At 59.8% G+C, this 56,853-nt stretch carries 54 protein-coding genes (2 of these 54 running past the window's edge); 22 read left to right on the top strand and 32 right to left on the bottom strand.

All coding sequences use genetic code 11. The features are described from left to right. Nucleotides 1-449, top strand: partial view of a DUF2244 domain-containing protein gene (locus QSV77_RS20480; protein ID WP_142841791.1) — the 3' portion only. 34 nt of this gene lie to the left of the window's left edge; only the last 449 of its 483 coding nucleotides appear in the window; its start codon lies off the left edge, out of view; its stop codon occupies nt 447-449. A 123-nt stretch (nt 450-572) separates the two neighbouring features. Here QSV77_RS20480 and QSV77_RS20475 read toward each other — a convergent pair whose 3' ends face one another. Further along, nucleotides 573-1,259: an HAD family hydrolase gene (locus QSV77_RS20475; protein ID WP_302734869.1), complete on the bottom strand. Its 687-nt coding sequence runs from the start codon at nt 1,257-1,259 to the stop codon at nt 573-575. 409 nt (nt 1,260-1,668) lie between these two features. Between QSV77_RS20475 and minC the strand changes: the two genes are divergently transcribed. The 3 genes from minC to minE are packed head-to-tail and all read left to right on the top strand — an operon-like array spanning nt 1,669 to nt 3,507. After that, nucleotides 1,669-2,397: a septum site-determining protein MinC gene (minC, locus tag QSV77_RS20470; RefSeq protein WP_302734868.1), complete on the top strand. Its 729-nt coding sequence runs from the start codon at nt 1,669-1,671 to the stop codon at nt 2,395-2,397. Nucleotides 2,398-2,434: 37 nt separating this feature from the next. Next, nucleotides 2,435-3,250, top strand: a complete 816-nt coding sequence (gene minD, locus QSV77_RS20465) for a septum site-determining protein MinD (RefSeq protein WP_046802075.1) — start codon at nt 2,435-2,437, stop codon at nt 3,248-3,250. Then, nucleotides 3,247-3,507 (top strand): cell division topological specificity factor MinE, encoded by a 261-nt coding sequence (gene minE / locus QSV77_RS20460; protein ID WP_046802074.1) that lies wholly within the window; start codon nt 3,247-3,249, stop codon nt 3,505-3,507. Before minD ends, minE begins: the two co-directional genes overlap by 4 nt. 41 nt (nt 3,508-3,548) lie before the next feature. Here the strand turns inward: minE and QSV77_RS20455 are convergent, their stop codons facing one another. The 3 genes from QSV77_RS20455 to QSV77_RS20445 form a co-directional block, all read right to left on the bottom strand. After that, the gene (locus QSV77_RS20455; RefSeq protein WP_302734867.1) at nt 3,549-4,454 is read right to left on the bottom strand and encodes an amino acid ABC transporter substrate-binding protein; all 906 of its coding nucleotides are present in this window, start codon (nt 4,452-4,454) and stop codon (nt 3,549-3,551) included. A gap of 68 nt (nt 4,455-4,522) precedes the next feature. Next, the gene (locus tag QSV77_RS20450) at nt 4,523-5,416 is read right to left on the bottom strand and encodes an amino acid ABC transporter substrate-binding protein (RefSeq protein WP_302734866.1); all 894 of its coding nucleotides are present in this window, start codon (nt 5,414-5,416) and stop codon (nt 4,523-4,525) included. A gap of 30 nt (nt 5,417-5,446) precedes the next feature. Further along, nucleotides 5,447-7,789: an EAL domain-containing protein gene (locus QSV77_RS20445; protein ID WP_302734865.1), complete on the bottom strand. Its 2,343-nt coding sequence runs from the start codon at nt 7,787-7,789 to the stop codon at nt 5,447-5,449. Between the two features lie 345 nt (nt 7,790-8,134). Here QSV77_RS20445 and QSV77_RS20440 point away from each other — a divergent pair, with 345 nt between their 5' ends. Next, complete coding sequence (locus QSV77_RS20440) at nt 8,135-9,493, top strand: amidase (RefSeq protein ID WP_302734864.1); 1,359 nt, start codon at nt 8,135-8,137, stop codon at nt 9,491-9,493. Between the two features lie 172 nt (nt 9,494-9,665). Here the strand turns inward: QSV77_RS20440 and QSV77_RS20435 are convergent, their stop codons facing one another. Genes QSV77_RS20435 through QSV77_RS20425 form a run of 3 tightly spaced genes read right to left on the bottom strand, consistent with a single transcriptional unit; the run spans nt 9,666 to nt 12,679 of the window. Then, on the bottom strand, nt 9,666-10,307 hold the full coding sequence (locus QSV77_RS20435) for a ThuA domain-containing protein (RefSeq protein ID WP_003523774.1): 642 nt from the start codon (nt 10,305-10,307) through the stop codon (nt 9,666-9,668). Between the two features lie 17 nt (nt 10,308-10,324). Then, a complete protein-coding gene (locus QSV77_RS20430) occupies nt 10,325-11,425 on the bottom strand; it encodes a Gfo/Idh/MocA family protein (RefSeq protein WP_302734863.1) in 1,101 nt (366 codons plus the stop codon). Between the two features lie 54 nt (nt 11,426-11,479). Further along, nucleotides 11,480-12,679 (bottom strand): ROK family transcriptional regulator, encoded by a 1,200-nt coding sequence (locus tag QSV77_RS20425; protein ID WP_302734862.1) that lies wholly within the window; start codon nt 12,677-12,679, stop codon nt 11,480-11,482. A gap of 196 nt (nt 12,680-12,875) precedes the next feature. Between QSV77_RS20425 and QSV77_RS20420 the strand changes: the two genes are divergently transcribed. The 6 genes from QSV77_RS20420 (at nt 12,876) to QSV77_RS20395 (ending at nt 19,527) form a co-directional block, all read left to right on the top strand. Continuing rightward, entirely contained in the window at nt 12,876-14,177 is a 1,302-nt protein-coding gene (locus QSV77_RS20420; protein WP_142855804.1) for an ABC transporter substrate-binding protein, read from the top strand. A 72-nt stretch (nt 14,178-14,249) separates the two neighbouring features. Next, nucleotides 14,250-15,188 carry a carbohydrate ABC transporter permease gene (locus QSV77_RS20415; RefSeq protein ID WP_065117675.1) on the top strand — a complete coding sequence of 313 codons (939 nt, stop codon included), beginning with the start codon at nt 14,250-14,252 and terminating at the stop codon, nt 15,186-15,188. Next, nucleotides 15,181-16,029 carry a carbohydrate ABC transporter permease gene (locus tag QSV77_RS20410; RefSeq protein ID WP_035220775.1) on the top strand — a complete coding sequence of 283 codons (849 nt, stop codon included), beginning with the start codon at nt 15,181-15,183 and terminating at the stop codon, nt 16,027-16,029. Before QSV77_RS20415 ends, QSV77_RS20410 begins: the two co-directional genes overlap by 8 nt. Nucleotides 16,030-16,046: 17 nt before the next feature. Next, on the top strand, nt 16,047-17,120 hold the full coding sequence (locus QSV77_RS20405) for an ABC transporter ATP-binding protein (RefSeq protein ID WP_302734861.1): 1,074 nt from the start codon (nt 16,047-16,049) through the stop codon (nt 17,118-17,120). Between the two features lie 145 nt (nt 17,121-17,265). After that, entirely contained in the window at nt 17,266-18,318 is a 1,053-nt protein-coding gene (locus QSV77_RS20400; protein ID WP_302734860.1) for a sugar phosphate isomerase/epimerase, read from the top strand. Nucleotides 18,319-18,339: 21 nt separating this feature from the next. Continuing rightward, entirely contained in the window at nt 18,340-19,527 is a 1,188-nt protein-coding gene (locus QSV77_RS20395) for a Gfo/Idh/MocA family protein (RefSeq protein ID WP_302734859.1), read from the top strand. 98 nt (nt 19,528-19,625) lie between these two features. Here the strand turns inward: QSV77_RS20395 and QSV77_RS20390 are convergent, their stop codons facing one another. The 3 genes from QSV77_RS20390 to QSV77_RS20380 form a co-directional block, all read right to left on the bottom strand. Next, entirely contained in the window at nt 19,626-20,570 is a 945-nt protein-coding gene (locus tag QSV77_RS20390) for a rhodanese-related sulfurtransferase (RefSeq protein ID WP_142841803.1), read from the bottom strand. A gap of 282 nt (nt 20,571-20,852) precedes the next feature. Continuing rightward, nucleotides 20,853-21,761 (bottom strand): CHAD domain-containing protein, encoded by a 909-nt coding sequence (locus tag QSV77_RS20385; RefSeq protein WP_302734858.1) that lies wholly within the window; start codon nt 21,759-21,761, stop codon nt 20,853-20,855. Beyond that, nucleotides 21,745-22,233 (bottom strand): CYTH domain-containing protein, encoded by a 489-nt coding sequence (locus QSV77_RS20380; RefSeq protein ID WP_142841805.1) that lies wholly within the window; start codon nt 22,231-22,233, stop codon nt 21,745-21,747. Before QSV77_RS20380 ends, QSV77_RS20385 begins: the two co-directional genes overlap by 17 nt. A gap of 172 nt (nt 22,234-22,405) precedes the next feature. On the opposite strand from QSV77_RS20380, the gene QSV77_RS20375 reads away from it, so the two are divergent. The 4 genes from QSV77_RS20375 to QSV77_RS20360 all read left to right on the top strand — a co-directional run bounded on the left by QSV77_RS20375 (nt 22,406) and on the right by QSV77_RS20360 (nt 25,015). After that, nucleotides 22,406-23,044: a 2-dehydro-3-deoxy-phosphogluconate aldolase gene (locus QSV77_RS20375; protein WP_052820675.1), complete on the top strand. Its 639-nt coding sequence runs from the start codon at nt 22,406-22,408 to the stop codon at nt 23,042-23,044. A gap of 109 nt (nt 23,045-23,153) precedes the next feature. Further along, complete coding sequence (locus QSV77_RS20370) at nt 23,154-23,849, top strand: tellurite resistance TerB family protein (protein WP_046802057.1); 696 nt, start codon at nt 23,154-23,156, stop codon at nt 23,847-23,849. Between the two features lie 277 nt (nt 23,850-24,126). Then, a complete protein-coding gene (locus tag QSV77_RS20365) occupies nt 24,127-24,813 on the top strand; it encodes a GNAT family N-acetyltransferase (protein WP_269699857.1) in 687 nt (228 codons plus the stop codon). Then, complete coding sequence (locus QSV77_RS20360) at nt 24,806-25,015, top strand: hypothetical protein (RefSeq protein WP_142841807.1); 210 nt, start codon at nt 24,806-24,808, stop codon at nt 25,013-25,015. Before QSV77_RS20365 ends, QSV77_RS20360 begins: the two co-directional genes overlap by 8 nt. Nucleotides 25,016-25,093: 78 nt before the next feature. Here the strand turns inward: QSV77_RS20360 and QSV77_RS20355 are convergent, their stop codons facing one another. The 3 genes from QSV77_RS20355 to QSV77_RS20345 form a co-directional block, all read right to left on the bottom strand. Then, entirely contained in the window at nt 25,094-26,143 is a 1,050-nt protein-coding gene (locus tag QSV77_RS20355; RefSeq protein WP_302734857.1) for a nickel/cobalt transporter, read from the bottom strand. Beyond that, entirely contained in the window at nt 26,137-26,778 is a 642-nt protein-coding gene (locus QSV77_RS20350) for a DUF1007 family protein (RefSeq protein ID WP_302734856.1), read from the bottom strand. Before QSV77_RS20350 ends, QSV77_RS20355 begins: the two co-directional genes overlap by 7 nt. 107 nt (nt 26,779-26,885) lie before the next feature. Beyond that, nucleotides 26,886-28,064: a hypothetical protein gene (locus QSV77_RS20345; protein ID WP_302734855.1), complete on the bottom strand. Its 1,179-nt coding sequence runs from the start codon at nt 28,062-28,064 to the stop codon at nt 26,886-26,888. Nucleotides 28,065-28,334: 270 nt separating this feature from the next. On the opposite strand from QSV77_RS20345, the gene QSV77_RS20340 reads away from it, so the two are divergent. Beyond that, nucleotides 28,335-28,622, top strand: coding sequence for a hypothetical protein (locus QSV77_RS20340; protein WP_004433441.1), 288 nt, complete (start codon nt 28,335-28,337; stop codon nt 28,620-28,622). 265 nt (nt 28,623-28,887) lie between these two features. Continuing rightward, the gene (locus QSV77_RS20335; protein ID WP_302734854.1) at nt 28,888-30,069 is read left to right on the top strand and encodes an MFS transporter; all 1,182 of its coding nucleotides are present in this window, start codon (nt 28,888-28,890) and stop codon (nt 30,067-30,069) included. 161 nt (nt 30,070-30,230) lie between these two features. On the opposite strand, the gene QSV77_RS20330 is transcribed toward QSV77_RS20335, so the two are convergent. The 3 genes from QSV77_RS20330 to QSV77_RS20320 form a co-directional block, all read right to left on the bottom strand. Next, nucleotides 30,231-31,223, bottom strand: a complete 993-nt coding sequence (locus QSV77_RS20330) for a WD40 repeat domain-containing protein (RefSeq protein ID WP_302734853.1) — start codon at nt 31,221-31,223, stop codon at nt 30,231-30,233. A gap of 277 nt (nt 31,224-31,500) precedes the next feature. Next, complete coding sequence (locus QSV77_RS20325; protein WP_302734852.1) at nt 31,501-32,631, bottom strand: GTP-binding protein; 1,131 nt, start codon at nt 32,629-32,631, stop codon at nt 31,501-31,503. Nucleotides 32,632-32,748: 117 nt separating this feature from the next. After that, complete coding sequence (locus QSV77_RS20320) at nt 32,749-33,549, bottom strand: creatininase family protein (protein ID WP_302734851.1); 801 nt, start codon at nt 33,547-33,549, stop codon at nt 32,749-32,751. A gap of 79 nt (nt 33,550-33,628) precedes the next feature. On the opposite strand from QSV77_RS20320, the gene QSV77_RS20315 reads away from it, so the two are divergent. The 3 genes from QSV77_RS20315 to QSV77_RS20305 all read left to right on the top strand — a co-directional run bounded on the left by QSV77_RS20315 (nt 33,629) and on the right by QSV77_RS20305 (nt 36,615). Next, the gene (locus tag QSV77_RS20315; RefSeq protein ID WP_046802044.1) at nt 33,629-34,138 is read left to right on the top strand and encodes a MarR family winged helix-turn-helix transcriptional regulator; all 510 of its coding nucleotides are present in this window, start codon (nt 33,629-33,631) and stop codon (nt 34,136-34,138) included. 132 nt (nt 34,139-34,270) lie between these two features. After that, nucleotides 34,271-35,293, top strand: a complete 1,023-nt coding sequence (locus tag QSV77_RS20310; protein WP_004433466.1) for a LacI family DNA-binding transcriptional regulator — start codon at nt 34,271-34,273, stop codon at nt 35,291-35,293. 359 nt (nt 35,294-35,652) lie between these two features. Next, nucleotides 35,653-36,615, top strand: coding sequence for a 2-hydroxyacid dehydrogenase (locus QSV77_RS20305; protein WP_302734850.1), 963 nt, complete (start codon nt 35,653-35,655; stop codon nt 36,613-36,615). A 237-nt stretch (nt 36,616-36,852) separates the two neighbouring features. On the opposite strand, the gene QSV77_RS20300 is transcribed toward QSV77_RS20305, so the two are convergent. From QSV77_RS20300 to QSV77_RS20275, 6 genes are all read right to left on the bottom strand, one after another. Continuing rightward, nucleotides 36,853-37,980 (bottom strand): Gfo/Idh/MocA family protein, encoded by a 1,128-nt coding sequence (locus QSV77_RS20300; RefSeq protein WP_302734849.1) that lies wholly within the window; start codon nt 37,978-37,980, stop codon nt 36,853-36,855. A 237-nt stretch (nt 37,981-38,217) separates the two neighbouring features. Beyond that, nucleotides 38,218-39,030, bottom strand: coding sequence for a 5-deoxy-glucuronate isomerase (iolB, locus tag QSV77_RS20295; RefSeq protein ID WP_003519834.1), 813 nt, complete (start codon nt 39,028-39,030; stop codon nt 38,218-38,220). A gap of 190 nt (nt 39,031-39,220) precedes the next feature. Beyond that, nucleotides 39,221-40,129, bottom strand: coding sequence for a myo-inosose-2 dehydratase (iolE, locus tag QSV77_RS20290; protein WP_302734848.1), 909 nt, complete (start codon nt 40,127-40,129; stop codon nt 39,221-39,223). Nucleotide 40,130: 1 nt separating this feature from the next. Next, the gene (gene iolD, locus QSV77_RS20285) at nt 40,131-41,957 is read right to left on the bottom strand and encodes a 3D-(3,5/4)-trihydroxycyclohexane-1,2-dione acylhydrolase (decyclizing) (protein ID WP_302734847.1); all 1,827 of its coding nucleotides are present in this window, start codon (nt 41,955-41,957) and stop codon (nt 40,131-40,133) included. Next, on the bottom strand, nt 41,954-43,870 hold the full coding sequence (gene iolC / locus QSV77_RS20280; protein ID WP_302734846.1) for a 5-dehydro-2-deoxygluconokinase: 1,917 nt from the start codon (nt 43,868-43,870) through the stop codon (nt 41,954-41,956). Before iolC ends, iolD begins: the two co-directional genes overlap by 4 nt. Before the next feature lie 206 nt (nt 43,871-44,076). After that, nucleotides 44,077-44,892, bottom strand: coding sequence for a MurR/RpiR family transcriptional regulator (locus QSV77_RS20275; protein ID WP_271363724.1), 816 nt, complete (start codon nt 44,890-44,892; stop codon nt 44,077-44,079). Between the two features lie 291 nt (nt 44,893-45,183). On the opposite strand from QSV77_RS20275, the gene QSV77_RS20270 reads away from it, so the two are divergent. Next, nucleotides 45,184-45,474, top strand: a complete 291-nt coding sequence (locus QSV77_RS20270) for a GIY-YIG nuclease family protein (RefSeq protein ID WP_302734845.1) — start codon at nt 45,184-45,186, stop codon at nt 45,472-45,474. Nucleotides 45,475-45,648: 174 nt separating this feature from the next. On the opposite strand, the gene QSV77_RS20265 is transcribed toward QSV77_RS20270, so the two are convergent. From QSV77_RS20265 to QSV77_RS20245, 5 genes are all read right to left on the bottom strand, one after another. Next, entirely contained in the window at nt 45,649-46,365 is a 717-nt protein-coding gene (locus QSV77_RS20265; RefSeq protein WP_271363723.1) for an ABC transporter ATP-binding protein, read from the bottom strand. After that, a complete protein-coding gene (locus QSV77_RS20260; RefSeq protein ID WP_302734844.1) occupies nt 46,346-47,110 on the bottom strand; it encodes an ABC transporter ATP-binding protein in 765 nt (254 codons plus the stop codon). Before QSV77_RS20260 ends, QSV77_RS20265 begins: the two co-directional genes overlap by 20 nt. Then, nucleotides 47,107-48,114, bottom strand: coding sequence for a branched-chain amino acid ABC transporter permease (locus QSV77_RS20255; RefSeq protein WP_269699871.1), 1,008 nt, complete (start codon nt 48,112-48,114; stop codon nt 47,107-47,109). The genes QSV77_RS20260 and QSV77_RS20255 overlap by 4 nt, the downstream gene beginning before the upstream one ends. A gap of 1 nt (nt 48,115) precedes the next feature. After that, nucleotides 48,116-48,979: a branched-chain amino acid ABC transporter permease gene (locus QSV77_RS20250; protein WP_046802034.1), complete on the bottom strand. Its 864-nt coding sequence runs from the start codon at nt 48,977-48,979 to the stop codon at nt 48,116-48,118. Nucleotides 48,980-49,097: 118 nt separating this feature from the next. Continuing rightward, nucleotides 49,098-50,270, bottom strand: a complete 1,173-nt coding sequence (locus QSV77_RS20245; protein ID WP_052820656.1) for an ABC transporter substrate-binding protein — start codon at nt 50,268-50,270, stop codon at nt 49,098-49,100. A gap of 377 nt (nt 50,271-50,647) precedes the next feature. Here QSV77_RS20245 and QSV77_RS20240 point away from each other — a divergent pair, with 377 nt between their 5' ends. Further along, nucleotides 50,648-51,025 (top strand): hypothetical protein, encoded by a 378-nt coding sequence (locus tag QSV77_RS20240; protein WP_142842077.1) that lies wholly within the window; start codon nt 50,648-50,650, stop codon nt 51,023-51,025. Between the two features lie 40 nt (nt 51,026-51,065). Here the strand turns inward: QSV77_RS20240 and QSV77_RS20235 are convergent, their stop codons facing one another. The 5 genes from QSV77_RS20235 to QSV77_RS20215 all read right to left on the bottom strand — a co-directional run. Then, on the bottom strand, nt 51,066-52,799 hold the full coding sequence (locus QSV77_RS20235) for a M14 family metallopeptidase (protein WP_302734843.1): 1,734 nt from the start codon (nt 52,797-52,799) through the stop codon (nt 51,066-51,068). A gap of 5 nt (nt 52,800-52,804) precedes the next feature. Further along, nucleotides 52,805-53,653, bottom strand: coding sequence for an ABC transporter permease (locus tag QSV77_RS20230; protein WP_127758263.1), 849 nt, complete (start codon nt 53,651-53,653; stop codon nt 52,805-52,807). Nucleotides 53,654-53,659: 6 nt separating this feature from the next. Further along, entirely contained in the window at nt 53,660-54,583 is a 924-nt protein-coding gene (locus QSV77_RS20225; RefSeq protein WP_006316568.1) for an ABC transporter permease, read from the bottom strand. Nucleotides 54,584-54,660: 77 nt separating this feature from the next. Continuing rightward, nucleotides 54,661-56,196, bottom strand: a complete 1,536-nt coding sequence (locus QSV77_RS20220; RefSeq protein WP_142841829.1) for an ABC transporter substrate-binding protein — start codon at nt 56,194-56,196, stop codon at nt 54,661-54,663. A 41-nt stretch (nt 56,197-56,237) separates the two neighbouring features. Then, nucleotides 56,238-56,853 carry the final stretch of an ABC transporter ATP-binding protein gene (locus QSV77_RS20215; RefSeq protein ID WP_302734842.1) on the bottom strand. Its footprint extends 1,205 nt past the window's final position, so the window shows 616 of its 1,821 coding nt (coding positions 1,206-1,821); the start codon falls outside the window, past its right edge; the stop codon is at nt 56,238-56,240.

Here is a 56,853-nt window from a genome sequence, read left to right as displayed (position 1 = left end):
CGGAACTTGTTCCGCACCGTTCGCTTGGAAGAAGGGGTTTCCGGCTGCTTCTTGCCCTGTCGGGGCTCGCCTGTCTGATCTATGGCGGCTTTTTCCTCGCCACCGGGGCGTGGCCGGTCGGCCTATTCTTCGGGCTGGATTTTCTGCTGCTATACTTCGCTTTTCGCGCCAATTATCGCGCCGCAAAAGCTCGGGAAGAGGTTCGCATCTCCCGCACCAGCCTGTCGATCCGCAAATTCTCTCCGGCCGGGCGCATGGTGGAACATCGCTTTAATCCGTTCTGGGCGCGCTTCAAAGTGCGGCGGCACGACGAGATCGGCATCGTTTCCATGCATGTGACGGGTGAGGGGCGGGCGACCGATGTCGGCTCGTTTCTCAATCCGGATGATCGGGAAAGTTTCGCCAAGGCATTCGGCGGCGCGCTCGCTACCGTTCGACGACGGACGTGACAGCGCGGCGCCTCTCATTCTCCGTTATGACCGGGACAAGCGCTGGGATGGCGTTGCATAGGGGCGGACGGGAAATCTATCTGCAAATGAAATCGGTGTTTCGCTCGCTCCGTGGTCGGCTCTTCAGCCTTTGCTACCCGTAAGTTTCAAGCTGCCATCGTCGTTGATGCTGACATCCAGTTCACTATAACCACCAATGGAAAGATGTGGCGTTTCGATGGGATGGGAATGGGTGGCGTTGATGACGACCACTGTCGCGCCCATGCTTTCCCCGGCCTGAATACCAGCAGGCGCGTCTTCAAAGACAACGCAGCGTTCCGGCGAGACGCCGAGCTTTTCCGCCGCCTTTTTATATCCTTCCGGGTCCGGCTTGCCGTTCACCACGTCTTCGGCGCAGATCATAATTGCGGGCGGTGTGAGGCCCGCCGCTGCCAGCCTGCGTTCGGCAAGCGCACGGGCGGCCGACGTGACGATGGCCCATTTGCCGGTCGGCAATTTTGCGAGAAACGCTGCCGCTTCAGGGATCTGAAGAATGCCGTCGACATCGTCCATTTCCTTCTGAAGCAGCATATCGGCCTCTGCCTGGACATCGAGACCTGGAACGGCCTCGCGGCGCACCACTTCCGAAGCGCGCATGCCGTGAATGCGCTGCAGGAAGGCGTTGGGCTCTATGCCATTATCCACGGCCCATTCGCGCCAGACCCGCTCCACCACAGCAATGGAATTGAGCAGTGTTCCATCCATGTCGAACAGGAAAGCGGCATAGTCTTGCGAAAATGTCTGGTTCTGCGGTGGGACTTTGCTGTGCATTTCATTCTTCCGTTGAAGGTGCCGGGCTTGCCCCCGTGTCTATAGCATCGGACGGCATAACGAAATCGCTTTTTCCCGCTTGAAGCCCATGACAGGCACTTGGCCGACGGCGGATAGTGTCCCGGAATCGGACGGTTCGCGTCTTACCGACTCGGGCAAGATGGGTTAGGGATGCTGGCGACGGATGCGGTCTCACGGAGCGTCAGGTTGCAGCAAGGCTCGACCGCTATCATGAGTTTTCGCAAGCGACGGAAATACGCAAAATCAAAAGCTAATGGATGTTTTTGAATGTTTTGCATGAGATTTTTCCTGACGAAAATTTCTTAACGAGACCGTCGCCTGGAGGGTGTCGTTAACCATTTGTTAACCATATTCGAGGTACCTAATTGTCAACGATTTGTTTACCAAGATGACCAAAGTGCTAACAGACCAGCGTTCGATCCGTATCAAAGGCCGCTCCTTCCTCGCGGTCGTCCTGTCCCCCGAATCTCCGATCGATCAATGGCTGGAGCGGCTTGATGATCTCGCCGCCCGCTCGGCCGGCTTCTTCCTGTCGCGTCCGGTTGTTCTGGATGTGTCGGAACTGTCACTCGACAAGGCGGGACTGAAGTCGCTTCTCTCGGCGCTGACGGAGCGCAATGTCGGCATCATGGGCATTGAGGGCGTTCGCCCTTCGATGATCGAGCCGGGCATGCCGCCGTCGCTGAAGGGCGGGAAGCCCGCTTCCGATGTCGAGGTGGAGCCGGTTGCGGTTGCTGCCGAATTGCCGGAAGAAAAGCCGCGTGCTGCGGGCGAAATCCGTGCCGTGGTGCAGTCGCTGGTCATCAACGAGCCGGTTCGCTCCGGCCAGTCAATCATGTTTCCCGAAGGGGATGTGACCGTTATCGGTTCGGTCGCCTCGGGTGCGGAAATCATCGCCGGCGGTTCGGTGCATATCTACGGCGCCCTGCGTGGGCGTGCCATGGCCGGTTCGCTCGGCAACGTCTCGGCGCGCATCTTCTGCCGCAAGCTCGAGGCAGAGCTTCTGGCCATCGATGGCGTCTACAAGGTTGCCGAAGACATCGACGAAAAGCTGCGCGGCCAGCCGGTTCAGCTGTGGCTGGAAAACGATACGATCAGGGCCGAAAAACTTGGCTGATAAAACAGAGAAACAACTATTGGAACAGGAGAGCCATATGGGGAAGGTAGTCGTTGTTACTTCCGGCAAGGGCGGGGTTGGCAAGACCACCTCGACTGCAGCGCTTGGCGCCGCGCTGGCGCAGAACAAGCAGAAGGTCGTGGTCGTCGATTTTGATGTCGGCCTGCGTAACCTCGATCTCGTCATGGGTGCTGAACGCCGGGTGGTTTACGATCTCGTCAACGTCATTCAGGGCGATGCCAAGCTGACGCAGGCGCTGATCCGCGACAAGCGCCTCGAGACGCTGTTCCTGCTGCCTGCCTCGCAGACCCGCGACAAGGACAATCTGACGCCGGAAGGTGTCGAATGGGTCATCAACGAGTTGAAGAAACATTTCGACTGGGTGATCTGCGACAGCCCGGCCGGCATCGAACGCGGCGCAACGCTGGCCATGCGCCATGCGGATGTGGCCGTCGTCGTCACCAACCCGGAAGTCTCCTCGGTACGCGACAGCGACCGCATCATCGGCCTCCTGGATTCCAAGACGCTGAAGGCTGAACGCGGCGAGCGCATGGAAAAGCATCTGCTGCTGACGCGTTACGATTCCGCCCGCGCCGAACGCGGCGACATGCTGAAGGTGGATGACGTTCTGGAAATCCTCTCCATTCCGCTGCTCGGCATCATTCCGGAAAGCACGGATGTGCTGCGCGCCTCCAACGTTGGCGCTCCGGTAACGCTGGCGGATGCCCGCTGCGCCCCGGCCATGGCCTATTTCGACGCCGCTCGCCGCCTCTCCGGCGAGGACATTCCGGTCGTCATCCCCGGCGAGAAGCGTGGCATCTTCTCCAAGATCTTTGCAAGGAGGGCTGCATGAGCATCTTCAGTCTCTTCCGTAAACAGAAGTCGGCACCGCTTGCGCGTGAACGGCTGCAGGTGCTGCTGGCCCACGAGCGGGCATCGTCGGGAACCGATCTCGTCGCTGTCCTGCGGGAAGAAATTCTCGCCGTGATTGCCAAGCATGTGCAGATCGACAGCGATAGGGTGCATGTGAAGATGGATCGTGACGAGCATGTCTCCATCTTGGAGATCGATGTCGAGATACCGTTGAGTGCGGACCTGCGCGCTGCATAAGATATTTTGCGAAAGACGCCGCCCTTCAACGGGCGGCGTTTTCATTTGTCTGCCGTCGTATCGACGGGCCTTCGGAATATCTCGGCCAGATCGCCGGGCATTGGGCGCTTCAGGTTGATGCCGTTCGGCGGGATTGGCGCATTGAACCACTTTTCGTAGATTTTTTCGATTTCGCCACTCTTGTAGATTTGCCCCAACGCTTCATTGACAGCATCCCGGAAACCGGTATCCCCGTGGCGGAGCATCAGGCCATAGGGCTGCGGCGGGGCGAGATATTCGTTCGATATGGAATAGTCGTCCGGCTTGCCTGTCTCGGCGACGAAGGACCGCAGAAGAATATCGTCCATGACAAAGGCGGAGGCACGGTTTTCCGTCACCATCTCGAAACCGCCTGCGGTGCTGTCATTCTGCAGAACGGCGATGTTCAGCCCCAGCTTGCGGTTCAGCACATTCAACTGGCTGATATTGATGGTTCCGGTCGTCACCACCACAGTGCGGCCAGCGAGATCGGCAACCGTGTTCAAGCGGCTGGATTTCAGCGCCACATAACGCGTGCCGGTGATGAAATGGCTGTAGGAAAACCACACCGCCTTGCGCCTTTCCTCCGTATTGGTACTTGCCACGCATTCCATGTCGATCGTGCCGTCATTGAGAAGCGTAATGCGGTTGCTGGGGGTGCGTTTGACGAAGTCGATCTTCAGGTCAGGCAAGCCCAGTTTCGTCTTGATGGAATCCGCCACCCTAAGGCAAAGCTCGATGCTGTAGCCGGTCGGTTCCGCACCGGTGCCGAGATAGGAAAAGGGAATATTGTGATCGGCATAACCCAGCCGGATGGTACCGGTCCTCGCAATGGTTTCGAGGGTCGGCGGCTGGCTGTCTTCACTTGCCGCCTGGGTGGATAAAAGACTTAAAATTCCGAATGCAAGCCCCAATGTCGATCTCTGCATCGCGCATCTCCAGCTAAAATGATCTGTCAAAACATGTCTTCATAAAATGCAGGCGGGAGGGAGCGCCCTCAGTCACGATATTCACTCGGATGTTCGTAGGCCTGTTTCAAAGTCGCCGCCATCGGCAGGTTCAGGTTCATGCCGTTGGGCGGAATGGGCTTGGTGAACCATTTTTCATAAAGGTCGTGAATGGCAGGACCGTCGAAAATCTGCTTGAGGCTTTCGTTGACCGCCGTCTTGAAGGCCGGGTCGTCGCGTCGGAAAACCAGCCCGTAGGGTTCCGGTGCGCTCAGCGTTTCCTGCGATAGCGTATAAAGGTTCGGATTTTCGGATGTCGCAGCCAGGGCGGCCAGCAGGATGCCATCCATGACGAAGGCGGAAGCCTTGCCGGAAACGACGAGCGCGAAGGCTTCCTCATTGGTTTTCGTCGGCATGACCGAGATATTGAGGTTCTTTTCCCGGTTTATGGCATTCAGCTGTTCGATATTGACGGTACCGGAAGCGGAGGTGACGGAGCGGCCAGCCAGATCGGCAAGGTTTTTCAGATTGTCCTGTCTGCGCGATAGAAACTGCGTCGCGGTCATGAAGTTCGGATAGGAGAAATCGACGATTTTCCGGCGTTCGCTGTTGTTGGTCGTGGCGGCGCATTCGATATCGATCTGGCCGCTGCGGACAAGAATGAAGCGGGTGGCGGGCGTGGCCTTGACATATTCGAGCTCGAGCCTGTCGAGCTTCAGCTTCTTGCGGATATCCTCACTGATCGTCCGACAGAGATCGGTCGAGAAACCCGTCACCTCTCCATCCGGCAGCTGGTAGGAAAAAGGCGGCTCGGCTTCGCGGTAACCGATGCGGATTTTTGCGGTCCTGGCAATCTGCTGCAGCGTATCGCTTTCGCTGGCGGCCTGCAGCGGGGTGATGGGGGCAAAGCATGTGACGAAAAGGCAAAATACCGCAAGACGCATGTTATTTCCTTTTGGCCGGCGGCCGGTTTCTCATATCGCTTTTTGTGGCGGGTTATAGGTTTCCTGCATTGGACGCCCGGTGTCGCGCAGCGACTGGTCGCCTCCGCTGCCGAACCCGTCTTTCCCGGCCGGCGTGATGATGGCGCGATTTTTGAGGATATGCGCAAGTGGCGCCGGTTCGGCGAAATAATAACCCTGCGCCTCGTCGCAGCCGCAAAGTTCCAGTGCGGCAACCTGTTCGCTGTTTTCCACGCCCTCGGCGGTCACCTTCAGGCCGATCTGATCAGCCATGTCGATGATGGTGTTGACGATCGCCGAGCACATGGGATTTGCGGGCAAGCCGGAGACGAATTCGCGGTCGATCTTGATCTTGTCGAAGGCCACATGGGTCAGCGTGCTCAAACCGGCATAGCCGGTGCCGAAATCGTCAAGGGCGAGACGGACGCCCCTTTCTTTCAACAGCTTCAGCGCTCTTGCGCTGCTGTCGCGCTCAAGCATTGCCGTTTCCGTCACTTCCAGTTCCAGCCGTTCCGCCGGGAAGCCGGATGTTTCAAGGGCGCGATCGACAACGGGGACGATGTCATCATTGCCGAGCTGGACAGCGGAGAGGTTGACGGCCAGCCTGATATCCTTCGGCCAGGCCATGGCATCCATGCAGGCCTGCGCCAGAACCCATTCGCCGAGCGGCTTGATGAAGTTGTTTTCTTCGGCAATGGCGATGAAGCGGTCCGGCGTGATGAGGCCAAGCTTGCTGTGCCGCCAGCGGGCCAGCGCTTCATAGGCGACGATGCGGCCGCTCTGCAGGTTGACCACGGGCTGGTAATGCAGCTCGAATTCGTGGTTTTCGAGGGCGGATTTCATGTCTATTTCCAGCGCGTGCTTGTGCTGCGCGGCCATGTCCATGCCGGGCTCGTAAAATACGAAAAGGCCGCAGCCCATGGATTTCGCCCGGTAAAGTCCGAGATCGGCCTGCTGCAGAAGCTGGGTGGCGGAGGTGCCGTGGTCCGGTGCGCAGGCGATGCCGATGCTGGTATCGACGCTGATGTCGCTGCCTTCGAGATTGAAGCTGCGTGAGACCGCGTGCACCACCCGTTTTGCCAACAGGGCCGCATCTGTCCGGTAGTCGTTGCTTCCCGCCTGAATGATGGCGAATTCGTCGCCACCGAGCCGGCTCACCATGTCGTTTTCACCGAGCACGGAGGAAATCCGTGAAGCGACGGCCACCAGCAACGCATCGCCGGCGGCGTGGCCCAGCGTATCGTTGACGGCCTTGAAGCGATCGAGATCGAGCAGCATGACGTTGAATGGCTGACCGGATACGGCAAGATGTTCGAGACGGTTCTCCAGCGTCTTCATCAGCAATACGCGGTTGGGAAGACCGGTCAGCGCATCGTGATGCGCCATATGTTCCAGCTGCTCGGCCATATCCCGTATCTGCCTGAGGCGCCCGCGTTCCAGAACCGCTTCGCGCAGCGTTTCGATCGCGGTTGCCATGTCGCCAATCTCGTCTCTGCGTTCCTGAAACGGCGTGACAATATCGGTTTCCTCGCGGGCGATCCGCAGCGTCGCCTGTACCAGAGCCGGAACGGGCTTCAGGAAATGCCTCGCGATCACCGTAACAAGCACGCCCGTGACCGTCAGCACCACGATCAGGGCGGCGAGCGAATTGTAGATCAGCTTGCGCTGCGCGCCGTAAAGTGCATCCGAACCGCCGATACTGACAGCGACCGCACCGATCGGTTTTTTTGTTTCCGTGCTGATGATCGGCAGCAGGCCGATGTAATGGCTGGACTCACCAATGGTCGCAAAGCCGGTGGCAAAACGCGCCGCCACACCATCCTTCGCGAAAATGGGATCCGTCGCGAGCGGCTTTTCGGCGTCATCGGTGGCGTTGTCGAAGGCTGCCGCGATCTGCCTGAAGCCGGAATCGGTCTCGTCATAGCGGAAAAGCCAGACGGCATTTTTGGTCTGCGCGCCGATGAGGGCGAGAACATCGCTGGGATTGAAGCCGGTAACGAGAATGGATTCGTCGTCGCCGATCGGCTTGTCGGTCAATATGCCGTTGACCTGACCGCTCTCGTCGGCGGTAACGCTGACATAGGTGTAGATGCTGCGCAGCGTCGCGCTGGCGATCTGCGAATTGACGCGGGCCTGATTGAGCCATTGCTCGCTGGCGGCGGCAACGAACATGTACCAGCCGACGAGCGCACCGATGCTGTAGGAAAAGATCACACCGCCCAGAAATATGAGAGTTATCTTGCTGGCAAGCGAACGGCGGCGCGAAAACCGGGCATTTTCCGGCTGCGTCGTTGAGTCAAGCGTGTGGCCGGGTTCAGTCTGTCTATCTATCCCCCGATAGGCAGTCTCTTCCATTCGCGATATTCCCCCGCGATGTCGCGTTATGATTGTTTTATGGAATTTTATAGGGCATGCATTTCAATGCTGTCTGCTAAATAATTCAACAAAGTTTAGATGCGATTAAGAATTAATCCGTCTTTTTATAGTCGTCGCTTATATAAGGCGCTGCTTGCCTGCACCCTGAGTTGAAAAAACCGGGTGCTGACGATTATATTCTGGAGCGACACCACCAAGACTTTATGACACGCTTTACGTGTTCTTCAAGGTGGATTCCCGGCTGCAGGGGGACGAGAATTGACCTTGCCAAGCAGCGGAGAAACGGCATGTTGTGCGCAACATGCCGGTTTCAGGGAAGATATCATGGCTCACAGGGGCAAAAACATCGCGCAACTTTCCGTTCTCATCCAGAGCGGCCATCTCGACCCTCGTAGTTTGGTGGAGGAGACGCTCGATGTGATCGGTCAGGACGACGACCAGGCGATTTTTATCGGCCTGACGGCCGAGCGCGCCATGGCGGAGGCGGAAGCGGCATCGAAACGCATTCGCGACGGCCGTTCCTGTGGTGTACTTGATGGTATTCCGGTGGCCTGGAAGGACCTTTTCGATCTCGAGGGCATGGCGACCACGGCCGGATCGGCAGTGCTTGCGGAGAGCACAACGGCGTCCCGCGATGCAGATGTGGTAACGGCGCTGAAACAGGCGGGCATGATCTCAATCGGCCGCACCAATATGAGCGAGTTTGCCTTTTCAGGTCTCGGCATCAACCCGCATTATGGCACGCCGCGTAACCCCGCTTCGCAGGATGGCCACCGTTTGCCCGGCGGTTCGTCCTCCGGCGCGGGTGCGGCCGTGGCCGCCGGTCTGGTGCCGGTGGCGATCGGTACGGATACCGGCGGATCAGTGCGCATTCCCGCCGCCTTCAACGGCGTGGTGGGCTACAAGGCAAGCCGCGGCCGTTATTCGATGCGCGGCGTCTATCCCCTGGCGAAAAGCCTTGATTCACTCGGGCCGCTCACCCGCACCGTGCAGGATGCCGTCTGGGTGGATGCGGCCATGCGCGGCAAGGCCACGGCTGATGTGGCGCACACACCTCTTTCCCGCCTGTCGCTGGTGGTGCCGGAGACAGTGTTTTTCGATGGTATCGAGGATGATGTTGCGGCCGCCTTCGAGCAGGCGGTGGAGCGGCTGGTGCGTGCCGGCGCTTCGGTGCGGCGGCAGGCATTCCCGATTTTCTCGGAACTGTTTGATCTTATCAGGCAAAAAGGCGCGCTGGTAACGGCGGAAGCCTTTGCCCTGCATAAAGCCCGGCTGGAAGGTGCGGATGCCGCCCGTATGGACCCGCGCGTCGTTGCCCGAACGAAGCTTGGTGCGAATATCTCCATGCCTGACTATATCGCCATTCTCGAGGCGCGCGAACGCATGACGGTGGCGTTTTCCGGCATGGTCGGCCGGCACGAGCTTCTAGTCTCGCCAACATTGCCGCATGTCGCGGCAAAGGTCGCGCCGCTCATCGATGATGACGATGCCTTTTTCGCCATGAATGCGAAAACCCTGCGCAACACCCAGATCGGCAATTTCTTCGATCTCTGTGGTGTTTCGATCCCTTGTGGAACAGGCGAGGCAGAAATGCCGGTCGGCCTGCTGCTTTCCGGCCTGCATGGGACGGATGATCACCTGCTGGGTGTGGCGATGGCTGCGGAAGAGATTGTTCGGGGCTAAAAGAGTGCGGCACACATAGCCACACCCTGTCACCCCGGACTTGATCCGGGGGCCAGCGCGATCAAGTCTTTGATCGCGAAAGGTTCCTGACGCCGCGCAGACGCGCGGCGGCTGGATGCCGGATCAGGTCCGGCATGACGGAGAGAATAGCTGACCACCTCCAGCCATCGTGTCACCGAGCCGCCCAGTTGGCGCCGCGGCGGAACATGGTTTTCATCTGCGGCACGGAGAACTCCTTGGCCTGATGGCCGAGCGCCGAATAGAAAACCCGGCCCTTGCCGTATTTGCGTTTCCACACCACCGGCATCACCACGCCGTCGATCCACCAGGCATGGTCGCCGGTGAATTTCGTCGTCGCCAGCACCTCGTTGGAGGGGTCGACATGCATGTAATATTGCTCCGACGTGTAGGGGAAATCGGAAATCCCCTCCATCAGCGGGTCATCGGGGCGGGTGATGTTGACGTGATAGTCGATGATGTTGCCGGGATGGGCGACCCACTGGCCGCCAATCATGAACTGGTATTCGACGCATTCGCGGAAACTGTCGCCCGCACCGCCATGGAAACCGGCAATGCCGACGCCGTTTTCGACGGCGGCCGTGAGGTTCTTGATCTCTTCCTTCTCGATCTTCGACATGGTGACGATGGGCACGACGAGGCTCAGATCATGTACCGAAGGATCGGCGAAGGCTTCGGTTGAGTGCTCCACATAGACCTTGAAACCGTCCTCCTCCAGCATGTCCTTGACGATGGTGGCGCATTCCTGCGGCTCATGGCCGCTCCAGCCGCCCCAGACGATGAGTGCTTCGCGCATTTATTTTCTCCTCCGGATTATTTACCGAGCTGGCCGTCGACCAGCGATGTTTCAAGCGGAGCAGGGCGCTCCGCCTTGGTGGTGATGGAAACGGTTGTGCCGCTGTCGGATGCCGTCTGGAAGGCTTCCATGACCTCCAGTACGTGCAAGGCCAGATCGCCATTGGCGCGGTGCGGGCGGTTCTCGCGGATCGCATGGGCCATGTCGGCGACGCCGATGGAACGGTAATTGCCGTCGGCATAGGGTGACGACAGCGCCTGCGGCTCGAACTGGCCACCCTTTTTCAGCAATTGCACTTCGCCGCCGAAATGGTTGGGATCGGGCACGATCAAAGTGCCCTCGGTGCCGTAGAGTTCCAGCGGCACGTGTTTGTGGCCCGCCACATCGAAGCTCATGCCCACCTGCACCACGGCGCCATTCTGGAACGCCAGCACGCCGGAGACATGGGTGGCAACATGAACGGGAATTTTTTCGCCGTTCTTCGGTTCGCTGGTGATGAGGCGTTCATTACGCGGGGCGATGGCGAAACCCGCAACCTTGGCGACCGGGCCGAACAGGTTGACGAGATCGGTGATGTAATAGGGACCCATATCCAGCATCGGCCCGCCGCCGACCTCGTAATAAAAGGCGGGGTTGGGGTGCCAGCGCTCATGACCGGGGCACATGAAGGTGGCCGTGCCGCCAACCGGTTGGCCCAGCACACCCTCATCGATCAGCCGGCGTGCGGTCTGGTGCCCGCCGCCGAGGAAGGTATCCGGGGCCGAGCCGATGCGCAGGCCCTTGGCCTTTGCCGCATCCGCAAGGCGTTTGCCTTCGGCGAAATTGATGCCGAGCGGCTTTTCGGAATAGGCGTGCTTGCCGGCGTCGAGCGCGCGCAGCCCCACCTCCACATGCGCCTTGGGGATCGTCAGGTTGACGATGATCTCCACGGAAGGATCGGCGAGAAGCGCGTCGATGCTGGTTGCCTGAAGGCCGAACTCATCGGCGCGGGCTTTCGCCGCCGCCGCGTTCATATCCGCAAGACCGCGAATGTCGAGAATGGGAAACGACGCCATGGCCTTGAGATAGGCGCTGGAGATGTTGCCGCAGCCGATGATGCCGATACCGACCCTGTTCATGTGATTTCCTCCCGTAAATCAGAAATGTCTAAGCCTGCCGCTCCGCCCTGATGGCTAGAGCGCCGGTCCCGTCGTGTTCCATGGTGATTCGTAAAGTTCGTAGAGTGCTACGGCTGCAGCCCCCTGCGCCCACAACTCATCGCTCGCAACGTCGAAAACCAGCTCCGCGACGCCGGCCAGCGAAGGCGGCACAGCGGCGTTGTAGCTGTCGCGGATGCTGGTGATGAAGGGTTCGCCCAGTTCGAGACTGGAGCCGGTGATGATGACCCGCGGCGGTGCAAACAATGTAACGATATTGGCAAGTGTCAGGCCCAGCGCCGCGCCGGCGCGCAGGGCTGCGGCAATGAGATCGTGATCTTCAGCCGCAATCAGCGCATGGGCATGCTGCATGCCGCGACCGAGCCGGATTGCCTCGGCAAATCGCCCGTCCACCGGGCGCGAGCCTAAAATAGCGTTTTCGCCGGCCTGGCTCGCCAGCCGCACCGTGCCTTCATTGGCAAGACCGATGACGAGGTCGCCGAGATTGTGGCTGAGGCCGCCGGCGCCGCGAAACAACTGGTTCTGGTGCAAAACGCCAAGCCCGAGCGTCTGTTCAAGCGAAATCAGCACCATGTCTTCCAGATCGCGCGCATGGCCGAACCAGTGGTGGGCAAGGGTAATCGCATGGGCGTCGCTTTCGATGATGGTCGGCGAGCTCAGCCGCGCCGTCATTTCCTCGGCGAAATTGACGTTCACTTCGCGCAAAATCGGGCTGCTGCGAATTTTCCCGGTGCGATGCTCGATGACGCCGGGAAGGCCGAGACAGACCATGTCGACATCTTCCAGCGACAGGCCGGCATCGACCACGCAGCGGCGAACCCCATCCTCCACCAGATCGGCGATGACGCCAATCGGCTGGCGGTCGACACGGATCGGCAGGGCGAGGGTGGAAAGCGCATTACCGCAGAAATCGGTGACAACGAAAACCATGCGGCTTGCGGCGATCTTGGCGCCCACCACGCGGGCCGCATCCGGGTTCAGCTCCAGCATTACCCGCGGCCTGCCGCGTGCGCCTTCGGTACGGATATCGCCGAGATGACGGGTCAGTATAAGCCCGTCATCAAGCAGCGAGGCGGTAATCGCCGAAACGGTGGTGGTGGAAAGTTGCGTTCTTTCGCTGATTTCCACCCGCGAGATCGGCCCGTGGCGGCGGATGCTGTCCAGCACGCTTAGTCTGTTGATCGCGCGCATCAATTCTGGGTCTGCGGTCTTCATGGTGTCCTGCTGCGATCAATGCTGGTTCGAGAACCGATTTATGTCGGGTTGCGGATTAAATAACGGTCTAGGGGAGGGGTGTGTCAAGCGGTTCGCGCAAAAAATCGGCATAGCGCCTTGACATTGTGCGAGGGCTAATGTGAATTAATCCGCATTGGGGAATAAATGAGGAAATCCCCGAGGGAGGATCACCATCATGACGATTTGGCACGCAGGCGCAAGCCTGAGCGGCAGGCTGACAGGCTTTGCCACAACGACAAGCATTGCTCTCATGCTCGGCACCGCCAGCGCCTCGGCCGCGACGGTGGTTAAATGGATGCATGTGGAACTGGACCCGAAAGCCGTGGCCGTCTGGGAGGAGATTGCCAAGGATTTCGAGACCAAGCACCCTGATGTGGATGTGCAGTTGCAATTCCTGGAAAACGAAGCCTTCAAGGCGAAGTTGCCGACTTTGCTGCAATCCAATGACGTTCCGGATTTTTTCTATAGCTGGGGCGGCGGCGTTCTTGAGGAACAGTCCAAGACCGGCGCACTGAAGGACCTGACCGAGGTTTTCGACGCCGATGGCGGCAAGCTGCGGCAGGCCTATAATGCTTCGGCGATCGACGGACTGTCCTTTGATGGCAAGGTCTGGGCCGTGCCTTACAAGGTCAGCCTCGTCAGCTTCTTTTATAACAAGGAGCTGTTTGCCAAGGCTGGCGTGAAGGCGGAAGACATCAAGAGCTGGGACGATCTCGGCACAACGGTCAAAAAGATCAAGGAAGCCGGCATCGTGCCGATTGCCGGTGGCGGCGGTGAAAAATGGCCGATCCATTTCTACTGGAGCTACCTCGTCATGCGCAATGGCGGGCAGGCCGTGTTTGATGCCGCCCGCAAGGGTGAGGGTGAAGGTTTCATGGATCCGGCCATCATCAAGGCCGGCGAGCAGCTGGCCGAATTTGGCAAGCTGGAACCCTTCCAGCCCGGTTATCTCGGCTCCACCTGGCCGCAGGCGCTCGGCGTCTTCGGTGACGGCAAGGCGGCGATGATCCTCGGTTTTGACAATACCGAAGCCAACCAGCGCAAGAATGCCGGTGATGGCAAAGGACTTGCCGCCGACAATATTGGCCGCTTCGCATTCCCTGCTGTCGAAGGCGGTGCCGGTAAGGCAACCGATACGCTGGGCGGCCTGAACGGCTGGGCAGTCACGAAAAACGCTTCCAAGGAAGCCATCGATTTCGCGACATTCCTGACCAGCAAGGAAAGTGAAGAGAAGATGGCGGCAGCCGGCATGATCCTGCCGGTTGCGACGGGTGCTGACGGTGCGGTGAAAAACCCGCTGCTGGCGGATTCGGCCAAGCAGCTTGCCGGCTCCACCTGGCACCAGAACTTCTTTGATCAGACGCTGGGTGCTGCCGTTGGCCGCGTCGTTAATGATGTCTCCGTCGAGATCGTCTCCGGCCAGATGAGCGCGGAAGAGGGTGCCAAGCAAATTCAGGATGCTTTCGAGCTTCGCTGATTGTCACCTGCATTGCGGCCGCCGCGTTAAAACGCGGCGCCGCGATATCTGCATAAAAGAAAACGGATAGAGATGACGGATATTTCCATGACTTCTGCGTCCATACCGGCGCGCGGCGCGGCAAAGGCGAAGCGCAAGCAAAGTTCGGTTGCGCATGACCGGGCGCTGACCCTTCTGGTGTTTCTGCCGCCGGCACTGTTGCTCTTTACCCTGTTCGTCATCCTGCCCATGGGTGAGGCGGCGTGGTACAGCCTTTATCGCTGGAACGGCTATGGCACGCCGACGGATTTCGTCGGCTTAAGGAATTTTCAGGTCCTGTTCGGCAATGCCGCCTTCTCGCAGGCTCTGCTGAATAACGGCCTCATCATCCTGATTTCCATTCTGATCCAGATTCCACTGGCCATCTGGCTCGCCACGATGCTGGCACACCGCATTCCGGGCGTCGTTGCCTTCCGGCTGGTGTTCTTTCTGCCCTATGTGCTGGCGGATGTGGCCGCGGGTCTGATCTGGCGTTTCGTTTATGACGGCGATTATGGCCTGTTTGCCGCCATTTCCAATTTCTTCGGCTTTGCCAACCCTTACGTGCTGGCCGACAAGGATGTGGCTATCTATGCCGTGCTCGGCGTCATCGTCTGGAAATATTTCGGTTTCCACATGATGCTGTTCATCGCCGGCCTTCAGTCCGTCGACAAGAACGTGCTGGAAGCTGCCGAAATCGATGGCGCTTCCGGCTGGCAGAAGTTCCGTTATGTCACCCTGCCGATGCTCGGGTCCACCGTTCGTCTTTCCGTTTTCTTTGCGGTTATCGGCTCATTGCAGCTGTTCGACATGATCATGCCGCTCACCGGCGGCGGTCCATCCAACTCCACGCAGACCATGGTCACGTTCCTCTACACTTACGGCGTCATGCGCATGCAGGTGGGGCTTGGCAGTGCGGTCGGCGTTGTTCTTTTCGTCATCTGCGTGACGCTCGCCTTCGGTTACAAAAGGATTTTCATGCGCCATGACTGACACATCCACCTCCGTGCGCATGCCGCTGCAAACCAAGCTCTATCTCTATATATCGCTGAGCCTGATCGCGGCCATCGTGCTCATCCCGTTGCTCACCACCGCACTTGGCGGCTTCAAGACGCTGGGAGACCTGCGCGTCAACCCGTTCGGCATTCCGGCGGAATGGCAATGGGCCAATTACGGCGATATTCTCTTCGGCAAACGTTACTGGCTGCAGATTTTCAATTCGCTGGTCATCGCGCTGTTGACGGTGTTCCTGACGCTCACCGTTTCGGCCATGGCAGCCTTCACCTTCGCGCATGTGAAGTTCTTCGGCTCGTCCTTCCTGCTTAATTATTTCCTGCTGGGGCTGATGTTCCCGGCGGCCACCGCCATCCTGCCGCTGTTCATCCGCATCCGCGATCTCGGCCTGCTCGACACCTATTGGGGTGTGGTGCTGCCGCAGGTGGCCTTCGGGCTTGGCATGAGCATTCTTCTATTCCGCAACTATTTCCGCAATCTGCCGGAGGAACTGTTTCAGGCCGCCTTCGTGGATGGCTGCGGGTATCTGCGCTTCTTCTGGCACATTTCCCTGCCGCTTTCGCGACCCATCGTCGCCACCGTCGGCATCGTTTCCTTCGTTGGCAGCTGGAACAGCTATATCCTGCCGCTGATCATGCTGAATTCGGAATCGAAATATCCCTGGCCGCTCGGCATCATGGTTTATCGTGGCGAATTCGGAACCGAGTGGCAGCTGGTGCTCGCCTTCATCACGCTGACGATCCTGCCGACCGTCATCGTCTTCTTCCTCGCACAAAAACACATCATCGCGGGCCTGACGGCCGGTGCCGTCAAATCGTGACCTGAAAGGAGCAAAAAATGGCTTCCGTCGAACTTAAGGATATCACCAAGTCCTATGCCTCGCTCGATGTTATCCACGGCATCTCGCTTGATATAGCGGATGGTGAATTCATCGCGCTGGTCGGCCCTTCCGGTTGCGGCAAGTCCACGCTGCTGCGCATGATCGCCGGGCTGGAGGAAATCACCGGCGGGGATATCCTCATCGGCGACAGGGTGGTCAACGGCATGACGCCGCGCGAGCGCAACATCGCCATGGTGTTCCAGTCCTACGCGCTTTATCCGCATATGACGGTGGCCGAAAATATGGGCTTCAATCTGAAGCTCGCCGGCCAGCCGAAAAACGTCATAGAGGAACGCGTGGCGGAAGCCGCCCGCATGCTCGATCTCGGCAAGCTTCTGGATCGCAAGCCCTCGCAGCTTTCCGGTGGCCAGCGCCAGCGCGTCGCCATGGGCCGCGCCGTGGTGCGTAACCCGGCGGTCTTCCTGTTTGATGAGCCGCTCTCCAATCTGGACGCCAAGCTGCGCGTGCAGATGCGCAGCGAAATCAAGGCGCTGCATCAGAAAGTTGGCACGACGTCCATCTATGTCACCCATGACCAGATCGAGGCCATGACGCTGGCGGACCGGGTGGTGGTGCTTAATCACGGTCGTATCGAACAGCAGGGCACGCCGCTGGAACTTTACAAGACGCCCGCCAATCTCTTCGTTGCCGCCTTCATCGGCTCCCCGGCCATGAACCTCATCGAATGCGTGGTCGATGGCGAGGGCGATCAGCCCGCCGCCCGGCTGAAGGACGGCACCGCGATCCGCATTGCCGCGACACGCAAGGTCAAGCGCGGTCAGCCGGTGACGATCGGGCTTCGCCCCGAACATATCGGCTCGACCATTGGCGGTGATATCTCGCTTTCCGGCCGCACCGTACTGGTGGAACCAACCGGTGCGCAGACCCATGTGGTCTTTGAACTGGCGGGTGATCAGGTGACGGCCGTGGTGGATGGCGAGCAGCTGGTGAAGGTCAACGCACCCTTTGCCGCCACCGTGCATCATGAGCGCGTGCATGTGTTCGACAGGGCCAGCGGGCTGGCGCTTTAAACCTACTTCGCTTTTTTAGTGAAATAGCGAAATTCTCTCGCCCCTCCGCTTTTGGGGCTTGTCTGAAAATTACGAGCGGTTAGCTTGGCGCTGGGAGTCAAAGCGGTTTTACCGCTCAACTGTATCGATACAGGGAGGTTATTTTATGAGAACGATCAAGGGACCGGGTCTTTTTCTCGGCCAGTTTGCCGGTGATGCTGCCCCCTTCAATAGCTGGGATGGTATTACCAAATGGGCGGCGGAAAAGGGTTATGCCGGCGTGCAGGTGCCGACATGGGCCGGGCAGCTGATCGATCTCAAAAAAGCGGCGGAATCGAAGGATTATTGCGATGAGTTCGCCGGCGTGGCGCGCCAGAACGGTGTGGAAGTAACCGAGCTTTCCACCCATCTGCAGGGCCAGCTGGTTGCCGTTCATCCCGCTTATGACGAGGCCTTCGATGGCTTTGCAGCGCCTGAAGTGCGCGGCAACCCCAAGGCCCGGCAACAATGGGCCGTCGAGCAGGTGAAGCTCGCGCTGAAAGCCTCGAAAAACCTCGGCATGAAGGCACATGCCACATTCTCCGGTGCGCTTGCCTGGCCGTTCGTTTATCCGTGGCCGCAGCGTCCGGCCGGGCTGGTGGAAGCCGCCTTTGACGAGCTGGCAAAACGCTGGGCGCCTATTCTTGATTATGCCGATGAGCAGGGCGTGGATGTCTGCTACGAAATCCATCCGGGCGAAGACCTGCATGACGGCGTGACCTTCGAGATGTTCCTGGAGCGGGTGAAGAACCACAGTCGCGCCAACATGCTCTACGACCCGTCGCATTACGTGCTGCAATGCCTCGATTATCTCGACAATATCGACATCTACAAAGACCGTATCAAGATGTTCCACGTCAAGGATGCGGAGTTCAACCCGACCGGCAGGCAGGGCGTTTACGGCGGTTATCAGGGCTGGGTGGAGCGCGCCGGTCGCTTCCGTTCGCTGGGCGACGGGCAGGTGGATTTCGGTGCGGTCTTCTCGAAAATGGCGGCCAATGATTTCGACGGCTGGGCCGTGGTCGAATGGGAATGCGCGCTGAAGCACCCTGAAGACGGCGCCCGCGAAGGGGCGGAATTCGTCAAGGCGCATATCATCCGCGTCACGGACAAAGCCTTTGACGATTTCGCATCTGGTGGCACCGACGATGCGGCCAACCGCCGTATGCTTGGGCTTTGAAAGCATCTCAGGGGAGATATTATGGCTATTGAAGGAAAGACAACCGACAAGGCGAACAAGCGGATTCGTCTTGGTATGGTCGGTGGCGGTTCGGGCGCGTTTATTGGCGGCGTCCATCGTATGGCGGCAAGGCTGGACAATCGTTTCGATCTTGTGGCGGGGGCCCTGTCCTCAACGCCGGAAAAATCCCTCGCATCCGGCCGCGAGCTGGGGCTCGATCCCGAGCGTTGCTATGGCTCCTTCGAGGAAATGGCCGAGAAGGAAGCGCTGCGCGAGGATGGTATCGAGGCGGTGGCGATCGTCACGCCCAATCATGTGCATTATCCGGCTGCGAAAGCCTTTCTCGAGCGCGGCATCCATGTCATCTGCGACAAGCCGCTGACCTCCAATCTGGAAGACGCCAAAAAGCTGAAGGACGTGGCCGACAGGGCTGATGCGCTGTTCATCCTCACCCATAACTATACCGGTTATCCGATGGTGCGGCATGCCCGGGAACTGGTACAGTCCGGTGCACTCGGCACAATCCGTCTGGTGCAGATGGAATATCCGCAGGACTGGCTGACGGAAGCGGTGGAACAGACTGGCGCGAAACAGGCCGTCTGGCGCACCGATCCGGCCCAATCCGGCGTCGGCGGCTCCACCGGCGATATCGGCACCCATGCCTATAATCTCGGTTGCTTCATTTCCGGTCTGGAAGCCGATGAACTGGCAGCGGATGTACATACATTCGTCGAAGGACGTCGGCTGGACGACAATGCCCATGTCATGCTTAGGTTCAAGGCCAAAGACGGCAAGCAGGGCGCCAAGGGTTTGCTCTGGTGCAGCCAGGTTGCGGTCGGCCACGAAAACGGTCTGAAGATCCGTGTTTATGGTGACAAGGCGGGCATCGAGTGGACGCAGGCCGATCCGAACTATCTGTGGTTTACGAAGCTGGGCGAGCCGAAACAGCTGATCACCCGCGGTGGTGCTGGCGCCGGGGCCGCCGCCGCCCGCGTCACCCGCATCCCGTCAGGCCATCCGGAAGGATATCTGGAAGCCTTCGCCACCATCTATACCGAGGCAGCCCATGCCATCGAGGCCCGCCGCACCGGCACAGCGCTGGACAAGGCGGTGATCTATCCGACCGTTGATGATGGGGTAAAGGGCGTTGCCTTCGTTACTGCCTGCATCGAATCCGGCAAAAACAATGGCGGCTGGGTGAAGCTGTAAGACTGGACATGACGTTACCGCGCCATCTTCTCTCCGCCCGGGGCAGAAGATGGCGCGGGGTCGATCAATAAACCGACCATATGTCCGTCGCCGATGGTTTACCGTCCCAGATGCTGCTCGCCGCGCTTTTTCGCCAGCTCGATCTGCTGCTGGCGATCGCGGAAACGCTGGCGGTCCTCTTCCGTGCGGTCATCGAAACAGCTCGGGCAGGAAACGCCTTCCTCGAATTTGGGTGACAGGCGTACTTCCGGCGTTATCGGGTTGCGGCAAGCATGGCAAAGCTGGTGGTTGCCTTCGGCAAGGCCGTGCACCACCGAAACGCGCTCGTCGAAGACGAAACAGGCGCCTTCCCAGAGGCTTTCTTCTTCCGGCACCTCTTCCAGATATTTCAGGATGCCGCCTTTGAGGTGATAGACCTCATCGAAACCCTGTTCCTTCATGAAGGCGGTGGCCTTCTCGCACCGAATGCCGCCGGTGCAATACATGGCGATCTTCGGCTTGTTGTGCAGGCCGGGATTGTTCTTCACCCAGTCGGGAAACTCGCGAAAGGTCTTGGTCTGCGGATCGACCGCGCCCTTGAAGACGCCGATGGCGGTCTCGTAGTCGTTGCGCGTATCGATGAGGATGGTGTCCGGATCGGAAATCAGCGCATTCCAGTCCTGTGGCTCGACATAGGTGCCGACGATGCGGTTCGGATCGATGTCAGGCACGCCCATGGTGACGATCTCTTTCTTGAGCTTCACCTTCAGCCGCACGAAAGGCATGTGCGAAGCGCGGCTTTCCTTGTGCTCCAGCGCGGCAAATTCCGGCTGGGCGCGCAGGAAGGCAAGCACCGTGTGAATGCCCGCATCCGGCCCGGCAATCGTGCCGTTGATACCTTCGGCGGCCAGCAGCAATGTGCCCTTGACGCCGTTTTTCTGGCAGAGCTCGAACAGCTGTTCGCGCAGGCTCTCGAACCGCGGCAGGCGGGCAAAATGGTAAAGTGCGGCCACAAGGAAATCACCAGAGACTTCCGGGCGGGGGAGAATGGTCGTGTCGGTCATGGGCGCTGAAATACAGCGACGGCGGCCGCAAAGCAATATTTATCCGCTGCGGCGAGCATTTTGAAAATCGTCAAATATCCAGGGGAAAGAGGCGAATGGCAGGTGGTTGGTGCCTCAAATCCGGCATGGGCGAGAGGATAAGACCTCGCTTCCGTCATCCTTGGGTTTGCCCCAAGGATCTAAGCACGGAGCGTAAACCGACACGTAGCAGATCCCCGGGACAAGCCCGAGGATGACGCCGAATGTGGTGTGACGCCTTTTCCCAACATCGCCGTCGCCGGTCTATTTCGCCGCCTGCCGCCACAAAAGGCCGACGATACGGCTTTCGGTGCGAGGGGACTCGGAAAAAACCTCGTCCGCCAGTTCAAGACCTTCCGCGCGCAGCGCCTGCTGCCTTACGATGATCGCGTCGAGAAGAAGCGCCAGACGCTCGCCATTGCCGAAACGGTCCGGTTCCCGGTCGGCAACGGCGGCGAGGACCGAAAGATCATGCTCATTGCCGAGAATATCGACCAGCCGCTTGGTATCGGCACGCTTGGCGCGCATGGCGGAGGGCCAGAGGCGGCGCATGAGGCCAAGATGCATCCAGTGGGTCTGCCCCGCTTTGCGCAGTTCGTGAAAATGCTCGACATCCGCCTGGTCGCGACAATCCGAGAGCGCTTTTCGCGCCTTCACCCGCTGTTTTGCCCAGCTGCTTCTCACCAGCCTGGCCGTCTTTTTCAGGTCATCCGGCAGGGAGAGAGATTCAAGCCTTTCGTGCCCCGCCTCGCAGCCGGCGATCGCCGCCGCTATGGCGTCGTCAAGATCCACCTCGTGGTTGAGGGCATCGTCGCGACGTTCGCGCAGCATTGCCGTGATCGATCGCAACGCCTCACCCTGCGCGTCGGAGAGCGCAAAAGCCTCGAGATATTCCGCCGTTTCCACCAGCGCCGTCGCATCCCGCGCGAAGGCCAGTGAACGGGCGATATCGCGGAAACGGGCATTCTCCTCGCGGCTGAAATCGGGCGCCGCCTTGCGGATCAGGCGGTAGAGGGCCCGCAGCCGCTTGAAGCGCTTGCGCGCATCGTGCACCGCCTCATGTGATCCCGAGGGCTGGTCGCGCAGAATGGTGATCGCATCCTCGATCAGTTCCAGCCCGGCGCGGCGGATCTCGTCGCCGAAGGGCTTTTTCGGATCAATCCTGAAGGGCATCCGGCAAGTCTCCACTCGAACAGTCCATGGCGAGCGACTGGTTGGAAAAGCGACGGTCACCCGTCACTTCTTTCCCGAGCCAAGCGGGCAGGTCCGGGTTGGCGTTCTCATCGTTCATTTCGACTTCGGCGACGACCAGCCCTTGATACTGGCCTTCGAAAACATCGATTTCCCAGGTGAAACCGCCATGATCAACGGTGTGACGCGTCTTTTCTATCACCACACCCGGTGCGCTTGCCATCAGCTCTTCCGCGTCCTTGAGGGGAATGGAATATTCATATTCGTCCCGGACAAGTGCGCTTGCGCCGATCTTGATGGTCAGTGTCGCATCACGCCCATTGACGATCCTGACCCGGACCGAGCGATTTTCCAGCGAAGCGACATATGCCTGCCGGAAAGCCATGCTATGCGTCACCTCATCGCGCCATTCACCGCCTGCAACAAGAAACTTCCGTTCAATTTCCTTGGCCATGCTGTCTCCGCAAACTGGTGCGCCAGATTATCGCAAGATGACGTCGCGAAGAAGCGAATTGATTGAAGTATCTGGATAAAAAATGGCCCTGCCATGCCTCGACATCATAGCCGGGGCAGGCTAATCGGTAAACGGGATTTCAATCGTTTCAATCGCGCAAGGGAGGCTCATCGTGGCCCAGGACTCCGAAAAACTTCTTTCCATCCTCAAACTTCAGCCGGTCGTGCCGGTGCTGATCGTGGATGATGCCGCTTCCGCCGTGCCGCTCGCGCGCGCTTTGGTCGCAGGCGGCCTGAAGGCAATCGAGATCACCATGCGCACACCGGCGGCACTGGATGCCATCCGCGCGGTTGCAGCGGAAGTGGAAGGCGCCAATGTCGGTGCCGGTACCATTCTCAACGCCCGGGATTTTGAAGCCGCTGCCGAAGCAGGCTCCACCTTCATCGTCAGCCCCGGCATCAATAAAAGCGTGCTGGAGGCGGCGCGCGGCTCCAACGTGCCGTTGCTTCCGGGCGCAGCCACCGCCAGCGAAGTCATGGCGCTGCGGGATGAGGGTTACAAGGTCCTGAAATTCTTCCCCGCCGAACAGGCTGGCGGTGCGCCTTACCTCAAGGCGCTGTCGTCGCCGCTCGCCGGTACGGTGTTCTGCCCGACCGGCAGCGTTTCGCTGAAGAATGCCAATGACTATCTGTCTCTGCCGAACGTCGTCTGCGTCGGCGGCTCCTGGGTTGCACCACGCGAACTGGTGGCGACCGGCGACTGGGCTGGCATCACCAAGCTCGCCGCTGAAGCCGCAGCACTGCGCGGCTGATTGACATTGCTTCAAACCCGTTCACGAAGGCGTGAGCGGGTTTGACATTTATATTCGCGCCGCGGCTTCCTATCTCACCTGTAGATTTTGACCTCTACAGGAGATTTTGATGTTCGACGCCAAGAAGCTTCTTGAACAATTCCTCGGCTCGCAGGTGCCGGGCCTTTCGGGAAGCGTCCGTGACAGAGCCGGGCAGGCCGCCGATATCGCCAAGAACAATCCCCTCAAGGCCGGTGCTCTCGCCGCCGCCATTCTGGGCACCAAGACCGGCCGCAAGCTCGCCGGCAATGTTGCCACCATCGGCGGTGTCGCCGCCATCGCCGGCCTCGGTTATCTCGCCTACAAGAATTACAAGTCCGGTCAGGCGCCCGAAGTCGCGCCGAAACCCGAGCCGGAACTGCTTGCTCCCCCCGCCGATTCCGCCTTCCATCCGCAGTCGCCCGCTCTTTCCAACGATTTTGCCCTGAAACTCATCCAGGCGATGATCGCTGCCGCCAAGGCAGACGGTCATATCGATGAGAAGGAGCGCGCCAATATCATGGACAAGGTACAGGTCTCCGGCCTCGATACCGAGGCAGAGCGGTTCCTCGAAAAGGAACTGGCCGATCCGCTGGATATAGACGCACTGGTGGCTGCCGCTCGCACCGAAGAGCAGAAAGTGGAGCTTTATACCGCCTCGCGGCTTGCCATCGAGGCCGATACGCGTGCGGAGCGGGGTTATCTCGATCTTCTTGCCGGGCGGCTGGGGTTGCCGGATGCGCTCGTGGACCACATTGAGGCGACCGTGGTGGCGGCGAAGGTCTAGGTCGAAGTTGGGGCTCACCCCCCTCTGCCCTGCCGGGCATCTCCCCCTCAAGGGGGGAGATCGACCCGAGGCGGCCTTTCGGCTATTTTCAACGTTGCGAGTGGGTGAGCGTTGCCTTCTGGCTGATCTCCCCCCTGAGGGGAGATGCCCGGCAGGGCAAAGGGGGGTGAACCACACCCACCAAAGCGGAAACGCGACCACTGCCGACATGTCCCACTTCCCGGTTGTCATCCCATCCCGCTTGCCCTAATCCTTGTCCCAGACAATGGGGAAGAGAATGCGCGATCTGAGTGATTTCAAGGGATGTCCGGCGCCAAAGCCGGTGGTGTTGAAGGGCCGTTACGTGACGGCGGAGCCGTTTGATCGTGGCAGCCATCTGACAAAGCTCTGGGCCGCACTTGGCGGTGAGGGCGTGAATGCACTTCTCAAATATTTCCCGCAAAACGCCTTTCCCGATGCCGAGGCCTTTGGCGACTGGCTGATCGGTGCGGGTCAGAAGCTCAACTGGGTCACGCTGGTCTTCGTGGAAAATGCCAGCGGTGATGTGGTGGGCATGGCGAGCTACATGCGGCCTGATCCTGCCAATGGCGTGGTCGAGGTCGGTTCCGTCGCCCATGGCGGCAAGATGAAGCGCTCGCCTTTGTCCACTGAGGCGCATTACCTGATGGCGAAACATGTTTTCGAAGATCTGGGTTACCGCCGCTATGAGTGGAAATGCCACAACGAAAACGAGCCGTCCAAGATCACCGCGAAACGTTATGGTTTCACCTTCGAGGGCGTTTTCCGTCAACATATGATCTCGAAAGGTGAGAACCGCGATACCGCGTGGTTTTCCATGATAGACGGCGAATGGCCGCTGATCGGCAAGGCCTTTGAAATCTGGCTTTCGCCGGAGAATTTTGCAGATGACGGAGCGCAGAAGCGCAAGCTCGAAGATATACGTGCGGAGCTTGCCAATGGCTGAGAAGAAGGATTGGTCGCCGGCTATAGCCGCCGCCCTCATCATCATCGGCTTCGGACTGGTATTCTTCGTCATGCCGAAAATCATGCTGTGGCTGGGTGATTATTCGCCCTGGCTTGCGGCTGCATTCGGCACAGTGGCGGTGCTCTGTTTCTTCCTGCTGTTCTGGCTGCGCGCGCGTTACCAGCGCCGCCGCGACGGTTAGAGCACGCAGGTGCTCTAACTCTTTTGTTGTAAGGCATTTCCAGAACGTAAGCCGCGAAGCATTTTTACCGGAAATGCCCTAGAGTCGAAGCGAAGCGCCGAGCAATAACAGCCCCATGACCAAAACGAACAGCGCACCGGCGATTTCGATCGCGTGGCTGATGCCGGCTGCCTTGCGGCTGCCGGGGCCGGCGAAACGCACCGCAAGCCCTTTGGCCGATACCGCCATGATGGCGAGAGCGGACACCATGATGGCGGTGCCGAGCGACATGGCCAGCACAGACAGCACACCGCCGAGATAAAGCCCGTTTAGAAGCGCGAAGCTCATGACGATGATGGCACCCGAGCAGGGCCGCAGCCCGACCGCAATGATGGCCGACCAGGCCTCATGCAGGCTGAAATTCTTGCTTTTCAAAAGCATGGGATCGGGTGCGTGGGATTTGCCGCAGGCCGAGCAAAGGTCGCCCGTGCCATCATGATCGTGATCGGCAAAGACCGGCTTGCCCTGGAACCGCAGCCCTGTGCCCATGCCGCTGGTTCTGCCGGCTAAGGTTTCACCTGCCGGCGCGAAAACCGCGACAGGCTCGCGCCGGATGCGCAGTGACCAGAGTTTTCGCACCAGCAGCCAGGCGCCGAACAGCGCCACCATGGCGAAGCTGGCGATCTCCATCGCCTGCGTGGCCTTCGTCATGGTGATGGAGGTGCCGCGCAGCACGAGCCAGGCTGCGCCGACGAGGCCGATGGCGACCGCACCCTGAATGAGCGCCGAGACGAAAGAAATGAGGATGCCGCGTTTCAGCTGCGTCTCATTGGCGATCATATAGGACGAAATGACCGCCTTGCCGTGGCCGGGGCCGGCGGCGTGGAAAACGCCATAAGCAAAGGAAAGGCCGATCAGCGAGCTGAGCGCCCAGCCATCCTCGCGCATGGCCTTCAACGCGCCGGTCAGCGCACGGTAGAACATCTGCTGGTGCACATTGATCCATTGCATCAGCGGCGCGAAGGGGCCGCCGACGGAAAAGGAAGGTTCGGCCGAGCCGATGCCGAGCGGCGATTGCGCATGGGCCGCACCGGCCACGGCAATGAGGCCGATGGCGACGGCGAAGAGGCCGGCCCTGCGGCTCAGCATGTCACCTCCAGCCGGGTGGCGAAGAGCTTGGTCATGTCGGTGCCGGTCGGATCGTTGAAGAAGGCGTCGGTCAGCGAAGTCTGGTTCTGCGAGATCACCTCGTCGGGATCGGGGCGCACCACGTGGTGCTTGCAGGCATTCAGATCCTTACCCTGCGTGGCGATATCGCCATCCTTGGCGAAGTCGATCGCCGTATACATGGTCGGATCCCAGGCGCCGAAGCTGAGCTTGCCCTTGACGGCCAGAGGCTTGGTCGGCTTCACGGAGAAGAACATCAGGATCTGCTGATCCTTGTAGTCCACGTGAATGGCCTCGGGCTTGGAAAATTCCACCGGTTTTCCATTGGCGGTGATGAAGGTGTAGTAGGAATATTCGGCGAGCGATTCCAGCACGGTATTGCCGATTTCCGCCAGCTCGTCCTTGTCGAGCTTCAGATCGCTGTTCTTGTCGTAATCCATCACCACGCTTGCCGAGAACATCTCGTCGAAACGCCAGATGTTGCGCACTTCCTGAACGGTGCCGTTCGGCCCCTCGACGATTTCCATGCGGGCTTCGGCAAAGATATGCGGATGGGCCGCCGCGGCGACAGGAACGCAGGCAAGGCCGGCCGCGAGGAGCAAAAAGCGTCTGTTCATTATCCGGTCTGTCCTGCCTTCGAATCTGGAAGGCCTGACTCTAGCAGAAATTGGGACCGAATTTCGACCTGATGCGGCTGATCCTTCGCACGGGCCGACGTTAAATTTCAGAAGGTGCCGCTGAAACGCGAGGTGATGCTGGAGCCGCTATAGGCAAGATCGGTATCGCGCTCGCCATGCAGCAGGCGGTTGAACTCCACCTCCAGCTTGCTGTTCTTGCCGGTATCGAAGGAAAGCGTCGCGACCAGCCGGCGCTCGCTGGTATCGTAATTATAATAGATCCAGTCCTTGTGGACCCGGTGCAGAGCAAGATCGAGCCCCACCTTTTCGGTGAGCCTGCTTTTTATGACGAATTGCCAGCGGCGATGGAATTCAGCAATCGGGTCATCCGGGTCGAAAAGCGCATAGTCCTGTGAAAAGCCCGCGCCGAAGGCGATGCGCTCGGTGGCCTTCACCTCGGCTTCGGCCCGCAGATAGGGGCGGGTGCGCTTTACCTTGTCGCTGATCTCATCGCCGGAAATGGAGGTGAAGCCCGCTTCGGCCAGAACCGCGAAGCGGTCGGAGAACCTGTAACCATAGGCCAGAGAACCCCGCAGCGTGTTGGCCGGGAAACGTTCATATTTTTCCTGCTGCCCCTCCGGCACGGCGATACGGTCGTAAGCGAGCGTCAGCCCCGCCTCGCCGCCGCCGAGTGATCGTGCATGTTCCGCCTTCAGCGATAAAAGCGCCTCGTTCGCTTCCAGTCGGGTGGGCAGGAAATAGGCCGGGCGGAACCGCGCCTTGCCTTTCATCAGGCTGGCGAGGCTTGCCGTCAGCGTATTCTTGCCGCCAAGGGCGAGGATGCCTAGCTGGGAGGACGCCTCCAGCTTGTGATCCAGCTGCCGGTAACCAATATCCTCTTCCGGCAGGTGCAGGAAAATATCGCCGGCATCGCTGCGGGTGCCGCGCAGCTCAAGGGCCCATTCCAGCTTTTCGGAAAATCGTTTCGTCAGCCCCAGTGCCGCGATGGTGTTATGTTCATTGGCGAAACGATAGCGGGGCAGGCGAACCTCTTCCTGCTCAAGCGAATAACGCAGCTCCGCCCCCTCCAGCGCGATCTTGCCATTGAGCCCGAAGCCGGCGCGCAGCGAAATCGCGCTCAGCCGGTTGGTGTCGGCGAAATAATTGCTGTCATAAGCAATGCCGGATTTATAGGTGACATTGTGCTCATCGGCCTTTTCCCCCGCCCGTGCGCCACAGGCGCAGGCAAGTCCGAGAACAAGCGCGATATATCCCCCCACCCGCATTCGCATCTCCGGTCTCTAATTAAGCAATATCTTATATTTGGATGGTTAATAAAGTTTCCCGTGCCGCTTTACTGTCGCGATACGGGCGTCGCCCCGCATTGTTTGAGCAAGGGGCGGAAGAGCGAAGTCGCGATATGTAAAATTTGATTAAAATCACAAGTATTAGTGTTAATCGTTTATTGTAATATTAGCCTTTGCTTGAATTAGAATCCTCTAAATATACAGTTCAGTTACGCCAGATGGCGTGATCAAACAAAAGAGGAGAGAGAAATGATTGCAAAGTTCGCTTGTGTAGCCGCTATTCTTACTGTCGCTTCCGTTGGTCAGGCCAATGCGGGCGGTCTTCTGGGAGGCATCCTGTCCGGCAACAGCAACAAGGGCGGCGCCCTTGTCGTCGTCTCGCCGAGCATCGATCTCGGTGTCAGCGGCATCCTGTCCAATAACGGGATTCTGAATGGCAACAAGACCGGCATTCTGAACGGTGTGCTGAACGGCAACAAGACGTCCGTCGATGTCATCGACAACAAGAATGACGGCGGCAAGAAGCGCCGGCACTAGATAGTCCAGATCGAAAATCGACAGGGATTTTCGACGAAAACGATGCGCACAGGACATAAGCCGGGAACAAGCCTTGAGTTGCGTGTGTATGACGCATGCTGCTTCCGGCAAGAACAAACGGCGCATCGCACGACTGGAAGGGGGCCTTGCGGCCCCCTTTTTTTGTCTCTGCTCCCTGGAAATGAAACTGCGAACGGGCTTGAATGGCGGGGCGTTTTGGTGTGAAGGTGAGTTTCACGACCTCCAGGCTTCCAGTCGATTCTCCATGCTACAGAAACGCGCTTCGCCGGACGCATTTGATCGTCAGGCCTATTTGATCGCGCTACTGGTCTTTCTCGCCGGCAGCACGAATGCGGCTGTCGTGCCGTTTATCGGTTTTTATATCATCCAGGTGCTTGGCCATGCACCGGCGACGCTCGGTCTTTACAGCGTCACGGCAATGGTTGCCTCTATTGTTGCCAGCCGCATTTATGGCGAGCGTGTCGATGCCGGCGTGCGGGTGCGCCCTTTGCTGCTTCTCTCCGTCTTGGGTGCCTTTGTCGCGGCGGCGGCGGCGACCTTCGGGAACCTGGCGCTGCTGGTGGCGATAACGGCAACTGGCATGGGGCTTTCCAATGCCGCCAGCACCCTGGTTTTCAGCTACGGCCGTTATCACGGACGGGTAAAGTCACTCGATACGGCGTCCTATAACGCCTTTCTGCGAATGATGGTGTCGCTGGCCTGGATGCTGCTTCCCGCCGCCGCCTATCTGATCGTCGATCTGGCCGGCGCGAAAGCGGTGTTCATCAACGCCATGCTGATGGCCACCATCTGGGGCGGGCTTGCGCTTGCCATCGTGCCGCGCGGCCAGACATGCCCGATGGAGCGGCGCGAGGAGGGGCAAATCGACACCGGACGCAACCTGCCGCTGCTTCTGGCGGCCACGGCGAGCTTCTGCATGTCCTTTGCCCATTCCCTGTGCGCTTCCGCCCTGCCGGTGTTTCTGGTGCGGGAAGTGGGCCTTCCGGACTACGCGCCTGGTCTGTCGCTCAGCGTGAAATGCGCGATGGAGGTTCTGCTGATCCTGCTTGCGCCCAGGATCATGCGCCGGGTCAGCGCCCGTATCCTTCTCTGCATCGCGGCGGTGATGGCGATCATTGCCTTCAACATCATTGCCTCGGTCGAAACCCTGCCTGCCATGATCGTCGGCGCCGCAATGGAGGGGGCCTATTACGGCCTTTTCGCCGGTACAAGCCTGACTTTCATTCAGGGTTTTGCGCGCGGTCGCACGGCGCGGGCGACGGCGCTTTACATGAATTCCATCTTCCTTGCCGCATTGTTTGCTGTGCCGCTCATGGGGTTTGTGGCGCAATATGCCAGCTTCGGCATATCGATCCGGCTTGCCTCGGTGGGTGCCGGCGCGGGGTTGCTGCTGCTGTTCCTCACGCGCCGTCAGGTGAGTGAGTAGAGGGCTAACGAAGCCCAACATCTGTCTTCCGTCATGCCGGCCTTGAGCCGGCATCCAGCCACGGCGCATCTGCGCCATGAAGGGACTCTTTCGCGATCAGGGACCTGATTGCACTGGACCCCGCCCAAGTCCGGGGTGACCCGTGCTTTACCCGTCATCCCTCAAGCCGAAATATCGATGATCCCGCAATCGCCCGCTTCCGAGGCGAAGGCGAGCAGCTTGCCGGTGGCGCTCCAGTCCATGCTGGTGATGGCGCCCTTGCCGGGGCGGCGCAGCAGGGCTTCCTTGCCGTCCGCGAGCCTCACGCCGAGGATCATGCCGTCGATGAAGCCGATGGCGAGCACATCTTCCACAGGGTGGAAGGCGACATTGGTGACCATGATGTTGGCGCGGCTGCCGAGTTCTTCCGGGGCCTTGCCCATCGGGCCGTCCTTGCCGGCAAACGGCCAGACGATGGCGGCCGGCGCGCCGGAAGAGGCGAGCCATTTGCCCTTTGCCGACCAGGAAATCGATTTGACCTTGGCGGGATAACCCGTCATGCGCATGTGGCGCGCTTCCATGCCGCCCTTGGTGGCTTCCATCTTCCAGCCGTGCAGGGCGTTTTCCTGCATGGTGGTGACCAGGAACTTGCCATCGGGCGAGAAGGTGACGCCGGTATGCGCACCCTTCCATTCCAGATCGATCGGATCACCCGCGCTCGCCACCCAATGCAGCGTCACGCCGTTGTAACGGGCAACTGCAATGCGCAGGCCCTTGGGCGCAAAGGCAATTGCCTCCACCGTGCGCTCTTCCTTGAATTCCTTGACCGTGCCGTCTGACAGCCGCACGAAGCTGGACTTGCCGACACCGTAAGCGACCGCCTTCTGCGGCCCGCCGGCCACGACGCCCACCCATTTGCGCGGTACGTTGGCGATTTCGCTGATGCTGCCGTCATGGCCGATACGCAGCACACGCCCGTCTTCGCCACCAGAAAGCAGCGTGGCGCTGTAGGGATCGCGAATGCAGGTCAGAAGCCCCTCATGCGCCTCGGTTACCTTTTCGCCGCCATCCAGCCGGTGAATGGTGCCGGCGGCGGTGGCAAACAGGGGAATGTCGCCGAGAAAATGGGTCGAGACCACGTGGCCTTCGATATCAAGCGGGGCAACAGTCGGCATGGGGCATCGGTCTTTCGTCTATGTGTCTGATGGCGGGGCGTCATTCCCGCCGGCTGGCATGGTTCTAGAGCATTTTCGGCAAAAGCGGAACCGCTTTACATCCCCTCAGCCTCATTCCTGTGCTCGTCACAGGAATCCAGCCAACGCGCGTCTGCGCGGCGGGGACAGTCCTTTCAGCCCAGGGACTTGGGCTGGATGGATCTCTGTGACGGGCATAGAGATGAGGAAGGAAGCGACGAAACCCCGGCTCGAGGCCGGGGTAACGGAAACAAAACGATCAGGCGGTCGCGAGGCAGGCGTTGAAGCTCTTTTCCAGCTTTTCGCGGTCCAGTTCGCGGCCGATGAAGACGAGGCGGCTTTCGCGCTTTTCATTTTCCTTCCACGGGCGCTGGTGATCACCCTCGATGATCATGTGTACGCCCTGCACGACGTAACGTTCAGCATCGCCCTTGAAAGCGATGATGCCCTTGAGGCGCAGGATGTTCGGGCCGTCCGTCTGGGTAACCTTCTGGATCCACGGGAAGAACCGCTCGGGGTTCATCTCGCCGCCGCGCAGCGATACCGATTGTACGGTCACATCATGGATCGGCGAAACCGCACCATGGTGGTGGTGATCGTGGCCATGATCATGATCGTGGTGATGATGCCCGTGATCATGGTCATGGTCGTGATGCTCATGATCATGATGATGGTGGCCGTGATCGTGATTGTGGTCGCAATCAGGGCCGCAGACATGATCCTCATGGCCGTGTTCGAGGAAATGCGGATCGTTTTCCAGCGCGCGTTCCAGATTGAAGGCGCCTTGATCGAGAACCCGGGCGAGATCGACGCCAGAGCGAGTGGTCTTGTAGATGCGGGCGGAAGGGTTGATGGCGCGCACGATATCCTCGATGCGGGCGACTTCCTCGGGCGAAACAAGATCGGTCTTGTTGACGACGACGACATCGGCAAAGGCGATCTGGTCTTCGGCCTCGCGGCTGTCCTTCAGGCGCAGCGGCAGGTGCTTGGCGTCAACCAGGGCAACGACGGCGTCAAGCTCGGTCTTGGCGCGCACGTCGTCATCCATGAAGAAGGTCTGGGCGACGGGAACCGGATCGGCAAGGCCTGTCGTCTCGACGATGATGCCGTCGAAACGGCCGGGCCGGCGCATCAGGCCTTCCACGACGCGGATCAGGTCGCCGCGCACCGTGCAGCACACGCAGCCATTGTTCATTTCGTAGATTTCTTCATCGGACTCGACGATCAGATCGTTGTCGATGCCGATCTCGCCGAATTCATTGACGATGACAGCGTATTTCTTGCCGTGGTTCTCGGAGAGAATGCGGTTGAGAAGCGTCGTCTTGCCGGCGCCGAGATATCCCGTCAGGACGGTGACTGGAATGGGCTTGGCTGGTGCTGTTTCGGTCATGGAAAACCCCGCGTGGAGACAAGGCCCGTAAAGGCCTCAAGGAAGAAGTGTCGACGTCCATATAGGCGCGACGTCCGGGCAGTTCAAAGAGATTTTGGCCTAAACCGGCCAAGTGGCTCAAATTTTGTTATGAAATAACGTTATGTCAAAAGCGTGGACATCTTCAAGCAGTTCGACAAGGCCTTTAACGGCGTGGGAGATGAGCCTCTCACCCTTTTCGGCCGTGGCTGCTGCGGCGTTTCCGGCAACACCATCGGGGTTGAGGTCGCTCATCAGCCAGCCGAAGGCGTGCGGGCCATAGGCGCGCAGATGCTGGTAGCGGCTGGCGAAATCGCTCTGGCGTGAAGGGAAGTCGGCTGCTTTTTCCATTACCACCCGGTCCGGGCAGAGTGCCAGCATGACGGAGGTTTCGATATCGCCGCCATGAATGTCGATCGCCTTGTCTTCCGGCTTCACCACATCGGCGGGCACGCCGAAACGGGTCCAACTGGTGGCAACCGCCAGCATGCCAAAACGGGCGCGGGCCTCGGTGGCGACGATGGTCATCAGCGGCGAATTGCCGCCATGGGCGTTCAGTATCACGAGTTTACGCACGCCTTTTTCATATTCGGCTTCAGCAATGCCGAGCCAGCGCTCAACGGCCTCGTCGTAACGCAGTGTCTTCGTGCCCGGCACATCCATGTGTTCGATGGAATATCCGACGGGCTCCACCGGCAGGAAAGAGACCGGCAGATGGGAGGGCAGGGCGGCGGCAAGACGGGCAACGATACCCTCGGCAATCAGCGTATCTGTCTCGAACGGCAGATGCGGACCGTGCTGTTCATGGGCGCCCAGCGGCAGCACGGAAATTGCACCTGTTGCGCGAAGATGAGGGTCTGTTACGTTTTCGTCGTGATAATGCGTGTATGAGTTTGGCATCTGGCAGTCCGCGCGTGCATTCGGTAAGGATTTCCAGCAACATATATCGGTTCCGCCACAGGGTAAAAGGCACTCGCATATGAGCAAGGACAAAACTGGGCATAAGGACAAGGGCGCCAAGAAAGAAAAGGGCGGCAAGAAAATAAAGGACGCCAAAAAAAGGGATGAGAATTTCAACCCTGAAGAACTGGCGCAATCCATCACCCAGGCTGCCCGTTCCATGCGCACGGCACTGAGCCACAGCCTTGCCGAAAGCGGGCTTTATGCCGGCCAGGACGGCGTTATTCTGGCGCTGGCACAGGAAGGTAGCCTCACACCGGGGCAGATCGCCCAGAAGCTCGGCGTCAAGGCGCCGACCATGACGCGCACCATCGGCCGCATGGAAGCCCAGGGTTTCGTGGAACGTAGCGGCGACGACGAGGATGGCCGTGTCACGCTGGTGAAGCTGACGGAGGCAGGCTTGAAAAGCGTCGAGCACATCAACATCTCGATAGCTGATTGTGGTGCAAGGGCCATAGAGGGGCTTTCGGCCAAGGATGTGCGCACCGTGGTTAAACTTCTCAAGGCAATCGATACCAATCTTCAATAATTTGTTGAAATTTTTAAAAATAAAACTCTGTTTTGTGGGTATCTCTTAAACGGGTTGCGGATTTTGTTTAAATTGTTTAATTGCAATTTAAACAGGGACATCCGTCGCTGACATGCGTTTGGGAGGAATGCTGTGGCTCAAAAGGTCAAACTGTCCACGATCGCCGAAAGTCTTGGTCTTTCGACCGCCACCATTTCCCTTGCATTGCGTGACAGTCCGCTGGTTGCTTCCGATACACGCGACAAGATCAAGGAACAGGCGCGGGCGCTGGGTTATATCTATAACCGCCGCGCCGCCAGCCTGCGCACTTCGCGCTCCGGCATTGTTGGCGTGGTGTTCCACGATGTAATGAACCCGTTCTACGGCGAAATTCTCAAAGCCATCGAAAGCGAGCTGGATCGCAGCCGCCAGACCTTCATTCTTTCCAACCATTACGATTCGGTGGAAAAACAGCGCACCTTCATCGAAACGCTGCTGCAGCTGGGTTCCGACGGCATCATCATGTCGCCGGCCATCGGCACGCCGATCGAGGACATGACGCTGGCCGAAGAAAACGGCATGCCCGCCATCCTCGTGGCCCGTTCCATGGATGGCGTCGACATGCCGACCTATCGTGGCGATGACAGCTACGGCATTTCGCTTGCCACCAATCACCTGATCAGCCTTGGCCACCGCACCATCGCCATGGTTGGTGGCACCGACCAGACCTCGACGGGGCGCGACCGTTATCAGGGTTACGTTAATGCGCTGCGCAAGGCCGGCATCGAGGTCGATCCGAACCTGCGCATTCCCGGCCCGCGCTCCAAGCAGGGCGGCTTCGAGGCCGCCGTGCATTTCCTGTCGCTGCCGCAGAAGCCGACGGCCGCCGTCTGCTGGAACGATCTCGTCGCCATCGGTCTCATGAACGGCATTTCCCGTGCCGGCCTGGTGCCGGGTGTGGATATTTCCGTCACCGGCTACGACGATCTGGAGGAAGCGGCGATTGCTACCCCGGCGTTGACCACGGTTTCCAACGGTCAGGCGGAGGTGGGGCGCTTGGCGGCGCGTGCGCTGCTGGACAGGCTGGCGGGTAGCCATGAGCCTGATGGTATTCACCTCATCAAGCCGGAAATGCGCATCCGGCAATCGACCGGGCCGGTGCGGCCGCGGGTGTGAGTACACCGCCCGGGAGTATGGATGCGGCAGGCTGCATGTTTCTGGTTGTTCGCGATGTTTCCTTCTTCCGTCATTCCGGCCTTGAGCCGGAATCCAGCCACCGCGTGTCTACGCGGTGAAAAGACTGTCTCAGCCCAAGGACTTGGGCTGACAGGATGCCGGATAAAGTCCGGCATGACGGTGAGGGGCGCTTAAAAAAATCGACATGAAACTTCCGTCTGCCCCCATAGCATCCCCTTATTGCCCTTTTCACGGCCGTCTTTGTTTGAAAGGATCGCTGCCCAGAGGAGTGGTATGGCGAACGGTTCGCCCGAAACCCGCTCCGGCTATTGGAATGTTATCAGGAGGAATACCCGCCCATGTCTGACAAAAAGGCCGTCGTTCTCGTTCCCGGCAAGATAAACCCGCGCGTTCTCGAACGCCTCGAAGGCAAGGTCGAGATCGTGGCCGTGCCTGCCGGCGCCGAGCCGGTGCTGCCTGATGGTGCGGCGGAGCGCGTCAATGCCATCGCCGTTTCCGGCGTCGTCAACGCCAAATGGATCGATGCGCTGCCGAAGCTCGAGATCATCGCCAATTTCGGCGTCGGTTATGATGGTGTCGATGCCAAACATGCCGCCACGCGCGGCATTGTGGTGACGAATACGCCTGATGTGCTGAACGACGAGGTGGCCGATACGACGATTGCGCTTTTGATCAACACCGTGCGCCGGCTCTATCAGGCCGAGACCTGGTTGCGCGATGGCAAATGGGTTGGCGAAGGCCCGTTCGCACTGTCGCCGTTTTCGCTGCGCGGCCGCAAGGTGGGTCTCTTCGGCATGGGCCGCATCGGCCAGGAAATCGCCAAGCGGCTGGAGCCCTTCAAGGTGGAGATTGGATACCACACCCGCAGCAAGCGGGATGGCCTCTCCTACACCTATTACGGCTCGCTGAAGGAGATGGCGGAAGCGGTCGATATCCTGATCTGCATCGTGCCGGGCACGCCGGAAACGCACAAGGCGATCAATGCTGAAATCCTGACGGCGCTTGGGGCTCAGGGCGTGTTCATCAATGTGGGCCGCGGTTCTAGCGTCGATGAGGATGCGCTGCTTGAGACGCTCAAGAGCGGCGCCTTGGGTGCTGCCGGTCTGGATGTGTTCTATGCCGAGCCGAAAGTGCCGGAAGCCTTCCTGTCGCTGCCGAACGTCTCCCTGCTGCCGCACGTCGCCTCCGCCTCGGTTCCAACGCGCAACGCCATGGCCGATCTGGTGGCCGACAATATTCTCGGCTGGTTCAAGGACGGCAAGGTGCTGACGCCGGTTCCGGAGACGCCGGTCAAGGGGTGAGGCCTGTTGGCAAGCCCTGACCAATATCCGCTGGTGAGGCGAATGGCTTTGTCCGCTCACAAATCCCGCGCACCGTCACCCCGGACTTGATCCGGGGTCCAGCGCGATCAAGTCTTTGATCGCAAAAGAATTGTTTCTCACGGCGCAGACGCGCCGTGGCTGGATGCCGGATCTAGTCCGGCATGACGGAAGAGAAGTTTGTGACGACGGCGGTCGACCCCGCGCCTGCACTCGTCCCTATTCCGCAATCTCCGAGCTTCCCACCCAACGCCCTTCGGCAAACGACCGGGCCATGGCATGGATGCTTCGCTCGATCTTCAGGCCTTCCTCGAAATCGATGATATGCGCCTTTTTCCCCTCGATTGCCGCGATCAGTTCGCGGCATTCGATCACCTTCAGGTCGTTGAAGCCGAGGCCGTGGCCCGGGGCGGGGATGAAGCGGTCATAGGGCTTGTGGTGCGGCGCGGTGAGGATGGTTCTGAAACCCTGCTCTTCCGGGCGTCCATCCGTGGTGTAAAGCTGGAACTCGTTCATCCGCTCCTGATCGAACAGGATCGAGCCCGTGGAGCCATAAATCTGGATGGCAATGCGGCCCTTGCGGCCCCAGGCGGAGCGGTTGGCGATGAGCACGGCGGAAATGCCGCCTTCGAGCTTCAGCAGCACGCTGGCAAGATCGTGCGTTTCAACGGCACGGTTGCCACCGCCGGCAAGCGGGCGGGTTTCGTAAGGTTTCACCATGTCGGTGATGGCGCTTTCGGCATGGCCGAACAGGGCGAAGAGCAGTGATAACGGGTGCACGGCGAAATCATCCAGCGCGCCGTAACCGGAAGATGCCTCGCTCTTCCAGTAGAAGGGCTGGGTGGCATCGGCCATGAAGTCCTCGTCCATTTCGGCGCGGACGTGATAGACGTTGCCAATCGCGCCTTCGTCGATCAGGCGGCGGATGTGGCGGATGACGGGGTTCTGGATGTAATTGTAGCCCATCGCTGCGGCCTTGCCGGACCGGCGGGCGGCATCGCGCATCTTCACCGCGTCAGCAAAGGCGGGCGCCATCGGTTTTTCGCACCAGACATGTTTGCCGGCCTCAAGGGCGGCAATGGCCATTTCCGGGTGGAAGGCGTTGGGTGTGGTGACCGAGATGACATCGATCTCGGGATTGGACAGCAGGTCGCGCCAGTTGCCCGTCGAGTGGGCAAAACCGAACTCCGCCGCTTTCTTCGCGGCAAGCTCGGGGTTTACTTCCGCGAGCGTCACGAGGCGGGGGCGTTCCACATCGCCGAAGACGCTCGTGACGTTATTCCACGCCAGCGCGTGGCATTTGCCCATGTAACCGGTGCCGATAAGGCCCACGCCAAGAGCGGCCATGCTATTCTCCTCCCGAAATTATTTGAATCAATTCAATTCGTTAATTGCGTTTGTTGTGTGCCAAGACAGTCTCAAGACGTATCTTTGCGCGCTCCCCCATTCCTGTGCCTGTCACAGGAAACCAGCCGACGCGGCTCTCGCGCGACGGAAAGACACCTTTCAGCCCAAGGACTTGGGCTGGCTGGATCCCTGTGACGACCACAGGGATGAGGCAGCGGCGGTGTTTGCCTGAACTGCTTACGGATTATCCCGCTTGAAAATCCAGTCATGATCCGGGTGGTTCTTGAAACGCCATTTGCGCATCGGCCCGGCCATCACGTTCAGATAATACATCTCATAGCCATAGGGCGCGCCGCAGGGGTGGTGGCCCTTGGGAACCAGCACGACATCGCCGTCGGATACAGCCATGGTTTCGTCCAGCGAACCATCTTCGGTAAAGACACGCTGGAAACCGAAACCCTGCGCCGGGTTGAGACGATGATAATAGGTCTCTTCCAGATAGGTCATGTCTGGATAGTTATCCTCATCATGCCGGTGCGGCGGATAGGACGACCAGTTGCCCGACGGCGTGAAGACTTCCGTCACCAGCAGGCTGTCCGCCACATCGCGCTCTTCCATGGCGATGGGGAAGATGTAACGCGTATTGGCGCCCTTGCCACGTTCGGTCAGCTGCACGCCATTGGGACCGATCTGCTGCGCCTCGCGGCTGCCTTTTTCGCCGGGTGCGGTGCAGACGCCGACGGTGCAATCGGTCGTGGCGGTCAGCGACCATTCGGAGCCGGCCGGAACATAGACGCAATGCGGCGGTTTGCGTTCGAACACATTCATGCGGTCGCCGAGTTCACCGAAATCCTTCCCCCCCGCGGAGATCGTCGCCTTGCCTTCGACCAACACGAGGATGACTTCGGTATCGCCGGTGTTTTCCGCCGCCGTCTCACCCGGTTTCAGGCGGTAGAGGCCGAAACCGACATAACCCCAATCCGCGCTTTGGGGCGTGATATCATGCACCTTGCCGCTGGTCGCGACCGGCTTGCGCAGAAGTGAGGTCATGGTGGTGTTCCTTTTTGGTCAGTCGTTCGTCGGTTCTTGCCGTCCCGTCACCCCGGCCTTGTGCCGGGGTCCAACCGACGCGGCTCTCGCGCGGCGGGGACAACTCTTTTCAGCCCAGGGACTTGGGCTGGCTGGATACCGGCTCAAGGCCGGTATGACGGGCGGGATTGCCGCCCGCTACCCGCTCAGCTCAAGCAGCCTCGGCCTTGTCCAGCCCTGCCTCGCGCGCAAAAGCCTTCAGCGATTTCAGTCCAAGGCTCTGATATTCGAACGGGTTGCGCACATCCGGGTCCTGTTCGGCCTCGATCACCAGCCAGCCGCTGTAACCATGCTCGGCCGCAACCCTCAGCACCGGCGGGAAATTGACGCCGCCTTCGCTGTCGCCGGGAACGGTGAATACGCCACGGCGAACGCCTTCGAGGAAGGAGAGCCGCTCACCCCGAACCTGATCGGCAATGACGGGGCGCACGTTCTTGGCATGGATATGGCCGACACGGCCCATGTATTTCTGCGCGACACGCACGGGATCGCCGCCGCCGAACAGGCAATGGCCGGTATCGAGCAGCAGATGCGTCTTCGGACCGGTGTGTTGCATCAGGAGGTCGATTTCCTCTTCACTTTCGACCACCGTGCCCATGTGGTGGTGATAAACGAGGGTGATGCCCTGTTCTGCTGCAAAAGCGGCCAGCGCTTCGACACCCGCACCGAATTTCGCCCAGTCCTCGGACGCAAGGTGCGGACGGTCGACCAGCGCCGTGTCATCGGCACCGTGGATGGCATTGGAGGTTTCGCAGACGATGATGACCTTCGAGCCCATGGCCTTCAAGAGATCAAGCGCCGGCTGCATCGCCTTCTTTTCGGATTCGATGTCATCGGTCAGAAGGTTCAGCGAATGCCAGCCGGAGACGAAGGAGAGGCCGCGCGGCGAAAGCACGCCCTTCAGGCCTTCCGGCTCCGTCGGGAACTTGTGGCCTTTCTCGATGCCGTCGAAACCGATCTTGGCGGTCTCATCGAGGCATTGCTCCAGGCTGATATGCGCGCCCAGCGTACGGTCGTCGTCGTTGGACCAGGCAATCGGGTTGGTACCGTAACGGATCATCTTACTGTCTTTCCTTGAGATGGTTTTCATAACGAGCGCGCGCGCCGGCAATTTCGCCGCGCTCGGAAATTTCAGGCACCGCGACATCCCACCAGTGACCGCCGGCCTGCGGTGTCGGGTAAGGATCGGTATCGATGACGATGACGGTGGTGCGGCTGGAGGCACGGGCTGCCGCAAGCGCCTCTTCAAGCTCGGTTATGGTGGAAACCTTGCGTGCATCCGCACCCATCGAGCCCGCATGGGCCACGAAATCGATGGCAATCGGGTTGACGTTGGTGTGGGCGTAGAGGTTGTTGAACTCGGCGCCGCCGGTTTCCATCTGCAGGCGGTTGATGCAGCCGTAGCCCCTGTTGTCGGTGATGACGAGCGTGATCTTCACGCCCATGGCAACCGATGTCGCAAGCTCGGAATTCATCATCATGTAGGAGCCGTCGCCGACCATGACGATCACGTCCCGGTCCGGTTCCGCCATCTTGATGCCGAGACCGCCGGCCACTTCATAACCCATGCAGGAGAAGCCATATTCCATGTGATAGGAGAGCGGCAGCTTGGATTTCCACAGCTGATGCAACTCACCCGGCATGGTGCCTGCGGCGCACATGACAACGGTATTGTCACGCGACTGGCGCTGCACCGCGCCGATGACCTGCATGTCTGTCGGCAGGCTGTTGATGTGGTCTTCGCCCGGTGCCGCCGTATCGGCATCGGCCTTTTCGAACCATGCCGCCTTCAGGCCGGCATCCGGCGCTGCAAAACGGTGGCTGCCGAGGGCGGCCGACAATTTCTCAAGCCCGATCTTCGCATCCGCCGTCAGGCTGATCGCATCGTGCTTGGCGCTGTCATAGGGCTGAACGTTGAGCGCCAGGATCTTGCGGTTCGGGTTCTTGAACAGCGCCCAGGAACCGGTGGTGAAATCCTGAAAACGGGTGCCAACGCCGAAGACGAGATCGGCCTTTTCGCTGACGATATTGGCGCTTTCAGCACCGGTGACACCGACGGGACCGAAATTCAGATCATGATCCCAGGCGAGGGCCGATTTGCCGGCTTGCGTTTCGACGACGGGAATGGAGTGGGTTTCGGCAAAGCGCTTCAGCGTCTCGGTCGCGCCGGCAAAATGCACGCCGCCGCCAGCGACGATAACAGGGTTCTTCGCTGCCTTGAGCGCAGCGACCGCCTCTTCGAATTCCACGACATCCGGCTCAGGACGACGCTGGCGCCAGACCCGCTTTTCGAAGAAACTCTCGGGGTAATCATAGGCCTCCGCCTGCACATCCTGGCAGAAGGCGAGCGTGACGGGGCCGCAATCCGCCGGGTCCGTCATGGTGCGCATGGCGCGGGGAAGCGCTGTCAGCAACTGTTCCGGCCGCATGATGCGGTCAAAATAACGGCTGACCGGGCGGAAGCAGTCATTCACCGTCATGGTGCCGTCGCCGAAATCTTCCAGCTGCTGCAGCACGGGATCGGGGCCGCGATTGGCGAAGACATCGCCGGGGATCAGCAGAACCGGCAGGCGGTTGACATGCGCGAGCGCCGCCGCCGTCACCATGTTTGCCGCACCCGGGCCGATGGAGGAGGTGACCGCCATGGCGCGGCGGCGGCGCAGCTGCTTCGAATAGGCAATGGCCGCATGGGCCATGGACTGCTCGTTCTGGCCGCGATAGGTCGGCAGTTCGTCGCGGATGCCATAAAGCGCTTCGCCGATGCCGGCGACATTGCCATGGCCGAAAATGGCCCACATGCCGGCGATATAGGTTTCGCCGTGTTCATTCATCTGCGCTGCCAGGTAACGAACCATGGCCTGCGCAGCCGTCATTCTGATTGTCTTCACGCTGCCTCTCCCTTTTTGGCGCGCGCCTCATCCCAAATGCGGCACAGGCTGGTATAACGCTGCGCCATATCCTTTACCGCTTCCTCATCGGTCATCCTGCCACCGAGCCAGTTGCGGGCGGCATCCGCGAAAATCGTGCGGCCAACGGCGAAACCTTTGACCAGATCGAAGCCGGCGGCAAGGCGGAAGCTCTCTTCCAACTCGCTTTGCGGCGCGTCGAGACCGAGAACGACGATGCCCCGCACATAAGGATCGTTGCGATGCACGGCGTCGCAGGCGTTTTTCCATGCGGCGCGGGTCTTCATCGGCTCCAGCTTCCACCAGTCGGGATAGACCCCGATCTCGTAGAAGCGCTCGATGATACGGGCGGCGGTAAGATCATCGGTCGGACCAACCTTGGAGGGAATGACCTCCAGCAACATTTCCAGCCGGTTGCGGCGTGCGGCTTCAAACAGCCGTATCACGGTCTCTTCCTGCGCGGCGCGCATGTCTTCCGTATCATCAGGATGATAGAAACACAGAACCTTGACGACATTCTCAAGCGGCCATTCAGAAAGTCCGCCGAAATCCTTGCCGAGTTCGGGTTCCAGCGTCAACGGGCGCGAGCCGGGCCATTCCACCGGACGGCCGATCCAGAGGCCGGAGCCGCTGGCGGCAAACAACGCATCGCGGCCAAGACGACCATCGCAGAGAATGCCATAACCCGCCTCACCACCGGCCACCTGCTGCGCGGCCTGAAGGCATAGCTTCTTGAAAGCGCCGATCTGCTCGTGCTTGACGCCAAGCTCGTCGGCGATGGCCTCCAGTTGCATGCGGTGGTCAAAGGCGAAAACGCGCATCGTGTCCCAGTCGCCCTTGCGGTTGGTGGACCAATGCACCTGTTCCAGCGCCTCGTCCTTGCGCAGCGCCTTGTTGCGAATGCCGGCCTTGAAGAAATATTGCAGCTCTTCCCAGCTCGGATAGGCCGGTGTGCAGCCATGGCGGGAGACGGCGAAAGCGCCGCAGGCATTGGCGTATTTCAGCGTTGTCGGCCAGTCTTCACCACGCAGCCAGCCACGGAACAGCCCGGCCATGAAGCCATCGCCGGCACCCAGAACATTGAAGACCTCGATCGGGAAACCTTCACCCGTCTCGCCATCGTCGAGGCTGGCAGGAATATCACCGGCGAAAACCGAAGCACCCATCGGCCCGCGCTTGCACACCAGTGTCGCATTCGAAACCTTGCGCACGGCCTTCAACGCGGTCAGCGTATCGGTGGAACCACCGGCGATGTGGAATTCCTCTTCCGTGCCGACGATCAGGTCGAACAGATGCAGGGTGGATTGCAGCTTGGCGGTGACCTTCTGTGATTCGACGAAACGGCTTTCGCCATCGCCATGGCCTGCCACACCCCAGAGATTGGGCCGGTAATCGATATCGAGCGCGGTCTTCGCGCCATTTTCGCGGGCGAGTTTCAGCGCCTTCAGCACCGCCGCTTCCGTCTTCGGATGCGACAGATGTGTGCCGGTGGCGCAGACACAGCCGGCTTCGGCAATGAAGGCGGGATCGATGTCATCTTCGCTGAGCGCCATGTCGGCACAGTTTTCGCGATAGAAAATCAGCGGGAACTGGTTCTGGTCACGAATGCCGAGCAGCACCAGCGCGGTCAGTCGCTCCGGATCGGTTTTTACGCCGCGCACGTCAACGCCTTCGCGAACCAGCTGCTCGCGGATGAAGCGGCCCATATGTTCATCGCCAACGCGGGTGATGACAGCGCTGTTGAGACCCAGCCGGGCAGCGCCGGCGGCGATGTTGGTGGGAGAGCCGCCAATATATTTGGCAAAGGAGGCCATGTCCTCCAGACGGCCGCCGACCTGCGAACCATACAGGTCGACAGACGAGCGCCCGATCGTGATAAGATCAAGTTTTTTCAAAAGGTTCCTCCTTCGGGCCGCCCGTTGCGGCGGCCTGCCTCACATGTTTGGAGCGATATCGGGCAAAGCTGCCCGCACCTTTCGCCATCCCGTTCCGGCAGGCCTCCTCCGCCCGCTGTCATCCGTCACGAGACGGACGAATATGGAATGCCCGTTTCATGGATTTGGATCATAAATTCTATTTTTTCCATTTTCAATAAAAATATTCAGGCTGTTTTGCGGGTTCCCACAGCCACGGCCAGCGTAATCGCCAGACAGAGCGTGGCGGAAAGTGAGCGGAATGCACCGAAATCGATCTCCGTGACCGTTAGAAGCGTTGCGCCGGATTTGCGTAGCGGATTGACGGCAGAATCAGAGAGCGCAACCACCGGAATGCCATTGGCCCGGGCCGTTTCCGCCAGTTCCAGCGTCTCGGTGGAATAGGGGGAAAAGGTGATGGCGATCAGCGCGTCATCGCTGGAGATGGCGCTGATATTGCCAAGCCCGCCGACGGCGCTGTGCAGAACCGCCGGAACCTTCATTTTCTCGAAGGCATAGGCAAGGTAACTGGCGATGGGGAAAGAACGCCGCAAACCGACAATGTGGACGGTGCGCGCGCCGGCCAGCGCCAAAACGGCCTCGTCAAGCTGCCGTGTATCGACGGATTTCAGCAGCATTTCCAGCGAGGAACGGCCGGCTTCGACAAATTCAGCAAGCAGGCTGGAGGCACTTTCATCGCCCTTTTCACGCAGGTGGTCGAGCCGTGTGGTGTAATCCGGCCAGCCACCGACATAGGAATCGCGAAACAGGCGCTGCATTTCCGAAAAACCCGAAAAGCCCATGATCTGGCAAAACCGCATGAAGGCCGAAGGCTGGACGCCAGCACCCTCTGCCATTTCGGCAACGGTGGAAACGGCGATGCGGTCCTGATTGGAGGCGACATAATCGGCGCATTGCCGCAATCGTTTCGGCAGCCCCTCCGCAACCTGGAGCAATCGCTCCTCAAAAGCCTTCACCGATTCTGGCGCCTCGATTGCCGTCATTGTCGTTCCCTTATGCAGACTGAAATCGTGTGCACTTTAACTCCAATGGAATTTTTATTCCATTGGGTTTTTTGAGGTATAGTGATGGACGGGATTTGGGGCAGGAGTGACCAGCAGACTCTCCTCACCCTATGTTCGTCACAGGGATACAGCCGCCGCTCGTCCGCGCGGCGGAGAGTCCTTTCAGCCCAAAGACTTGGGCTGGCTGGATTCCTGTGACGAGCACAGGAATGAGGGAGAGTATAAAGTCCTCCCTTGCGGATACTCAGATAAAATACATCTTCTTCTACCATGAAGGGCTATGTCTATATACTGGCATCCAAGCGCAACGGCACGCTTTATACTGGCGTGACCAAGGATCTGCCGAACAGGCTTTTCGAACATCAGAATGAACTCACACCTGGATTTACTTCGCGATATGGCGTGAAGATGCTCGTGTGGTTCGAGGAATACGACCTTTTGACAAGCGCGACTACGCGCGAAAAAACAATCAAGAAATGGCCTCGGCAATGGAAGCTCAATCTGATTGAAAGCACCAATCCGGATTGGGATGACATATCTGCTCATCTGCATGGCCTGTGACCCACGCCTTATGACTACGCCACAGACGATCACCACACACTCACCTCATCCCTGTGCTTGTCACAGGGATCCAGCCGACGCGCGTCTGCGCGGCGAAAGAGTCCTTCCAGCCCCAGGACTTGGGCTGGCTGGATTCCTGTGACAGGCACAGGAATGAGGGTAGTGAGGGGAGACTCAATGCAGCCCGCCAACCCCGAGATGCGTATCGACAATATCCGGGTTCTCCGCAAGCTCGCTGGATGGCCCTTCCCAGACGATGCGGCCGCGTTCCATGATGATGGCGTGGTCGGCGAAGTCGATGGCCATCTGGATGCGCTGCTCGACGAGAAGAATGGTCATTTCGCCGGATTGGGCGAGTTTGGAAAAGGCGGCCATCAGTTCTTCGCAGATGACGGGGGCGAGGCCTTCGAGCGGTTCGTCGAGCAGCAGCACGCGCGGCTGGCCGAGAATGGTGCGTGCGGTGGAGAGCATCTGCTGTTCGCCGCCGGAGAGCTGCGAGCCGAGATTGCGGCGGCGCTCCTTCAGGCGCGGAAACAGCGTGTAAGCCTCTTCGATGGCCGATTTCGGCCGGGTCTTGAGGCCGACGAACAGGTTCTCCTCAACGGTGAGCGTCGGGAATACATCCCGTGTCTGCGGCACGTAACCGAGGCCGGCTTTGGCACGGGCGGCACTCGGCAGGGCGGCAATGTCCTCTCCGCCGAGGCGGATATCGCCGGCGAAACGTTTCGTCTGGCCGGCCAGCGTGGCGAAGAGGCTGGTCTTGCCGACGCCGTTGCGGCCGAGAACGGCAAAACGCGAACCTGATGGCACCGAAAGCGACAGGCCTTCGATGACGCGGGTCGGGCCGTAACCGGCGGTCAGGTTGACGATTTCAAGCGGCGCTGCGGGCATCGGCGTAACTTCCCAGATAGGCTTGGCGGACTTCCGCATTGCTGGTGACATCATCAGGCGAACCGTCGAAGATGACGGCGCCTGCGGCGAGCACCACGACACGTTTGGCAAAACGAAAGACCAAATCCATGTCGTGCTCGATCATCAATATGGCGAGATCGGCGGGCAGCCGGTCGAGCGCCTGTTCGATGCGCGCGGTTTCCGTGGAAGGCACGCCGGCGGCCGGTTCGTCGAGCAGCAGGATTTTCGGGCGAAGCGCCATGGCAAGCGCGATCTCGATCAGCCGCTGTTGGCCATAGGCGATTTCACGCACCCTTGTTTCGGCAAGCGCGAGAAGGCCGAGCGTGCCGAGAATATCGCGTGCTTCGCTCATCACCGATGGCATGGCGCGGTAACGGCCGAAAATTCTGCCGGTCTTTCCTTCCCGCTGGAGAATGGCAAGAGCCACATGCTCCTCGGGCGTCATGTCCTGAAACAGCCGTGTGACCTGAAACGAGCGGACGAGGCCGCGTTTCACCCGCTGGCTGGCGCTGAGGCCTGTCACGTCCTCGCCGGCGATGCGCACCGTGCCGGCCGAAGGTTTGATGTTGCCGGTGACGAGATTGACGAAGGTCGTCTTGCCGGCGCCGTTGGGGCCGATCAGCACCGTGCGGTCGCCCGGCGATAGTGACAGCGAGACGTTGTTGGTGACGACGAGGCCACCGAAATTCTTCTGCAGGCCGGATACTTCAAAAATAGCGCTCATTTGCGATCTCCCCGCAGGCGCGCAATGATCTGCTCACCCGCGCCGTAAAGCCCGCGTGGCGCAAAGAGCACGACCGCAATCAGCAGCAGGCCGACGATCGTCAGCCAATGGAACGGATTGGCGGCTGAAACGACATCTTCGAACCACATGAAGGTGACGGTGCCGATCAGCGCACCATAAAGCGAACCCGCGCCGCCCAGCACCAGCATGACCAGCGCTTCGGCCGAAAGCGTGAAGCTGAGGCTATCGAGGCCGACGACCTGGGTTGAAATGGCGTTGAGCGCACCGCCAATGCCGGCGACGACGCCCGATATGACGAACATCTTCAAAATCGTGCCGTTGACGGAGCCGCCCATGGCTTGAATGCGGATGCTGTCCTGCTTGACGCCCCGACACAGCATGCCGAAGGGTGAATGGACGATGACCCTGAGGGCGACGAAAACGAGGAGCAGCAGACAGACGCCATAGATATAAGCGGTGCGGCCGAAAAGATCGAATTCAAAGGTGCCGAACAGGGCATCCGGCGAGACGCCGGCAAGGCCGTCGCTGCCGCCGGTCCAGTTCGACGCCTTGTTGGCCGCCTCGTGGAACAGATGGATGACGGCGATGGAAAGCACCAGCTGCGGCAGGCCGTGGGCGCGCAGCAGAACCGTGCCGGAGAGCAGCCCTGCGACGCCGCCGGCTGCGGCGCCGATGGCGGTCATGAGCAGCGGATCGGTGATCTCGAAATGGGCGGCAGCGATGCCGGCGGCATAGGCGCCGGCACCAAAGAGCGCGGCATGGCCAAGCGTTGCGACGCCGCAATAGCCGGTGACGAGATCAATCGACAGCACGAGCAGCGCAATGGCAATGATGCGGGTCAGAAGCGCCAGATTATCCGGAAACAGAAAGTAACCGATGATGGCGGCGGCGATGATGATGAGCGGCCCGGCGACAGCGCGCAGCGGCGAGCGTGTCTTCGGGATCTCTGCCGTTTCAGTTACATCGTTCATAAGCACCGCCATCTCATTTCGCCCTTCCGAGAAGGCCGCGCGGGAACAAGGTGATAATCACGATGACCGCCAGATAAAAGAAGAATTCGCCATATTCGGGAGCGAGATACCGCCCGGTCGTATCGATGGCGCCGAGCAGCAGGCAGGCGATCAGCGCGCCCGGAATGGAGCCCGCGCCACCGACCGAGACCACCACGAGGAAGGTGACCATGTAACGCAGCGCATAATAGGGTTCGACCGGCAGCAGTTCCGCGCCGATGACGCCACCCATGGCGGCAAGGCCGACGGCGATGGCAAAACTGACGGCGTAGATGATCTCGGTGCGCACGCCGAGCGCGGCGGCCATCGCGGCATTATCGACAGCAGCGCGCAGCTTGATACCGAAGGCAGTCTTTTCGAAGGTGAACCACAGCGCGCCGGCCACGGCAAGACCGCAGGCGATGGCGAAGATGCGGTGGGTGGCGATGGTGCGGAAACCGAGATCGGTGGGGCCGGCCAATTGTTGCGGCAAGGGAATGGTTTTGAGTGTCGGCCCGAACACAAAATTGGCGATGCCGATGATGCAAAACGTGATGCCGATGGTCATCAGCACCTGCGTCAGTTCAGGTGCGCCATAAATCCGCCGGTAAAGGAAACGTTCGAGCGGTATGGCAATAATGATGGTGCCGACGATGGCAACGAGGATCGCCGCCGCATAACCGAGACCGAGGCCGTGGGCGGCATAAGAGGCAAGGTAACCGCCGATCATGGCGAAAGCGCCATGCGCCAGATTGACCACGCGCATCAGCCCCATTGTCACCGATAGACCGATGGAAATGATGAACAGGACCATGCCATAGGCAAGCGCATCGATGAGGATGCTGAAGACCGTCTGCATGTTGAAAAAACTCCTCCCGGTGCTGTAACGCCCGTCCGGGCCGGAACCGAACCGCCATAGGGGCGGTTCGACCGTTTCAAGAATGCCGCCATTGTGGCGGCGAGGCCTGTGTTGCCGGTTATTTCGCGGCGGCGAGGCCCGGATCGCCCTGTTTTTCGAAAGTCTGGACTTCCTTGTTGTAATAGCTGCCGTCATCGGCCTTGGCGACTTCGCGCAGATAGATGTTCTGCGTGATGTGGCGGCTTTCCGGATCGATGCTGACAGGGCCGCGCGGGCTTGTCCAGGAAAGACCCTTCACCGCCTCGACTGCCTTTTCCGCATCCTGCTTGCCGCCGGTGGCCTCGATCATCTTGCTGATGACATACATGCCGTCAAACGCGCTGACGGCAGGGAAGGACAGTTCCTTCGGATTGCCGATCGCCTTGGTGGCGGCTTCCACGAATGTCTTATTCTCCGGTGAATCATGCGAGACGGCGTAGTGGAAGGTCGTCTGCATGCCGAGTGCGGCCTCGCCCAGTGCCGGCAGGTCGGATTCCTGCGTGAGGTCGCCCGGTGCGAAGAGCTTCACGCCTGCGGATTTCAGACCGTTATCGTTGAAGGCCTTGACGAAGCCGAGCGTGGTCGGGCCTGACGGCAGGAAGGCGAAAACCCCTTGAGCACCGGAGTCCTTCACGCGCTGCATGATCGGGCTGAAATCATTGGTGGAAAGCGGCATGCGGATGGTTTCCACTACCTCGCCGCCGGCGGCGGTAAAGGCCGCCTTGAAGGCGTTTTCGGCATCGACGCCCGGGCCGTAATCGCTGACCAGCGAAATGACCTTCTTCACACCGCCATCGAATGCCACCTTGGCGATGGGGGTGGAGGTCTGCCATGTGGTGAACGAGGTACGCACCACATAGGGGCTTTTCGTCACGATGGCTGAAGTGGCGGCATTCATGATAACCATCGGCACATTGCCCTGCTTCAGAAGCGGCGTGACGGCCATGGCATCAGGGGTGAAATAGAAGCCGGCGAGATATTGCACGCGTTCCTTCACCACCAGTTCCTGCGCCAGCGCCTTGGACTGCGCCGGATCGGCCTGCGGCACATCGCGATAGACGACCTCGACCGTGTCATCGCCGACCTTGTTGCCGTGCAGCGCAAACCAGGCATCGATGCCGGCCTTGAAGTTCTTGCCCTGCAACGCAAAGGGGCCGGAGAACGGACCGACCACGCCGACCTTGATCGTCTCGGCATAAGCAGCAGAACTGAAGCAGATGGCCGCGATTGCGGCGGTGATCCGTAATTTCATTGATTTCCTCCCAATTGATCCGTGGCTCCCATCCACCGATCCAGGCTGCCAGATTGATGAGTGTGGTGACCAAAGTAAAATGAAATAAGGGGGGTAATAAATAACCTGACGGTTATCAATCCCGGCTTCCTCTGCTTCCGTCTGCATTGGTGTCACACAATAGGCATTGCCGGGCGATTCTCAATATGAGCCCGCCGGCGACCATTCCGAGCGGCTGTCTGCAAGCCTCCACGTCCGGATGTCCCGTTATCAAACCGGCTATGACCGGGTGACGGGAGAACATGAATTTCATGCGCGTAAAATGATGTGCCTTAACCAGTTCTAAGGGGATTGTTCGTAGTCTTGCGAAGCATATTTTGAAATTTATTTGGTGTCTGATGGGCGAATATCAAAATAAGGCTGTTGAGCTGATGCGAAATCGCGTCGGAGAAAGTATACTCAACAACAAGATCGAGCGCCGCGAGGCGTTTCTACGCAAGGCGCTGGCTCTGTATCACGTCATGGGTGGTACGGCGGAGGGGGTTCAGGCGGCAACGAAGGATGTTGCAACCCTGCCGGTGCCGCCTGTCGATGTGGCGGTCGGCGATGTCATGTACAAGCTCGCCGCAATCGGCCATGTCGCCGATATCGATATCATTCAGGCTGGTTATAACAAGCTCGACGCCGCGAATCTGCATATCCTCAGCAAAGGCAAGAAGCTGTTGCAGAAACAGCGGGAAAACAAGCTTGCCGCCACCACCACGCCGGCAAAATAAGCCGCCCATTGAGGGCGGCCCAGTGAGGGCGGCTGTGATGTCAGGCCACTTCCCCGACCAGAATCTCCTGCCAGGCATCATAGGCCGATAGAACCGTTTCCATCTGCGCGGTATGGCCGGTGATGAAATCGTCGCCATAGATCGTTTCATCGGGATATTCGGTGATTAGCGTCATCGGTACGGTGTGGCGGTCGTCGATGGACGACAGGCAGGGGAAGCCGTTGATGATGCGGAAACCGGTTTCTCCGGCGTGGATTTCATAAAGCGCGATCTGGCGATTATTGTAGTCCAGCAGTCCGGGAATCGCGCCAAGATGGCGGGTCACCCGGTCGAGCAGAGCTTCGGCCTGATTTTCCCAGTCCGCATGGTGGCGGATGATGAGGAAGAAACCCTTCGGCAGCGTCCACATGGCGAAATTGCGCGGCACATAACCGGATAGAGGCCGGGTCCACTCGTGAGAGGGATAACCGTGCAGGTTCACATGCAGGCTCGCGCCACTCATCTCCTGCGCCTTGAAACGGATTTCCTTCTCGTTGAGATGCGCGCCCGAATTTTCCGGGGTGCGATATTCGAGGTCATCACCAAGAGCGGTGTAACGCGCAGCATGGTGCATATGGCGCGGATTGTCGATGCGAAGCCGCTGGTGCAGGGCGTAGCCGTCGGGATTTTCCAGTGGCGAGATGGTGAAATGCGCGCCCTTGCGCTCCGCGAGTTTGCGGGCGGCGCGGATGGCGCCGACGATGCCTGTCGTCTCGTTGGGGTGCTGGCCGCCGCTGATCATGACGGCAGCATCGCTGCCGGCCACATAACGGGCGGCAAGGACGCGACCGGAGCGTGAGCGGGCATCGAAGGCCTCGCCGCCGATATCCGCCAGCAGTGCCGCCAGTTGGCCTGCCGCAACCGGTTCCCGTGCCTCATCGATCGGCTGATTGTCGCCATCAAGGAAGGTGGTGCTGAGCTTGCGGGTCTCGATGCGCAGCGAGACTTCGCCTGCGCTCTTGATGATTTCCGGCACGATCTGGCCGGGTTTCAGGCCCCGGTCACCCAGCGGGCGGCCGGATTTCTTCTGGAAGAACTCCAGGAGCGAGAAATAGAAGTCCTCGTGCAGCGCTTCACGCAGGCTGACGACCTCATCGCCGACGGAGAGGGCCAAATCTTCGGCCGGATGCGCCACGCGAATGTTCAGTTCCTCGAAATAGGGTTCCTCATCGCCCCAGCCGTGGTTGGCGACGGCATGGATCGCCGCTTCGAAAAGCCGCTCGTAATCCGTCTCCAGCCGCTCGCCGGAGGCGTCACCGGCAGGCCGGAACCAGCCGGTTGGCGAGACATTGGTTTCGCCGACCATATCGGTATGAACCCGGTTTGGGGCCAAAACCTTCAGGGTTTCCTGCTTGCCGTTGCGGCTCAGCGTAACGTCATAATGGAAGGAGTCGTCGTCGCGGGCGATGAAATCGATCTTCGCATCGCCGACAAGAGCCGCCAGCGGATAGGCCTCCAGCCGGAAACGGTTGGCGGGGGCGTTGGCGTGCACGGGGTAACGCACCTCGATGGTGTCGACGCCATCCAGATTGATCTCTTCCAGAAAGGTGAAGAGAAGCGGTTTATAGGCGCTACGGATGCGGGCGCTGACGCCCTTTTTCTTCAGCCTCTCTTCGGCCTCGCGGCGGCTTTTGGCGTCATCAAAGGTCCATGCCTCGAAGGACTGGCCGGGTGTCGCGCGGCTGACGAGGGCATCCAGAGTGCGTTCGAAAGTCTGGTCGAAAATCTGGCTCATCTGGATTACCTCGAGGTTCTGCCTGTTGGGTCGAGGCTGTCGCGCAGCCAGTCGCCGAGAAGGTTAAGGCCAAGCACTGTCAGCAGGATGGCAAGGCCGGGGAAAACGCTGACCCACCATGCGGTCTGCAGATAGGTGCGGCCATCCGCCAGCATGCCGCCCCAGCTCGGTATGGTCGGATCAACGCCGAGGCCGAGGAAGGTAAGGCTGCTTTCCAAGAGGATGTTGTTGGCGACATTCAGCGTCATCAGCACGATGACCGGCCCGATGAGGTTCGGCAGCAGGTGCTGGAGAATGATGCGCCAGTCCTTCACGCCGATGGCGCGGGCGGAAAGGATGAATTCCCGCTCCCGAAGCGTCAGCACCGAGCCGCGCACGAGGCGGGCATATTGCACCCATTGCGATATGATCAGCAGGATGATGGTGTTGGTGAGGCTGCCGCCGACAATGGCGATGAAGGTGATAGCCAAGAGAATGAAGGGCATGGCGAGCTGGATATCGGCAAAGCGCATGACCAGCATGTCCCAGAAGCCGCGATAATAACCGGCGACCAGACCGACCGCGACGCCGAAGATGACCGCGCCGATAACAGAGGTGAAACCGACCAGCAGGGAGATCTTGCCGCCGGCGACGACACGGGCGAGCACGTCACGACCCAGCGGATCGGTGCCGAGTGGATGGGCGGCATTGGCGAAGGGCTTGGCAAGGCGGGCCATCAGGTCGATCTTGTCCGCACCGCCCGGAAACAGCACGTCGGAAAAGACGACGGCAAGGCAGATGACTGTCGTGAGGAACGCGCCGAGGACGAATTCGAGATTGGTGAAGCGCGCGAGACGCGAGGTTTTGGCAGCCATCGTCACTTACTCCGTGCGAATGCGCGGATCGACAAGCCCGTAGGCGATATCGACCAGAAGGTTGATGCCGACGATCATCAGCGACAGCACGGTGATGACGGCCTGAAGCACGGGATAATCACGCGCGCCGACCGCATCGAAGGCCAGCGTGCCGAGGCCCGGCCAGTTGAAGACACGCTCAATGACGACGATGCCGCCGAGCAACCCGCCAAATTGCAGGCCGAAATAGGTGATGAGCGGAATGGCGCAGTTGCGCAGCGCGTGTTTGTAGAGAACCTTGCTTTCGCTGAGGCCCTTGGCGCGCGCCACCATGACATATTGCGAGCGCAGCGTATCGAGCATGGCGGTGCGCACGAGGCGCACATTGGTTGCCGTCAGGATCACACCCATCGTCACTGATGGCATGATGTAGCTGGCAAAACCGCCCATGCCGCTGGGCGGCAGCCAGCCGAGCGTGATGGAGAACAGCAACACCAGCATCGTCGCCAGCCAGAAATTCGGGAAGGACAGGCCGATGAGCGAGAAGATACGGATCACCTGATCGGCCGTTTTGCCGCGCGAGGTTGCCGCCTTGATGCCGAGCGGGATGGAAAGCGCGATCGACACCGCCATGGAGATGAAGGCGAGCAAAAGCGTGGCGGGCAGGGCATCGGCGATGAGGCGCGAGACCGGCGTGCTGCCGGTGAAGCTGCGGCCGAAATCGAGTGTCACGAGGCCCTTGAGGAAACTGAAATATTGCACGAAGAACGGCCGGTCGGTGCCCAGCGCCGCGCGAATGCGCGCCAGATCGTCTTCCGTCATGCTGCCGCCGCCCTGGAACATGGTGACAGCCGGATCGCCGGTAAGGCGAATGGCGAAGGAAACGAGAAGGGTGATGGCGATGACGACAAAAATCGCCTGCAGCAATCGCTTGATGAGGAAACCGGCCACGTTTTTTACCTTGAAGAGAGACCCGGCCTTGCCCGCATTGCGGCGGGCAAGGTGTGTTGATCAGAAAACCAGCCTGATTACTCGACGGTGACGTCGGTCAGCTTCAGGCGGTTATCCGGCGGTGCGACGAAACCCTTGACCCGCTTGTTGATGCCGTAAATGGCATTGGTGTTGTAAAGCGGGATTTCCAGCGCGCGTTCGGCGGTATAGCTGCCGATTTCCTTGAGGATCTTCTCGCGCTCGGCACGGTCGGTCAGCGGACGCTGGGATTCAAGCAGCTTGTCCAGCTTTTCGTCCTTGTCGTAAGGGTTCCACTTTTCACCCGAGTGATACATGGAATAGGCCGTGTTGTCGTAATCGAAGGTCCAGCCGCCCCATTTCTGCTGGAACATCGCGCCGGTCTTGCCCTGCGGGATGATGTCGTTCAAGAGAACGTTGGTTTCGTAAGGCTTGATGGTGGCGGTGATGCCGACCATGGAGAGGTAGCTGGAAATAACCTGCGCCACCTCGTTCATCGTTGCGTCATTGCCGCGGATATCGATCTGCAGCGCCGCGCCTGCCTTGACACCGGCTTCCGCGAGCAGCTTTTTCGCGCCTTCCGGATCGTAAGGCAGCGGCTTCAGTTCCGGGTCGTAACCGAAAGACAGCGCGCTCTGGAAGCTTGCGATCTCGGACGCCTGGCCGGCAAGGATCGACTTGACGATGGTGCCGCGGTCGACGGCCATGATGATCGCCTTGCGCACCTTCGGATCGGCGGTAATGCCGTCACGGGTGTTGAAACGCAGCGCATCGACGGTCGGGCCGGGAACGCTGACGATCTCAAGCTTGGAATCGCCCTCGATGACCGGGATCATGCCGATCGGGATGGTGGGCGGAATGACGAGATCGACGCGGCCGGCCTGCAATTCGGCAACGGCGGTCGCCGGCTCGGCGATGAAGCGATATTCAAGCTCGGAAAGTTTTGGCGCACCGCCCCAGTAATCGGGGTTGGCTTCTAGCTTGATATTTGTCTTCGGCGCGTAGGAAACGAATTTGAATGCGCCGGTGCCGACTGGGTTGAGGTTGAAATTGTCCTCGCCCTTTTCCTTGATGTAGGCAGGCGGAACGATCATGCCGCCATAACCGGCAAGCTTGGTCAGCAGCACGGGATCCGGCGCCTTCAGCTTCATGTCGACGGTGTAATCGTCGATGACATCGACGCTTTCGATGGCGACATAGTTGGAGCGCTGCGGTCCCTTGGCACCCTGTTCGCCAAGAAGGCGCTCGAAGGTGAACTTGACGGCGGCGGCGTTGAAGGGTTCGCCATTGTGGAACTTGACGTTCTGGCGCAGCTTGAAGCGGATGCGCTTGCCCTCATCCAGCTCTTCCCAGGATTCGGCAAGGCCGGGCACAACCTTCAGGTCCGGGCCGCGATAGGTCAGGCCGTCGAAGATGTTGGTGGCGACGGCAGCCCACTGCACGAGGAAGGTGTCGATCGGGTCCCAGCTGCCCGGGTCCTGCGGGCTGGAAATGGTCATCTTGCCGGCGGCAAGAGCCGGTGCGGCGGTGAAGGCCGTGGCGGCCATGGCAAGCGCGACGAACGTTGTCGTCATCCCCTTCTTTATCATTGTCATCTACCTGTTCCTCTTCAGATGGTTGCGGTTCTGGTTGTTATTCAGGCGCTCTTCGCGATGAAGTGGCCCGGATTGATTTCCTCATGGGCGAGAATGGCCGGCTCATCGCCGACACGGCGCACGGGATTGGGTATTTCGCCCTCGATCATGGCGATGCGGCGCTCGATGGTCGGATCGGCAACCGGCACGGCCGACAGCAGGCGGCGGGTATAATCATGCGTCGGCGTTTCGAACACCTGTCGGCGGCTGCCCATTTCCATGATCTGGCCAAGATAAAGCACGGCAACGCGGTGGCTCATCTTTTCCACGACAGCCATGTCATGGCTGATGAAGAGATAGGCGAGGCCACGCTCGGCCTGCAAATCCATGAACAGATTGATGATCTGCGCCTGAATGGAGACATCGAGCGCCGAGAGCGCCTCATCGGCGATGATGAGCTTCGGATCGGAAGCCAACGCGCGGGCAATGCAGACGCGCTGGCGCTGACCGCCGGAAAACTCGTGCGGATAACGCGCGGCATGTTCGGAGCTGAGGCCCACACGCTCCAGCAATTCATCCACCCGCCGACGTACCGCCTTCTGATCATTGATCAAACTGTGGGTGTTGATCGGCTCGGCAATCGAAAAACCGACCGTCTTGCGCGGATCGAGCGAGGCG

This window comes from Agrobacterium sp. V1 (assembly GCF_030518355.1).
Classification (GTDB): domain Bacteria; phylum Pseudomonadota; class Alphaproteobacteria; order Rhizobiales; family Rhizobiaceae; genus Agrobacterium; species Agrobacterium cucumeris.
Note: the sequence above shows the minus strand (reverse complement) of the source record. Positions and strands in the feature narration are given on the sequence as shown.

Coding starts and splice junctions, on each gene's coding strand:
- QSV77_RS20345 (WP_302734855.1), bottom strand. CDS start 28,064: ATGCGGGTGGGGGGATATATCGCGCTTGTTCTCGGACTTGCCTGCGCC.
- QSV77_RS20235 (WP_302734843.1), bottom strand. CDS start 52,799: ATGAGCCAGATTTTCGACCAGACTTTCGAACGCACTCTGGATGCCCTC.
- QSV77_RS20420 (WP_142855804.1), top strand. CDS start 12,876: ATGACGATTTGGCACGCAGGCGCAAGCCTGAGCGGCAGGCTGACAGGC.
- QSV77_RS20400 (WP_302734860.1), top strand. CDS start 17,266: ATGAGAACGATCAAGGGACCGGGTCTTTTTCTCGGCCAGTTTGCCGGT.
- QSV77_RS20385 (WP_302734858.1), bottom strand. CDS start 21,761: ATGCCCTTCAGGATTGATCCGAAAAAGCCCTTCGGCGACGAGATCCGC.
- minC (WP_302734868.1), top strand. CDS start 1,669: ATGACCAAAGTGCTAACAGACCAGCGTTCGATCCGTATCAAAGGCCGC.
- QSV77_RS20265 (WP_271363723.1), bottom strand. CDS start 46,365: ATGCCCGCAGCGCCGCTTGAAATCGTCAACCTGACCGCCGGTTACGGC.
- QSV77_RS20255 (WP_269699871.1), bottom strand. CDS start 48,114: ATGGCGGTGCTTATGAACGATGTAACTGAAACGGCAGAGATCCCGAAG.
- QSV77_RS20430 (WP_302734863.1), bottom strand. CDS start 11,425: ATGAACAGGGTCGGTATCGGCATCATCGGCTGCGGCAACATCTCCAGC.
- QSV77_RS20260 (WP_302734844.1), bottom strand. CDS start 47,110: ATGAGCGCTATTTTTGAAGTATCCGGCCTGCAGAAGAATTTCGGTGGC.
- QSV77_RS20445 (WP_302734865.1), bottom strand. CDS start 7,789: ATGGAAGAGACTGCCTATCGGGGGATAGATAGACAGACTGAACCCGGC.
- QSV77_RS20305 (WP_302734850.1), top strand. CDS start 35,653: ATGTCTGACAAAAAGGCCGTCGTTCTCGTTCCCGGCAAGATAAACCCG.
- QSV77_RS20370 (WP_046802057.1), top strand. CDS start 23,154: ATGTTCGACGCCAAGAAGCTTCTTGAACAATTCCTCGGCTCGCAGGTG.
- QSV77_RS20390 (WP_142841803.1), bottom strand. CDS start 20,570: ATGACCGACACGACCATTCTCCCCCGCCCGGAAGTCTCTGGTGATTTC.
- iolB (WP_003519834.1), bottom strand. CDS start 39,030: ATGACCTCACTTCTGCGCAAGCCGGTCGCGACCAGCGGCAAGGTGCAT.
- QSV77_RS20330 (WP_302734853.1), bottom strand. CDS start 31,223: ATGCCGACTGTTGCCCCGCTTGATATCGAAGGCCACGTGGTCTCGACC.
- QSV77_RS20320 (WP_302734851.1), bottom strand. CDS start 33,549: ATGCCAAACTCATACACGCATTATCACGACGAAAACGTAACAGACCCT.
- QSV77_RS20415 (WP_065117675.1), top strand. CDS start 14,250: ATGACGGATATTTCCATGACTTCTGCGTCCATACCGGCGCGCGGCGCG.
- QSV77_RS20360 (WP_142841807.1), top strand. CDS start 24,806: ATGGCTGAGAAGAAGGATTGGTCGCCGGCTATAGCCGCCGCCCTCATC.
- QSV77_RS20335 (WP_302734854.1), top strand. CDS start 28,888: ATGCTACAGAAACGCGCTTCGCCGGACGCATTTGATCGTCAGGCCTAT.
- iolE (WP_302734848.1), bottom strand. CDS start 40,129: ATGATCCGTTACGGTACCAACCCGATTGCCTGGTCCAACGACGACGAC.
- QSV77_RS20350 (WP_302734856.1), bottom strand. CDS start 26,778: ATGAACAGACGCTTTTTGCTCCTCGCGGCCGGCCTTGCCTGCGTTCCT.
- QSV77_RS20300 (WP_302734849.1), bottom strand. CDS start 37,980: ATGGCCGCTCTTGGCGTGGGCCTTATCGGCACCGGTTACATGGGCAAA.
- QSV77_RS20230 (WP_127758263.1), bottom strand. CDS start 53,653: ATGGCTGCCAAAACCTCGCGTCTCGCGCGCTTCACCAATCTCGAATTC.
- QSV77_RS20435 (WP_003523774.1), bottom strand. CDS start 10,307: ATGCGCGAAGCACTCATCGTCTGGGGCGGCTGGAGCGGCCATGAGCCG.
- minD (WP_046802075.1), top strand. CDS start 2,435: ATGGGGAAGGTAGTCGTTGTTACTTCCGGCAAGGGCGGGGTTGGCAAG.
- QSV77_RS20410 (WP_035220775.1), top strand. CDS start 15,181: ATGACTGACACATCCACCTCCGTGCGCATGCCGCTGCAAACCAAGCTC.
- QSV77_RS20220 (WP_142841829.1), bottom strand. CDS start 56,196: ATGACAATGATAAAGAAGGGGATGACGACAACGTTCGTCGCGCTTGCC.
- minE (WP_046802074.1), top strand. CDS start 3,247: ATGAGCATCTTCAGTCTCTTCCGTAAACAGAAGTCGGCACCGCTTGCG.
- QSV77_RS20270 (WP_302734845.1), top strand. CDS start 45,184: ATGAAGGGCTATGTCTATATACTGGCATCCAAGCGCAACGGCACGCTT.
- QSV77_RS20450 (WP_302734866.1), bottom strand. CDS start 5,416: ATGCGTCTTGCGGTATTTTGCCTTTTCGTCACATGCTTTGCCCCCATC.
- QSV77_RS20240 (WP_142842077.1), top strand. CDS start 50,648: ATGGGCGAATATCAAAATAAGGCTGTTGAGCTGATGCGAAATCGCGTC.
- QSV77_RS20405 (WP_302734861.1), top strand. CDS start 16,047: ATGGCTTCCGTCGAACTTAAGGATATCACCAAGTCCTATGCCTCGCTC.
- QSV77_RS20380 (WP_142841805.1), bottom strand. CDS start 22,233: ATGGCCAAGGAAATTGAACGGAAGTTTCTTGTTGCAGGCGGTGAATGG.
- QSV77_RS20250 (WP_046802034.1), bottom strand. CDS start 48,979: ATGCAGACGGTCTTCAGCATCCTCATCGATGCGCTTGCCTATGGCATG.
- QSV77_RS20355 (WP_302734857.1), bottom strand. CDS start 26,143: ATGCTGAGCCGCAGGGCCGGCCTCTTCGCCGTCGCCATCGGCCTCATT.
- QSV77_RS20440 (WP_302734864.1), top strand. CDS start 8,135: ATGGCTCACAGGGGCAAAAACATCGCGCAACTTTCCGTTCTCATCCAG.
- QSV77_RS20455 (WP_302734867.1), bottom strand. CDS start 4,454: ATGCAGAGATCGACATTGGGGCTTGCATTCGGAATTTTAAGTCTTTTA.
- QSV77_RS20365 (WP_269699857.1), top strand. CDS start 24,127: ATGCGCGATCTGAGTGATTTCAAGGGATGTCCGGCGCCAAAGCCGGTG.
- QSV77_RS20475 (WP_302734869.1), bottom strand. CDS start 1,259: ATGCACAGCAAAGTCCCACCGCAGAACCAGACATTTTCGCAAGACTAT.
- QSV77_RS20395 (WP_302734859.1), top strand. CDS start 18,340: ATGGCTATTGAAGGAAAGACAACCGACAAGGCGAACAAGCGGATTCGT.
- QSV77_RS20325 (WP_302734852.1), bottom strand. CDS start 32,631: ATGACCGAAACAGCACCAGCCAAGCCCATTCCAGTCACCGTCCTGACG.
- QSV77_RS20425 (WP_302734862.1), bottom strand. CDS start 12,679: ATGAAGACCGCAGACCCAGAATTGATGCGCGCGATCAACAGACTAAGC.
- QSV77_RS20340 (WP_004433441.1), top strand. CDS start 28,335: ATGATTGCAAAGTTCGCTTGTGTAGCCGCTATTCTTACTGTCGCTTCC.
- QSV77_RS20315 (WP_046802044.1), top strand. CDS start 33,629: ATGAGCAAGGACAAAACTGGGCATAAGGACAAGGGCGCCAAGAAAGAA.
- QSV77_RS20245 (WP_052820656.1), bottom strand. CDS start 50,270: ATGAAATTACGGATCACCGCCGCAATCGCGGCCATCTGCTTCAGTTCT.
- QSV77_RS20275 (WP_271363724.1), bottom strand. CDS start 44,892: ATGACGGCAATCGAGGCGCCAGAATCGGTGAAGGCTTTTGAGGAGCGA.